The 55,885-nt window shown below is 64.7% G+C and carries 52 protein-coding genes and 1 pseudogene; 31 read left to right on the top strand and 22 right to left on the bottom strand.

Features of this window, described 5'->3' with window-relative positions; genetic code table 11:
• The first annotated feature begins 98 nt into the window (after positions 1-98).
• From P9236_RS02965 to P9236_RS02955, 3 genes are all read left to right on the top strand, one after another.
• A complete protein-coding gene (locus tag P9236_RS02965; RefSeq protein WP_278073107.1) occupies positions 99-701 on the top strand; it encodes a superoxide dismutase in 603 nt (200 codons plus the stop codon).
• Positions 702-954: 253 nt separating this feature from the next.
• Positions 955-1,392: a cytochrome c gene (locus P9236_RS02960; protein ID WP_278073106.1), complete on the top strand. Its 438-nt coding sequence runs from the start codon at positions 955-957 to the stop codon at positions 1,390-1,392.
• 9 nt (positions 1,393-1,401) lie between these two features.
• A complete protein-coding gene (locus P9236_RS02955) occupies positions 1,402-2,346 on the top strand; it encodes a cytochrome c (protein ID WP_278073105.1) in 945 nt (314 codons plus the stop codon).
• 10 nt (positions 2,347-2,356) lie between these two features.
• Here P9236_RS02955 and P9236_RS02950 read toward each other — a convergent pair whose 3' ends face one another.
• Positions 2,357-2,746 (bottom strand): SET domain-containing protein-lysine N-methyltransferase, encoded by a 390-nt coding sequence (locus P9236_RS02950; protein WP_278073104.1) that lies wholly within the window; start codon positions 2,744-2,746, stop codon positions 2,357-2,359.
• Positions 2,747-2,845: 99 nt separating this feature from the next.
• On the bottom strand, positions 2,846-4,957 hold the full coding sequence (locus P9236_RS02945; protein ID WP_278073103.1) for a S9 family peptidase: 2,112 nt from the start codon (positions 4,955-4,957) through the stop codon (positions 2,846-2,848).
• A 212-nt stretch (positions 4,958-5,169) separates the two neighbouring features.
• Between P9236_RS02945 and P9236_RS02940 the strand changes: the two genes are divergently transcribed.
• Both P9236_RS02940 and P9236_RS02935 read left to right on the top strand, forming a co-directional pair.
• Positions 5,170-5,430 carry an SH3 domain-containing protein gene (locus P9236_RS02940; protein ID WP_347405166.1) on the top strand — a complete coding sequence of 87 codons (261 nt, stop codon included), beginning with the start codon at positions 5,170-5,172 and terminating at the stop codon, positions 5,428-5,430.
• Positions 5,431-5,844: 414 nt separating this feature from the next.
• The gene (locus P9236_RS02935; RefSeq protein ID WP_278073102.1) at positions 5,845-6,270 is read left to right on the top strand and encodes a MucR family transcriptional regulator; all 426 of its coding nucleotides are present in this window, start codon (positions 5,845-5,847) and stop codon (positions 6,268-6,270) included.
• Between the two features lie 186 nt (positions 6,271-6,456).
• Here P9236_RS02935 and P9236_RS02930 read toward each other — a convergent pair whose 3' ends face one another.
• The gene (locus P9236_RS02930) at positions 6,457-6,885 is read right to left on the bottom strand and encodes a SufE family protein (protein ID WP_278073101.1); all 429 of its coding nucleotides are present in this window, start codon (positions 6,883-6,885) and stop codon (positions 6,457-6,459) included.
• Positions 6,886-7,059: 174 nt separating this feature from the next.
• Positions 7,060-7,443 carry a DUF5330 domain-containing protein gene (locus P9236_RS02925; protein ID WP_278073100.1) on the bottom strand — a complete coding sequence of 128 codons (384 nt, stop codon included), beginning with the start codon at positions 7,441-7,443 and terminating at the stop codon, positions 7,060-7,062.
• A 532-nt stretch (positions 7,444-7,975) separates the two neighbouring features.
• Here P9236_RS02925 and P9236_RS02920 point away from each other — a divergent pair.
• From P9236_RS02920 to P9236_RS02900, 5 genes are all read left to right on the top strand, one after another.
• Entirely contained in the window at positions 7,976-9,718 is a 1,743-nt protein-coding gene (locus tag P9236_RS02920; RefSeq protein ID WP_278073527.1) for a PAS domain-containing sensor histidine kinase, read from the top strand.
• Complete coding sequence (locus P9236_RS02915; protein WP_278073099.1) at positions 9,693-10,472, top strand: peptidoglycan-binding protein; 780 nt, start codon at positions 9,693-9,695, stop codon at positions 10,470-10,472. Before P9236_RS02920 ends, P9236_RS02915 begins: the two co-directional genes overlap by 26 nt.
• A 128-nt stretch (positions 10,473-10,600) precedes the next feature.
• Positions 10,601-10,867, top strand: coding sequence for a type II toxin-antitoxin system ParD family antitoxin (locus P9236_RS02910; protein WP_278073098.1), 267 nt, complete (start codon positions 10,601-10,603; stop codon positions 10,865-10,867).
• Positions 10,868-10,869: 2 nt separating this feature from the next.
• Complete coding sequence (locus P9236_RS02905) at positions 10,870-11,202, top strand: type II toxin-antitoxin system RelE/ParE family toxin (protein ID WP_278073097.1); 333 nt, start codon at positions 10,870-10,872, stop codon at positions 11,200-11,202.
• 30 nt (positions 11,203-11,232) lie between these two features.
• Positions 11,233-11,580, top strand: coding sequence for a DUF1491 family protein (locus P9236_RS02900; protein WP_278073096.1), 348 nt, complete (start codon positions 11,233-11,235; stop codon positions 11,578-11,580).
• Between the two features lie 14 nt (positions 11,581-11,594).
• Here P9236_RS02900 and P9236_RS02895 read toward each other — a convergent pair whose 3' ends face one another.
• Entirely contained in the window at positions 11,595-12,602 is a 1,008-nt protein-coding gene (locus P9236_RS02895; protein WP_278073095.1) for a DUF2336 domain-containing protein, read from the bottom strand.
• A gap of 195 nt (positions 12,603-12,797) precedes the next feature.
• Between P9236_RS02895 and P9236_RS02890 the strand changes: the two genes are divergently transcribed.
• The gene (locus tag P9236_RS02890; protein WP_278073094.1) at positions 12,798-12,980 is read left to right on the top strand and encodes a hypothetical protein; all 183 of its coding nucleotides are present in this window, start codon (positions 12,798-12,800) and stop codon (positions 12,978-12,980) included.
• A 12-nt stretch (positions 12,981-12,992) separates the two neighbouring features.
• On the opposite strand, the gene P9236_RS02885 is transcribed toward P9236_RS02890, so the two are convergent.
• Together P9236_RS02885 and P9236_RS02880 are read right to left on the bottom strand one after the other, a co-directional pair.
• A complete protein-coding gene (locus P9236_RS02885; RefSeq protein WP_278073093.1) occupies positions 12,993-13,541 on the bottom strand; it encodes a DUF1254 domain-containing protein in 549 nt (182 codons plus the stop codon).
• A complete protein-coding gene (locus P9236_RS02880) occupies positions 13,534-14,118 on the bottom strand; it encodes a DUF1214 domain-containing protein (RefSeq protein ID WP_347405168.1) in 585 nt (194 codons plus the stop codon). The genes P9236_RS02885 and P9236_RS02880 overlap by 8 nt, the downstream gene beginning before the upstream one ends.
• Positions 14,119-14,314: 196 nt before the next feature.
• On the opposite strand from P9236_RS02880, the gene P9236_RS02875 reads away from it, so the two are divergent.
• Entirely contained in the window at positions 14,315-15,388 is a 1,074-nt protein-coding gene (locus P9236_RS02875; protein WP_278073526.1) for a DUF930 domain-containing protein, read from the top strand.
• Positions 15,389-15,497: 109 nt separating this feature from the next.
• Here the strand turns inward: P9236_RS02875 and P9236_RS02870 are convergent, their stop codons facing one another.
• Positions 15,498-17,660, bottom strand: a complete 2,163-nt coding sequence (locus tag P9236_RS02870; RefSeq protein WP_278073091.1) for a penicillin-binding protein 1A — start codon at positions 17,658-17,660, stop codon at positions 15,498-15,500.
• A 158-nt stretch (positions 17,661-17,818) separates the two neighbouring features.
• Entirely contained in the window at positions 17,819-18,457 is a 639-nt protein-coding gene (locus P9236_RS02865; protein WP_278073090.1) for a TetR/AcrR family transcriptional regulator, read from the bottom strand.
• Positions 18,458-18,568: 111 nt separating this feature from the next.
• On the opposite strand from P9236_RS02865, the gene P9236_RS02860 reads away from it, so the two are divergent.
• Complete coding sequence (locus tag P9236_RS02860; protein ID WP_278073089.1) at positions 18,569-20,980, top strand: FAD-dependent oxidoreductase; 2,412 nt, start codon at positions 18,569-18,571, stop codon at positions 20,978-20,980.
• Between the two features lie 11 nt (positions 20,981-20,991).
• Positions 20,992-22,545 carry a trimethylamine methyltransferase family protein gene (locus P9236_RS02855; RefSeq protein ID WP_278073088.1) on the top strand — a complete coding sequence of 518 codons (1,554 nt, stop codon included), beginning with the start codon at positions 20,992-20,994 and terminating at the stop codon, positions 22,543-22,545.
• Between the two features lie 3 nt (positions 22,546-22,548).
• Here P9236_RS02855 and P9236_RS02850 read toward each other — a convergent pair whose 3' ends face one another.
• Both P9236_RS02850 and P9236_RS02845 read right to left on the bottom strand, forming a co-directional pair.
• Positions 22,549-23,181 (bottom strand): NAD(P)H-binding protein, encoded by a 633-nt coding sequence (locus tag P9236_RS02850; RefSeq protein WP_278073087.1) that lies wholly within the window; start codon positions 23,179-23,181, stop codon positions 22,549-22,551.
• A gap of 20 nt (positions 23,182-23,201) precedes the next feature.
• The gene (locus tag P9236_RS02845) at positions 23,202-24,095 is read right to left on the bottom strand and encodes a class I SAM-dependent methyltransferase (RefSeq protein ID WP_278073086.1); all 894 of its coding nucleotides are present in this window, start codon (positions 24,093-24,095) and stop codon (positions 23,202-23,204) included.
• A 135-nt stretch (positions 24,096-24,230) separates the two neighbouring features.
• On the opposite strand from P9236_RS02845, the gene P9236_RS02840 reads away from it, so the two are divergent.
• Entirely contained in the window at positions 24,231-25,172 is a 942-nt protein-coding gene (locus P9236_RS02840; RefSeq protein ID WP_278073085.1) for a LysR substrate-binding domain-containing protein, read from the top strand.
• 69 nt (positions 25,173-25,241) lie between these two features.
• Entirely contained in the window at positions 25,242-25,649 is a 408-nt protein-coding gene (locus tag P9236_RS02835) for a DUF3168 domain-containing protein (RefSeq protein WP_278073084.1), read from the top strand.
• 14 nt (positions 25,650-25,663) lie between these two features.
• On the opposite strand, the pseudogene P9236_RS02830 reads toward P9236_RS02835, so the two are convergent.
• Positions 25,664-25,804: pseudogene (locus P9236_RS02830) on the bottom strand (ester cyclase); the annotation flags it as partial.
• A gap of 225 nt (positions 25,805-26,029) precedes the next feature.
• Between P9236_RS02830 and P9236_RS02825 the strand changes: the two are divergent.
• The 12 genes from P9236_RS02825 (at position 26,030) to P9236_RS02770 (ending at position 40,486) form a co-directional block, all read left to right on the top strand.
• Positions 26,030-26,329, top strand: coding sequence for a hypothetical protein (locus P9236_RS02825; protein ID WP_278073083.1), 300 nt, complete (start codon positions 26,030-26,032; stop codon positions 26,327-26,329).
• 82 nt (positions 26,330-26,411) lie between these two features.
• Positions 26,412-27,077 (top strand): response regulator transcription factor, encoded by a 666-nt coding sequence (locus P9236_RS02820; RefSeq protein ID WP_041002188.1) that lies wholly within the window; start codon positions 26,412-26,414, stop codon positions 27,075-27,077.
• A gap of 22 nt (positions 27,078-27,099) precedes the next feature.
• On the top strand, positions 27,100-28,488 hold the full coding sequence (locus P9236_RS02815; protein ID WP_278073082.1) for an ATP-binding protein: 1,389 nt from the start codon (positions 27,100-27,102) through the stop codon (positions 28,486-28,488).
• Positions 28,489-28,634: 146 nt separating this feature from the next.
• Positions 28,635-29,072, top strand: a complete 438-nt coding sequence (locus P9236_RS02810) for a hypothetical protein (RefSeq protein ID WP_278073081.1) — start codon at positions 28,635-28,637, stop codon at positions 29,070-29,072.
• A 117-nt stretch (positions 29,073-29,189) separates the two neighbouring features.
• Positions 29,190-30,320 carry a c-type cytochrome biogenesis protein CcmI gene (gene ccmI, locus P9236_RS02805; protein WP_278073080.1) on the top strand — a complete coding sequence of 377 codons (1,131 nt, stop codon included), beginning with the start codon at positions 29,190-29,192 and terminating at the stop codon, positions 30,318-30,320.
• 3 nt (positions 30,321-30,323) lie between these two features.
• Positions 30,324-30,767: a cytochrome c maturation protein CcmE gene (gene ccmE, locus P9236_RS02800; protein ID WP_278073079.1), complete on the top strand. Its 444-nt coding sequence runs from the start codon at positions 30,324-30,326 to the stop codon at positions 30,765-30,767.
• Positions 30,768-30,772: 5 nt separating this feature from the next.
• Complete coding sequence (locus tag P9236_RS02795) at positions 30,773-32,764, top strand: heme lyase CcmF/NrfE family subunit (RefSeq protein WP_278073078.1); 1,992 nt, start codon at positions 30,773-30,775, stop codon at positions 32,762-32,764.
• Positions 32,761-33,222 carry a cytochrome c-type biogenesis protein gene (locus P9236_RS02790; RefSeq protein ID WP_278073077.1) on the top strand — a complete coding sequence of 154 codons (462 nt, stop codon included), beginning with the start codon at positions 32,761-32,763 and terminating at the stop codon, positions 33,220-33,222. The genes P9236_RS02795 and P9236_RS02790 overlap by 4 nt, the downstream gene beginning before the upstream one ends.
• A gap of 277 nt (positions 33,223-33,499) precedes the next feature.
• Positions 33,500-35,044 carry a Do family serine endopeptidase gene (locus P9236_RS02785; RefSeq protein WP_278073076.1) on the top strand — a complete coding sequence of 515 codons (1,545 nt, stop codon included), beginning with the start codon at positions 33,500-33,502 and terminating at the stop codon, positions 35,042-35,044.
• Between the two features lie 311 nt (positions 35,045-35,355).
• On the top strand, positions 35,356-36,030 hold the full coding sequence (locus P9236_RS02780; protein ID WP_278073075.1) for a response regulator transcription factor: 675 nt from the start codon (positions 35,356-35,358) through the stop codon (positions 36,028-36,030).
• Positions 36,031-36,038: 8 nt separating this feature from the next.
• A complete protein-coding gene (locus P9236_RS02775; protein ID WP_278073074.1) occupies positions 36,039-37,508 on the top strand; it encodes a HAMP domain-containing sensor histidine kinase in 1,470 nt (489 codons plus the stop codon).
• A complete protein-coding gene (locus tag P9236_RS02770; RefSeq protein ID WP_278073073.1) occupies positions 37,508-40,486 on the top strand; it encodes a bifunctional [glutamine synthetase] adenylyltransferase/[glutamine synthetase]-adenylyl-L-tyrosine phosphorylase in 2,979 nt (992 codons plus the stop codon). The genes P9236_RS02775 and P9236_RS02770 overlap by 1 nt, the downstream gene beginning before the upstream one ends.
• Positions 40,487-40,492: 6 nt before the next feature.
• On the opposite strand, the gene P9236_RS02765 is transcribed toward P9236_RS02770, so the two are convergent.
• Positions 40,493-42,814 carry a PAS domain-containing sensor histidine kinase gene (locus P9236_RS02765; protein ID WP_278073072.1) on the bottom strand — a complete coding sequence of 774 codons (2,322 nt, stop codon included), beginning with the start codon at positions 42,812-42,814 and terminating at the stop codon, positions 40,493-40,495.
• A 299-nt stretch (positions 42,815-43,113) separates the two neighbouring features.
• Positions 43,114-45,759: an aminopeptidase N gene (gene pepN, locus P9236_RS02760; RefSeq protein ID WP_278073071.1), complete on the bottom strand. Its 2,646-nt coding sequence runs from the start codon at positions 45,757-45,759 to the stop codon at positions 43,114-43,116.
• A gap of 153 nt (positions 45,760-45,912) precedes the next feature.
• Here pepN and P9236_RS02755 point away from each other — a divergent pair, with 153 nt between their 5' ends.
• The gene (locus P9236_RS02755; protein ID WP_278073070.1) at positions 45,913-46,860 is read left to right on the top strand and encodes a DMT family transporter; all 948 of its coding nucleotides are present in this window, start codon (positions 45,913-45,915) and stop codon (positions 46,858-46,860) included.
• Positions 46,861-46,936: 76 nt separating this feature from the next.
• Here P9236_RS02755 and P9236_RS02750 read toward each other — a convergent pair whose 3' ends face one another.
• The 3 genes from P9236_RS02750 to P9236_RS02740 all read right to left on the bottom strand — a co-directional run bounded on the left by P9236_RS02750 (position 46,937) and on the right by P9236_RS02740 (position 49,586).
• The gene (locus P9236_RS02750) at positions 46,937-47,743 is read right to left on the bottom strand and encodes a helix-turn-helix transcriptional regulator (protein WP_278073069.1); all 807 of its coding nucleotides are present in this window, start codon (positions 47,741-47,743) and stop codon (positions 46,937-46,939) included.
• Positions 47,744-47,985: 242 nt separating this feature from the next.
• Complete coding sequence (locus tag P9236_RS02745; RefSeq protein WP_278073068.1) at positions 47,986-48,909, bottom strand: uracil-DNA glycosylase family protein; 924 nt, start codon at positions 48,907-48,909, stop codon at positions 47,986-47,988.
• A gap of 38 nt (positions 48,910-48,947) precedes the next feature.
• Positions 48,948-49,586 (bottom strand): hypothetical protein, encoded by a 639-nt coding sequence (locus tag P9236_RS02740; protein ID WP_278073067.1) that lies wholly within the window; start codon positions 49,584-49,586, stop codon positions 48,948-48,950.
• A 251-nt stretch (positions 49,587-49,837) separates the two neighbouring features.
• Between P9236_RS02740 and P9236_RS02735 the strand changes: the two genes are divergently transcribed.
• Positions 49,838-51,517, top strand: coding sequence for an electron transfer flavoprotein-ubiquinone oxidoreductase (locus tag P9236_RS02735; RefSeq protein WP_278073066.1), 1,680 nt, complete (start codon positions 49,838-49,840; stop codon positions 51,515-51,517).
• A gap of 164 nt (positions 51,518-51,681) precedes the next feature.
• Positions 51,682-52,272, top strand: a complete 591-nt coding sequence (locus tag P9236_RS02730) for a DUF922 domain-containing protein (protein ID WP_278073065.1) — start codon at positions 51,682-51,684, stop codon at positions 52,270-52,272.
• A 66-nt stretch (positions 52,273-52,338) separates the two neighbouring features.
• On the opposite strand, the gene P9236_RS02725 is transcribed toward P9236_RS02730, so the two are convergent.
• The 5 genes from P9236_RS02725 to P9236_RS02705 form a co-directional block, all read right to left on the bottom strand.
• Positions 52,339-53,349, bottom strand: coding sequence for an endonuclease/exonuclease/phosphatase family protein (locus P9236_RS02725; RefSeq protein ID WP_278073525.1), 1,011 nt, complete (start codon positions 53,347-53,349; stop codon positions 52,339-52,341).
• A 117-nt stretch (positions 53,350-53,466) separates the two neighbouring features.
• Positions 53,467-54,927, bottom strand: coding sequence for an AMP nucleosidase (locus tag P9236_RS02720; RefSeq protein ID WP_278073064.1), 1,461 nt, complete (start codon positions 54,925-54,927; stop codon positions 53,467-53,469).
• Positions 54,928-55,144: 217 nt separating this feature from the next.
• Entirely contained in the window at positions 55,145-55,339 is a 195-nt protein-coding gene (locus P9236_RS02715) for a hypothetical protein (protein WP_278073063.1), read from the bottom strand.
• 32 nt (positions 55,340-55,371) lie between these two features.
• Positions 55,372-55,524 carry a hypothetical protein gene (locus P9236_RS02710; protein WP_278073062.1) on the bottom strand — a complete coding sequence of 51 codons (153 nt, stop codon included), beginning with the start codon at positions 55,522-55,524 and terminating at the stop codon, positions 55,372-55,374.
• 75 nt (positions 55,525-55,599) lie between these two features.
• The coding region (locus tag P9236_RS02705; protein ID WP_278073061.1) for a hypothetical protein at positions 55,600-55,885 on the bottom strand (286 nt) is incomplete at its 5' end.

Raw genomic sequence — 55,885 nt, 5'->3', positions numbered from 1 at the left:
AAGGCGACCGGCGCTTCGTTCCGGAGTTGCCCCAATCCATTCCAGACCTATCTTAGTCCGGTAGTTGCACCGGACTTTTTCCTGAGGGAGTACCATCCATGGCTTTTGAGTTGCCCGCTTTGCCCTACGACTATGAGGCCCTGCAGCCTTACATGTCGAAGGAGACGCTGGAGTATCACCACGATAAGCACCACAAGGCCTATGTCGACAACGGCAACAAGTTGGCCGCCGAGGCTGGAATGGGCGACCTGTCGGTCGAAGAGGTCGTGAAGCAGTCCTTCGGCAAGAATGCCGGGCTGTTCAACAATGCCGCCCAGCACTACAACCACATCCACTTCTGGAAATGGATGAAGAAGGGCGGCGGCGGCAACAAGCTGCCGGGCGCATTGCAGAAGGCCGTCGAAAGCGATCTCGGTGGCTACGACAAGTTCAAGGCGGATTTCATTGCCGCCGGCACCACCCAGTTCGGCTCTGGCTGGGCCTGGCTCTCGGTCAAGGATGGCAAGCTCGCAATCTCAAAGACGCCGAACGGCGAGAACCCTCTGGTCCATGGCGCTTCGCCGATCCTCGGCGTCGACGTGTGGGAGCACTCCTACTACATCGACTACCGCAACGCCCGGCCGAAATATCTCGAAGCCTTCGTCGATAGCTTGATCAACTGGGACTATGTCCTGGAGCTCTATGAAAAGGCGAAAGCCTGATTATTTGACGAAAAGCCCCGGCATGCCGGGGCTTTTCTTTATCTGCCAACACAGGAGATTGATCACGATCGGGAAAATCGTGACGGTGCGCGGGGAATATTCCCGCCGCCAGGTCCGTTAACGTGCAGAGCAATTCCAGGAAAAGTGTGGAACGGTTTTCCGTCCGGAATTGCGCCAACAAGTGGATAGAGCATTTCACCGTTCACGGTGAAATGCCTTAGTCGCGAACTTTCTTCACCACGGAGCCAGTTGAATGAGAAAGCTTGTCCTCGCCATCTCCATGCTTGCTTTTGTCGGTTCGGCCGCCCTTGCCGATCCGATCCAGGATCGCCAGGCCCTGATGAAGGAGCGCGGCAAGCTCGCCGGCCAGTTGGTGAAGGTGGTCAAGGGCGAGGAGGATTTCGACGCGGCCGCCGTGCTGACGACGCTGAAGGCGCTGCAGGCCAATGCCGAGAAGTTCGATGCCGAGAAGCTCTTCCCCGCCGGCAGCGACAAGGGCGATACCACGGCCGCGCCGAAGATCTGGGAAGACAAGGCCGGCTTCAATGCGGCCGAAGACAAGCTGCTGACCAACGTCAAGGCCGCGGTCGCCTCGCCGCCGGCCGATGTCGACGCCTTGAAGACGCAGCTCAACACGATCGGCGGCGACTGTGGCACCTGCCATCAGAGCTACAGGATCAAGAAGGGCTGACCGCCGGCCATGGCCTGGCTGAAGAAGCTTGTCGGCGCCGTCGTCGTGCTGGGCGGCGCCGGCGCGGTCGCCGGCTGGGCGCTGTCGGCACCCGTCAGGCTTGATGCCGGAACCCTTGCGCAGCTCAGCCCCGGCGACGCCGGCAGGGGTAAGCGCATCTTCTATGCCGGCGGCTGTACCTCCTGCCATGCCAAACCGGGGTCCAAGGGCGATGCCCGCCTGGAGCTTGCCGGTGGGCTGGAACTGAAGACGCCGTTCGGCACCTTCGTGCCGCCCAACATCTCGCAGGATGCCAAGGACGGCATCGGCGCCTGGAGCGAGGAGGATTTCGCCAACGCCATGCTGAAGGGCGTTTCGCCCTCCGGCGAAAACTTTTATCCGGCCTTTCCCTATGCCTCTTACGCGCGCATGAAGGCCGCCGACATCGCCGACCTCTATGCCTTCATGAAGACGCTGCCGGCAGTCGCCGGCAAGGCGCCTGGCCATAAGCTTGCTTTCCCCTTCAATATCCGTCGCGGCATCGGTCTCTGGAAGCGGCTCTATCTCAGCCCCGAGCCGGTGATCGCCTTGCCCGACGGCGCGGCGGACAAGGTGCTGGCAGGCCGTTATCTGGTCGAAGGACCCGGCCATTGCGGCGAATGCCACACCCCGCGCGACTTTGCCGGCGGCGTCAAGAAGGCCGAGTGGCTGGCAGGCGCCGTGGCCGCCGAGGGCTCGGGCGTCGTGCCCAACATCACCCCGCAGGGCGGCACCAAGGACTGGTCGGAGGCCGACATCGCCAACTATCTCGAAACCGGCTTCACGCCAGATTTCGATTCCGTCGGCGGCGCCATGGTCGACGTGCAGCGCAACATGGCGCAATTGACGGCCGGCGACCGTGCCGCGATCGCCGCCTATCTCAAGGCCGTCCCGCCGCACCCCAACGGCTATCCCGCGCGCAAGCCGGCGAGTTAGACTGCCCCTGTTATGGGTGGCGGTCGCCGAGGAAGTCGAAGCCGTTTTCGAAAAAGTGGTTGTAGTCGCAGGTCAGCTCCTCGCCGGGCGCGATGTCGCGCAGCGCATAGGTTTCCTCGGGTGAGGAGACGTCGCAGTTCGGCTCGTCAGCGTGGTTCATGTAGCGCGCGTCGTCCGCCTCGAAGACGATGTAGTTGGGATCGCGCCGGTCGGGATAGGAATAGCGGTCGAGATAGGACTTCACCGGGCCGCTTTCGCTCTCATAGGTGTCGACGGGAATACATCGGTCGAACCTTGGATCGAGCTTCCAGATCAGCGTGCCGCGCGGAATGTGATGCTTGGCGAAGACACCGATGCCCTGGATAGGCGATTTGTCGAGATAGACGTCGACGAGCAGCATGGCGAACCCTGGCGAATGGACAACCCCCGCGACCCGCAAGGCCGCGCCTGAAGGACGGCGAATTGCGTAGCGCGTAGCCGTCGCAATTGCGAGTAAAAATCAGACCCTGCCTGTTACTTTCAAGGCATAGGCGTAGATATACGCGATCTCCTCCAGCCGCGAGAACCGGCCGGAGGCGCCGGCATGGCCGGACTCCATGTTGATCTTGAACAGCACGGGGTTGTCGCCCGCCTTGCGCTCGCGCAGCCGCGCCACCCATTTGGCCGGCTCCCAATAGGTGACGCGCGGGTCGGTGAGCCCCGCCAGCGCCAGGATGGGCGGATAGTCGAGCGCCGCGACATTGTCGTAGGGCGAATAGGCCGCGATCGTGCGGTAGTCGTCGGCCGACGCGATCGGGTTGCCCCATTCCGGCCATTCCGGCGGTGTCAGCGGCAGGCTGGCGTCGAGCATGGTGGAGAGCACGTCGACGAACGGCACCTCGGCGACGATGCCGCCAAAGCTTTCCGGCGCCATGTTGGCGATCGCCCCCATCAGCATGCCGCCGGCCGAGCCGCCCTGGGCGACGATACGATCGTGCCTTGTGTAGCGTTCGGCCACCAGATGGCGAGCGCAGGCGATGAAATCCGTGAACGTGTTCATCTTGTGCGCCCGCTTGCCATCGTCGTACCAGCCATAGCCTTTGTCCTTGCCGCCGCGCACATGCGCGATGGCGAAGACGAAGCCGCGATCGACGAGCGAGAACCAGTTGGTGTTGAACGCCGCCGGCACCGTGATGCCGTAGGAGCCATAGCCGTAAAGCAGGCAGGGCGCCGACCCGTCGAGCGGCGTGTCGCGGTGATGCAGGAGCGAGATCGGCACCAATTCGCCGTCGGCGGCGGGGGCCATCAGCCGGCGCGTGACATAGCGCTCCGGATCATGGCCTGAAGGCACTTCCTGTGTCTTCAAGAGCACGCGCTCGCGGGTGCGCATGTTGTAGTCCAACACCTGTGCCGGCGTCGTCATCGACGAATAGGTGAAGCGCATCACCTCGGTGTCGTATTCGTAGGAGCCGGAGAGGCCGAGCGAGAAGGCCTCCTCGTCGAAGGAAATGAAATGCTCCTCGCCGTTCGAGCGGTCGCGCACGACGATGCGCGGCAGGCCGTCCTTGCGCTCCAGCCTGACCATGTGGCGTTTGAAGCCGAGCACCGACAGGATCAGCCGGCCCGGCTCGTGCGCCACCAGCTCCTGCCAGTTGGCACGCACCGGATTTTCCGCCGGCGCGGTCATGATCTTGAAGTCCTTGGCGCCGTCTGCATTGGTGAGGATGAAGAAGACGTCGCCGCCTTCTTCCAGATCATATTGCAGGCCGGTCTCGCGCGCCGCCACCAGCGTCGGCTCGGCGAACGGCTCGCTGGCGCTGAGCAGCCGGTATTCCGAAGTCTCATGGTCGTTGATGCCGATCATGATCCATTCATTGGAGCGCGTGCCGCTGACATCCATGAAGAAGCCCGGATCGGTTTCCTCGTAGATCAGCCGGTCGTTTTCCGGCTTGTCGCCAAGCGCATGGAAGAGCACTTTTGACGGGCGGTGATTGTCGTCGAGGCGCGTGTAGAAGAAGCCGTCGTCGCCGGCGTTCCACACGCCGCCGCCACCCGTATCGGGGGTATGGTCGGCCAGCTCCTTGCCGCTGGCGATGTCGCGCACGCGCAGCGTGAAGAATTCCGAGCCCTTGTCGTCGAAGGCCCAGAGCAGCTTGCGATGGTCGGCCGAATGGTCGACGCCGCCGAGACGAAAATAGGCTTTGCCTTCGGCTTCCGCGTCGCCGTCGAGCAGGATCTCGTCGGCGCCGCCGTCGCGCGGCGTGCGGAAGTAGCGCGGCTGCTCGCCCCCCAGCCGGAAGGACGAGCCATAGGCATAGGGGCCGTCCTTCATCGGCACCGTGGAATCGTCTTCCTTGATGCGCCCCTTCATCTCGGCGAACAGCTTGCTCCGCAGCTTGGCCGTGTCGGCCATCAGCGTCGCCTGGTAGGCGTTCTCGGCCTCGAGATGGGAGCGGATCGCGCCGTCGAGGAGCGATGGGTCCCTGAACATCGCCTGCCAGTTGTCGGCCCGCATCCAGGCATAGTCGTCGGTGCGGGTGATGCCGTGATGCACATCGAAGACAGGGTGTTTCTCGGGCCGCGGCGGGTTGGCGGTCGGGAAGGCGGCCAAGAAGCTGGAAGGTCTGGTCATCACGTCTCGCAATTTGCTTGAATGGCGAATGAACACGCCGCTCAGCAGTGGTTCAAGGGGCAGGGCTCAGGGTGGTCTACACAAGATAAGTCGAAGGGGGAAAAGATGAAATCCTATGTTCGCGCCGCGGCGGCCCTTGCTGTCGCGTCGGCGGTCCTGGCCTTTTCCGGCCAGTCTCATGCAACCGCGTTCGCCGCCTGGCAAGTGGCGGCGTGCCGTTCGGCGACACGCTCAACGCGCGCAAATATCCGTCAAACTCGTCGCAAAAGCAGGCGGCCTATCCGAACGGCACCGTCTTGCAGGTGACCGGCCGCTGCACGGGCGGGGTAGACTTGCTCGACATTGCCGGTCAGCCGCAATGGAAGCAGCGGCAGGCGATCCGCTATCGCTGGTGCGAGGTCTGGCACGGTCCGGCGCACAATGGTGATTTCGTCACCGGCTGGGTATACGGCAAGTACATCGCGCCCTATTGAGAGCTCGTCGCGGCCAACTGGTTGCTTTCACGCGCGAAGAATATCCGCGACCTGCGATCTGCAGGATTCTTCGTGCAGGCCGCCACAGGCGGCCAAGCATTAGTCAAGCATCAAGAACCATTTATAGGCTCGCCTGAGGTGTAAAAGCAGGCCTAACGCTACGTGAGGTCGCGCTGGTCCGGCCAGAAAAATCTCGCTAAGTTACACGGCGCACGAATTTTTGAAGCTGAATCGGCAATATTTGATGAATATCGCTCAATATAATTCAATAGGCGAATTGACTTACTTGCAGCACAGCGTCATTAAGATGACGCGACGCGAATCGCAGGGGCTTGCCTGCATGAAATTCGCGCGATGCCCGATCTCAAAAAAGGGCACAGTCTAGAAACAAACTCTCGTTGGGGCCTGAGCACAATGGATATCGTCGAAACACCTTCAAGCAATAGTGACGCGCTGATCGAGCTGACCGCCGATGTTGTCGCGGCCTATGTCAGCAACAACCCGGTGCCGGTCGGCGAACTGCCGAACCTGATCGCCGACGTCCATGCCGCGCTCGGCCGCGTCGGCGGCACGGCGGAGCAACCGTCGGCCGAGAAGCAGAAGCCGGCCGTCAACCCGAAGCGCTCCGTGCATGACGACTACATCGTCTGTCTCGAAGACGGCAAGAAGTTCAAGTCGCTGAAGCGCCACCTGATGACCCACTACAACCTCACTCCGGAAGAATACCGCGAGAAGTGGGGTCTGGACGCCAACTATCCGATGGTCGCGCCCAACTACGCCGCTGCCCGTTCGCAGCTCGCCAAGAAGATGGGCCTTGGCCGCAAGCGCAAAGGCCGCTGACTAAAGCATGTCTCCCGAAAGTGGGAACCGGTTTCGGGACAAAGACATGCATAAAATCAAAAACCTAAAGCGCATCGAGCGAATCTGAAAGATCGCGACGCGCTTTAGCGCAACTCTTTATTCGACAGTTCGACGGCGTCCTTCAGGGCGCCGTTTCGTTTTTTGTGGAAGGGCGGGAAGCCGTGCTCAGGCGGTCTGCTTCAAGGCGGCATCGGCGTCGCGCTTGATGCGCTTGACCATCGAGCGAAGGCCATTGGCGCGCTGCGGCGACAGATGCTCGTCGAGGCCGAGGTCCTTCAGCGTCACTTCCGCGTCGGTGTTCTGGATTTCACTGGCCGGCCGCCCCGAAAACAGCGCCAGCATGATGGCGACGAGGCCGCGCACGATGTGGGCGTCCGAATCCCCTTGGAAGCTGATCACCGGATCGATGCCCGGACCCTGCTCGGTCGTCAGCCAAACCTGGCTGACGCAGCCCGGCACCTTGTTGGCCGCGGTGCGTTCGGTCTCGGGAAACGGCGGCAGCGCCTCGCCGAGCTCGATCACGTAGCGGTAGCGGTCCTCCCACTCGTCGAGCAGGGAGAAGTCGTCGCGGATTGTTTCGATCGAGGTCGTCATCGCCCGGATATAGTGACCCGGCGCCGCCACGTCACGTAAAAAGAAAGACGCCGCGGGCGTCGAGAGGTCGGACGGGCCCGCGGCGTTAGAGCAATTCCAGTAAAAGTGTGAACGGCTTTCCGTCCGGAATTGCGCCAAAACTAAAGAAGCCGAGCGAACGGCCGAAAAGGAATCTCAGTTCTTCATCACCGGGATGTTGACCTTGGCGGGCAGCACGATGCCCTCGGCGACGCTGCCGGTGGTCTCGGCGGATGTTTGCGCCACCTTCGTCTCGGACGCGGCCGCCTTTTCCGACTGCTGGTCGTCAAGCATGGCCGCGGCGATCTTGGCGGTTTCCTGGGCGCGGACGGTAATGGTGTGCATGGCCGATTTGCCGGTCTCACAAACGTCCGGCTTGCGCTCGCAGATGCCGGCAATGTCGCCGACCGCCTCGCGCGCCGCAAACAGCGCCTGGATCGGTCCGACCGCCTCGCGGCCATCCTCGTCGGGGCCGACGCTGAGCGGCAGCGCCAGAAGCACCAGCGAAAACCAGAAAGCCATCCTGATCAGAAAGCCCATCTCAAACCTCTCGTCCGTGACCGGATCACGCATCCGTCGGCAATGACCTCTTTTATGGGCGGGATAGTGGCACAGCCGCGCAAAAGGCGGCTTGCGCCGAAGCCGCGAATTTTCTTCAAATTTTAGATAAATTCGAAAGGAACGGTTTTCGAGTTTGGTTTCACTCAAATCTCATCGATTGCATTAAGTTTACAATAACCATCTATATACCTGTTTTCAAAGGAAAATTTCGGATTTGTCCGCTGCCGACGCGAGCGTTTCGGCAGTCGTCGCGCGCTGGTCACGGCTAACGCTCTATTTACCATGGCGGCAGATCGACGGGCTTTGCGGCGCCGGCATACCAATATTTGTCGCGGGCGGGGCGCTCGCCTGGTCAGCCTTATCCATTCCTTAAACGCTGGGTGCGAGTTTCAAGCCAATCAAGAGCCACCTGCAAAGCAGGGCAGTTTCACGACCGGGTACGAGTGCGTTGAGTTCGATTACGGCCAGATACGTTCATCTGCCTGGCGCGGTTGCCGCCGCCTGCGAACGCATGGTTCACCCGACCGTCACGGGCGAGGCCGAGCGCCTGCGTCAGCGCCGCTTCATCGGCGTCATGCTCGCCGCTCCCTTTCTCGCCGCGGGCGCTGCGGTGACACTGGTCACCTCCAGTCTCGGCGCGGCCGTGACCGTGGCCGCGATCTTCGCCGCCTTCGGTCTGTGCTGGTTCGCAGCACTTCTGGTTGCCGCCACTGGCCACATGGCACTCGCCGGCCGCGCGGCGAACGCGATGGGTGGCCTCGCCCTCGCGGGTGCAATAGCCGCGGCAGGCGGTCTGGCCTCGCCGGTTGCGCTGCTTGCCGTCGCTTTGCCGGTCGAGGCCTGGTGGGTCACGGGATCGCGCCGCGCAGCACTTTCGGGCGCGCTGGCGGCGATCGCCGCCTTTCTGCTGCAGCCTTTCGCGAACCAGTTCTTGCCGCTCGACGCGACCGGCATCGCTGCCTGGCACTGGCTACTGCCGCTTGCCTGGGCGCTCACGTTGTTGCCGCGCGCGGCCGTCTTCGCCAATCCGGCCCGCGCGCGCCAGGCAGAGCCCGCGGCCGACCGTCTCGAGGACATCATCGACGCCGTCGTGCTGCGCGTCGGCCGCCAGGGCGAAGTGCTCGACGCCTCAGTCAAGGCGCGTTCCATTCTGAAGCTGGCGCCGGAGCTCCTGCTCGGCACGGGCCTGTTCGAGCGCGTCCATCTTTCCGACCGCGTCGCCTATCTCACCGCACTCGCGGACATGCGCGAGGGCGCTCCGAAGCGCCGGCTCGACCTGCGCATCCGGCTACCGCGCGACGGCGGCGGCTCGGCCGACAATTTCCGCCCGTTCCGCCTGGAATTGATGCGCGGCGAGCTCGAACCGGACGTCTTCACCCTCGTGCTTCGTGAGAACGACGACGTCGCGGCGCTACGCGAAGAGCTTGCCTCGGCGAGAGATGCCACGGCCGCTGCCGAAGTGGCCAAGGGCCGTTTCCTGGCGGTGGTCAGCCACGAGTTGCGGACACCGCTCAACGCCATCATCGGCTTCTCCGACATGCTGCTGCACGAGATGTTCGGCGCTTTCCGCGATCCGCGGCAGAAGGAGTATGTCGGTCTGGTCAGGGAGTCCGGCCAGCATCTTCTGTCCGTCGTCACCTCGATCCTCGATGTTTCGCGCATCGAGGCCGGCGCCTATACGACGGAACTCGAGCCGTTCCGCTTCGTCGAGGCGGTCGACATGTGCCGCTCGATGATGCGGCCGCTGGCGGAGGCCAAGAGCATCGCGCTCGGCGCGCAGATCGCGCCGGACACAGGCGAGATCAATGCCGACCGCCGCGCCGTGCAGCAGATCCTGATCAATCTCGTTTCGAACGCGGTGAAGTTCACGCCTGACGGCGGCAGTGTGTTGATCGGCGCCAAGCGTGTCGGCTCGCGGCTGCATTTCTGGGTGAGCGACACCGGCATCGGCATCGCCGAGGAGGACATGGCCAATCTCGGCAAGCCGTTCATGCAGATCCAGAACGACTATACGCGCCGTTTCGAGGGAACCGGGCTCGGCCTGTCGCTGGTCAAGGGCCTTGTGGCGCTGCACGAGGGCACGATGTCGATCGAGAGCGCCCCGGGCGAGGGCACGACGGTGACGATCAGCCTGCCGGTGAACGGACCGAAGCGGCGCTCGGGCACACCGGTCGGCGTGCTTCCGGTGCCGGTTGCAAGGCCGAAGGGGGATGCAAATGGGGACAGCAATGGCTCGCTCCGCAAGACGGCCTAAGGTGGTCGAACCCGAGCGCGGCGTCCTTGCCGAGGGCGCTGTGGCAGTTGGCCAGATGATCTCGCGCAATCCGGTTCTGGTCGGTGGCTCGACCGCCTTCCTGGTGACGCTCTTCTACGTTTCGGCCAACGCGCTCTGGTATCAGCCTTTTCCGCATACCGGCGCCTTCTTCGCCACCAGGAGCATCGAGAATTTTCCGCACGCCGTCTCCGACGAGCCGGAGACCACCATCAACATCGTGCGGCAGGCGCCGCAGCCGGCTCCCAAGCCCGACCCGGTGGTCCAGCAGGTGCAGGGCATATTGAAGGATCTCAATTTCTATGACGGCACGGTCGACGGCCTCACGGGCCCTGCGACGCGGAAAGCCATCCAGGCCTACCAGCTGAAGGTCGGCTTGCCGGCATCCGGCGAGGTCGACGGCGCGCTGCTCGATCAACTCGGCGCCAGGCAGACGACCGCGGCCATTCCGCATCCGGCGCCGCGGCCGGCAGACGGCGCAGCGGCGCAGGCCGCCAAACCGGCGGCGATCTCCGCCCCGGCCAATGGTGCAACGCAGGCGCCTGACGCCCGAATTATCAAGATCCAGGCCGGCCTGAAGGCCTTCGGCAATGACGGCATGCAGCTCGATGGCGTCGTCGGCGCCCGCACCAAGGCGGCGATCAAGGAGTTCCAGGCGCTGTTCGGCCTGCCGGAGACAGGCGAGCCGGACGAAGCGGTCTACGCCAAGATGCGCGAGATCGGGCTGACGAACTGAGCAGGGATTTTCTTCTGCTGTTGCCAGTGGAAGGCCGACGAGCAGGATGGCGCGTAAAATCGGAGCCAAAGGTTCCAATAGCTGACATCTATTGCTAACTGTAGTCCTGCTCAGGCAGGAGGTCGCCAATGCCCAATTACGCCCTTACCGACCACTATGAGAACTTCATTCGCAAGCAGGTCGAATCCGGCCGTTACAACAATGCCAGCGAAGTTGTCCGCGCGGGCCTCCGGATGCTTGAGGATTTCGAGGCGGAGCGGGAGAAATGGCTGCGCGGCGAGATACCGTCCCGTCTTGCCGAGCTTCGGCAGAATCCCGCGAAGGGCATCCCGGCAGACGCCGTTTTCTCCGAGCTGGAAACGCGCCACCGCGCTAAGCTGGCGAAAGCCAAGTAAGGATGGAGCATGAGGTTGTTTTCCATCCTCAGGCGAAGGTCGAGCTAGAAGAGCTTTACGAGCATATTTCGGAACGCGCTTCGCCCGCTGTTGCGTGGAATTTCGTTGCCGGCATTCGCGATCATTGCCGCAGCCTCTCGACATTTCCAGCGCGAGGTACCGAACGGACCGAGATCATGCCGGGTCTGCGTATTGTCGGCTACCGCCGCACCGTATGGCGGGCGGAACATCACACCGGAGCTGTTCGAAGAGCGGTAAGCCGACTCGCACGAGCTTGCTTCTGCGAGTGGCACCAGGCGGCGATGACCGTTCCTGTTTTGGCCTCAACGTTGTAAGGAACCGCGCATGTCGTCTGGAATCCTGCCATGCGCGTAACCACCGATCTTTGGGTGTCGGCCCTTGTGCGCCGTGTCTTCGCTGCCGGCGGCTTCGCCGCCGTGGTCAAGCGCGGTGCGACCGAGGCGGGCGCCGTCTTCGTGCTGTCGCGCGGCCGGATGAGGGAGGCGGCTCTTTACGGACCGGCGCCGCAGACGAGCTACGATTCGGCCAAGCCCGACGAGCGCTTCTTCACCTTGCTCGATTCCGGCGACGATGCTGCGGCATTCGATGCGCGGCTCGAGAAGGAAAAGCGATTCGATCCGGACATCTGGGTGGTCGAGATCGAGGCTGGCTCCGTTCCGGTCGAGGAACTTGTTTCCGTCAAGGCGGAATAGGCAGTTTTCAAGGCTTACGACGCCTTCAGGCTGGCGGCCGTGCCGTCGCTGTTCGACGCCTGGTGCTCGGTGCCTGCCGTCTCGACGGCGTTGCCGCGGATCGCTCGCGACAGCGTTTCGGTTTTCCAGGCACGTACCCTGTCGAGCGCCGCTTCGCGATGCAGCAGCCGGTAGCGGTCGAGGAACAGACGGATCGCCTGCGGATGCGGGAACTCGCCAGGATAGACCGCGACCGCGATCAGGAAGGCTCTGTCCTCGCTGAGGTCGAGCGCCTTGAGCGCCGATAGCAGCGCCGTGTAGCTCGACTGCCCGGTCACCAAGCGAGCCGTGGCGAAATCGATGTCGAGCGCATCGGCAAGCGCTGTCTGGAAGAAGGCGGCATTGCCGGTCAGCGCAGTCTCGCGCAGCTTCGCGTAGATTGGCTCACCGAGGAACAGGTTGACGGCGACACCTTCGCCGGCGGGGCGCATCATCGAGCGCAGGCGGCGCCGCGCATTGTCCTCGGCTTCGCCGGGGAGCGGTCGCTTGTCCTCGCCGGTCTCGGCGGGCGCCGGTTTCACCGGCGCGAGTTTCGTCACCGTCTCCGGTGGCCGGGTCTTGACCAGCGTCGGCTTCTCCAGCGCGCGGATGAGGTGGGCGATGGTCGCATTGAGCTCCTTGCGGCGGGCGATCGCGCGTGCGTGCGGCAGGCCATGGCGGCCGATCAGCGCGATGAGGTCGATGTCGCTCAGCGCGTTCGAGCGGGTGAGCAGCGGTGCCGCGATCTCGACCGGCTCCTCCGCCAGCCGCCGCACAAGCGCGGCCGGCGCATACTCGCATTCGGAAAGAGCGGCGGCGACATAGCGGCGCGACTCGACCGACACCTCGTCGAACAGCGGCAGCGTCAAATCCTCGAGCTGCGCGATCTCGCGACGCGACGGGCGTGTTAGCGAGCAGAAGGCGGATACCGCGGCGCGGAACAGCCTTTCGGCTTTTCCCGCCTCGGTCCGGATAGCGATGTGCCTGAAGTCCGAAGAAGACACGAAGGATACGCCCGATACTCGACACAGACCTGGCCCCGCGCAATCCGGTCGGGCCGGTTTCGCGTCTCCAGGGAACTAAAGATCAAATTAGCTGCGATCCGTTAGCGCTCCGTTAACCCTCTGCCCGCCTTAATCAACTTTGGAGGCGTTGCGTTGTGCTCCGGTCAAACCGAGAGGAATGCGCGAACCATGGGCATGGTCCTGTCTTTTGTGCCGAGAACGGCACCGGTCAATCGAGTAACTCACGCCACCGATACGGCGGCGGCGGTCATCATCTTCCCCGGCGTCCGCTACGAGCCACAGCCACAGGTCGGCGCGGCGCGCCCGGACGGTCCCGACAAGCCAGGCTCGCCGCGCCCCACCGTTCCGCGCCACTGATCCGTTTTCCTCTCAGTAGTCCTGCAGCTCGCAAGCGCTCTGCTCGAGGAAGCGTGAAACGATCGGCTTCCAACTGTCGTCCGGCACGAAGGCACGGACGACGAAGATGCCTTCCTCGATAGGCGCCTCGACGAAGATCGCGCCCTGCAATTCCTCCGGAAGATCGCGCCGCACGTCGATCATCTGCGCCGGCGTCAGCACCACGGCATCGAGCTTCTCGCCGTTCGCGTTGTGGTCGTTGAAGGAATAGATGTTGTGGCCGCTGCGGTCATAGACCGAAGCCGACCAGAACGGAACGTCGCCCGGCGCCCGGATCCGCACCAGCCCGTGGGCGAGGTCGAAGCGGCAGGCTGCCGCGTAGAACATGGGGTCGACCGACTTCACCACCGGCGCGCCGCCGGCTTCGGCGTCTAGGCGCGTCATCTTGTAGAGGTCGGAGCCCATCGCCAGCCGCGACCAGGCATCGCGCTCGGAAAATTCCGGCACCAGGAACAGCACCACTATATGCACGATGCCGGCGCCCAGCAGGCCGAGGATGAGCGCGTGCAGCAGGCTACGCATTGCAGCCCGCCTTCAGGATGCGCGGCAGCGTCACGTCGGAAAGCCCGGTGCTGCTGGCGATCGGCGTATCGTAGAAGGTCAGCACGAAATACATCTTGCCGAAGCCGTTGGTGAGCAGCCAGTTGCCGGGGGCAGGGCGGTTGCCGACGGCGATGACGACCGAGTTGTCCGGTTGGCGCAGCACCTCATAGGATTGCAGCGCGGCCCGCCTCGCCTTGCCGGTGTCGATGACGCCGAGCGACTGGTCGGCGGCATAGAGCGTCCAGAACCGGGCCGTCGGGTAGCCGCCTTCAATCGTATAGGCGCATTCGCGTTTCAACGGCTCACCGGACTCGTCGCGCTCGGCGACGAAGGAGAGTCCCTCGGCCCGACCGAGCGCCAGCACACCCTCACGCGCTATGCGCGCCTTCGAATAGGGATCGGCGGCCTGGGTGCCGATGTCGGGAAAGGCGGTCCATCGGCCGATGCGGATCGCGCCGACGCCGTCCTGCGAGTTTAGTGCGTACCAGACGCTGCCGCCGCCAAGGCCGATGGCTATTGCAAGCGAAAGCAGCGTGAGGAAGGCGGTCTTGAGCATGAAGGGCCGGAACAGAGGAGGTTGCTCGGGATATCGCGGCGCGAGGCCCCGTGGCAAGCCGGCTCGCTCGAAGGCGTGGTGATATTCGGGTGAAACCGACACGCAAGTGGCAGCTTCCTCCTGCGTCGCTGTGGGTGGCCGTTCAATCGGGTGTCTGTGCTTGAAGCCGCCGCCTTTTCGTTCCACATCGATCGGGATGAAGGGCGAGACGGAAGAACGGCGTTGGAATTTGGCGTGCGCCTTGCCCGCATCGCTGATCCTGCATGCGCTCATCGCAGTATTTCTGGTCTACAGCCTGCCGAGGCCTGCTCAACAGCCGGATCGGGAACAGCCGGTCAATGTCGCGCTTGTGCCTCCGCCCGAGCAGCCGAAACCGAAGCCTCCGCCCGCGCCGCAGCCAAAGGAGCCCAAGGCCGAAAAGCCGCCTTTGCCGGAAAAGCAGCCGCCGAAGCCGCCGGCAATCGCAGTGCTGAAGCCCGTTTTTCAGTACGGCAACAAGGATGCTGGCCCGAGGAAATCCATGGATGGAGGCGGCGATCGAGACAACACGCCTTCGCCGGCCAAGGATAGCGATTCGAAGCCGCCAGCCTTGCCCAAGCCCGTTGAGAACCAATCTGCCGCGCCGGCAGGCGCCGACCAGCAGGCAGATCCAAGCAAGGCTGACGACAAGCCGGCGACCGCCGAGACGGACGCCAAGCCCACGCAGAGCGAGGAAAAGCAGGCAGCCCAGAACGCGGATAAACAACAGGCAGACGGGCAAGAGGCAGGAGCGCAAACCGCCGAAAAGCCAAAGCCCAAACCCGCAAATGCGCTGAAGTTCAAGCCTGCAAAGGGCTCGAAGTCCCGAAGCAGGAGCGCCGGGACGCCAGGTTCCACAAAAGCCGCCGTCGCTGGATCGCCTACCTATTCGGGCCTTCCTGGTGTCCGAAAGCTCTACTCGCAGGGCGCCACCGGCGATGCGCTGGCCACAAGTACCATGACCGGCGTGCCTCGCGATCAGCGCGTCGCCAACCTTTGCGGCAGCGTCTTGAACCAGGAATTGCAGGACGCCTCTTATTCTCCCAAATGGCTGCCATCTATTCCGCTGAAGGTGGGCAATGTTCTTAGCCCTGCGGAGACCGCCTTCAGCACCACAACCACATGGTACCGCCTAAGCTTCCGGTGCGAGGTCGACTCCGATGCGACGAGGGTCCTTTCGTTCAACTTCCGCGTCGGCGCTGAGATCCCACCCGGCGATTGGGCCCGTCTCAGATTGCCAAGTCTCCGCTAACGCATGTCTCCCGAAAGTGGGAGCCGGTTTCGGGACAAAGACATGCGCAGGTTAAAAAGCATGTCTCCCGAAAGTGGGAACCGGTTTCGGGACGAAGGCCTGAGTAAGATCAAAACCTAAGCGCCGACAGGGTCTCCGGCAGGGTGGATGCGTCGAGCACGGGCGCCGACTGGAACACCTTGGTCATGTCCCTCAGCGTCTGCGTGGTGCGGCTGGATAGCACCGGCGGGCGCTCGGCCTCGGCCTGCGCCTCGGCATCCGCTGCCTCCTTCTTCGCCGCTTCCTCGGCCTTGGCCGCGACCTCCGGGTCGACGAACGGATGATCGAGGCCCGGGATCGGCTTCAGGTCGATGTTCTGGTGCGCATAGACCATCAGCCGCTGCCATACCATCGCCGGCAGGGAACCGCCGGTCATCTTGTTGGTCGGCGTGAAGTCGTCATTGCCGAGCCAGACGGCGGCCGTGTAGTTGCCGGTGAAGCCGACGAACCAGGCGTCGCGGTAGGATTGCGTCGTGCCGGTCTTGCCGGCGACGACGATGTTGGGAAGCTGGGCGCGTCGTGCCGTGCCGATCACCGGTACCGCAGCCAGCATGGTGTTCATGTATTTCAGCGCCTGTTCCGACAGCACCCGGTGCGGGGGCGGCGCGTCCTTGGTCCAGTCATAGACCACGTCGCCGGTGCGGGTGACGAGCTGGGTGATGCCGTGCCTGGAGCCGACAAAGCCGTTCTGCGCAAAGACGCTGTAGCCCGTCGCCTGGTCCATCACCGTCATGAGGGACGTGCCGAGCACCATGGTCTTGTGCGATTCCAGCGGCGATTCGACGCCCATCGATTCAGCCATCGCCTTGATCGGGGCGATGCCGAGGTGATCCTTGGCGAGCCGCACCGGCACCGTGTTGATCGACTTGGCGATCGCGGTCAGCAGCGTGACATTGCCGGCCGATCCGCCGCTATAGTTATGCGGCGACCAGTTGCCCCAGGAGATCGGACCGCCGGAAACCACGGAATCCGGCGTGAAGCCATGCTCCATCGCGGTTGCGTAGACATAGGGCTTGAAGGATGAGCCGGTCTGGCGCAGCGCCTTGGTGGCACGGTTGAACTGGCTGGCGCCATAGTCGCGGCCGCCGACGATGGCGCGCACCGCGCCATTGGTCTCAATCACCACCACCGCGCCTTCGGTGACGTTGTATTCCTTGCCGAACTGACGCAGGTGGAATTCGACCGACTCTTCCGCCGCCTTCTGGATATTCGCGTCGAAGGTCGTGTGGGCGACCAGCGAATGCTGGCCCGGCTTGGCGATTTTCTTCACCTCGTCGAAGGCCCAGTCGAGAAAATAGTCGGGGCTCTGCTTCTCGCCGCGGTCGACGACGTCGGCGGGGTGGAGGCGCGCCTGCAGCACCTGGCCCTCGGTCATGAAGCCGGCGTCGACCAGATTGGAGAGCACCACATTGGCGCGCGCGCGTGCCGCCGGCAGGTTGATGTGCGGGGCATATTTGGTCGGCGCCTTGAACAGGCCGGCCAGCATCGCCGCCTCGGCCAGGCTCAGGTCCTTGACGCTTTTGCCGAAATAGAAATCCGCCGCCGCTTCGATGCCGAACGTGCCGCCGCCCATATAGGCGCGGTCGAGATAGAGCTGCAGGATCTCCTTCTTGGAGAGGTTCGCCTCCAGCCACAGCGAGAGAAACGCTTCCTTGATCTTGCGCTCCAAGGTGCGCTCGTTGGAAAGGAACAGGTTCTTGGCGAGCTGCTGCGTGATGCTGGAGCCGCCCTGGACCACCGAATTGGCGCGCACGTTCTCGAAGATCGCGCGCGACAGGCCGAGGACGTCGATGCCGTAATGGTCGAAGAACCGCCGGTCCTCGGTCGCCAGCACCGCCTTGATGACGATGTCCGGCATCTCGTCGACCGGCACGGAATCGCGTTGGATGATGCCACGCTGGCCGATCTCGTTGCCATAGCGGTCGAGGAAGGTGACGGCGAAGTCGCCCTGGTTGCGCCAGTCGCCGGCGGTGATCTCGAAGGCGGGCATGGCCAGCGCCAACAGCACCACGAAGCCGCCGGCGCCCATGGTGAAGCCTTCGCTCAGCACCTCGATGATGGCGCGCCGCCAGCCGTGCAGGCGAAAACGGCGGGAAAAGATGGTGGCCGCTTCCCAGAATTCGCGCGCCTTGAAGCCGATTTCATAAAGCGAGGAATCGAGCCAGGCGTCGACAGCAAGAGCCGCCGAGGCGATCCGGCCTCTTCTCTTGCGTGGTTTCGAAGGACTTGCCATTTCAGACTTCCGCCCCAACGCGCTTTCGACCGAAACCGCGTGAACGGTTTCGGGCGCCACCCCTGCACGACTAATCGATCATTTTATCACCGCTCACAAGGGCAGCGAAGCCACACTCAGGCTTTGTTGAACGCTGAGGTTGATGCTTCACGGCAATATCACCGTGCTGCAATGAAGCGCATGAAATGCGCCACATCGGCCTCGGTCGGCTCCTGGCCGGTGAAGGAGCGCAGATAGGTGGCGAGATGGCTGACGCGGGCCTCGACCGGCTCCTTGAGGTCGAGCACGTAGTAACCGATCTGCATGTAGTAGAGGACGCGGGCGCGGATGAAGGCGTCCTCGTCGTCGTAGCCGTGCCGGCGGTACATGTCGCGGATGGCGCTGAGGCGCTCGTCGTCCGCCTGGTCGATCATGCGCCGCACATCGTCCGAGCGTCTTGCCCATTCGCGCACGGCGAAGTCGAGCCTCGGGTCGAACAAGCGCTCGTCGGCCCAGCATTCGAACACATTCATCACGCCCATGACGATGGTTTCGGCAGGGCGCCGGGCGCGCTCGACGATCGCCGTGGTGTTGGTGTCGTGCCAGTGCTTGAGCAACTGGTCGAGCAGGTCCTGCCTGCTTTCGAAATACCAGTAGAAGCTCGAACGCGACACGCCGAGCTTCTGGCCTAGCGTAAGCACGCGCACGCTCTCGATGCCGTCCGAGATCAGCGTCTGCAGCGCGAGATTGATCCAGTCCCAGCGCGTGACCTTGATGTTTCCGGGCGTCGGTTCGGCCTGGGGAGCGGCGATGATCATGGCCGCACAATAGGCATGGCGCGAAGCCGCGCGCAAGTTCTGGACAGAAGTGTCTAGACATGTATGTCCAGTCTGTATATTCTAGAGCCTTCAACGAGAGGGAGAGAGCTCGTGAAGTCGCATTATCGCGCGGTCGTCATCGGAGGAGGCGTGGTCGGCGCCTCGGTGCTCTACCACCTGACGAGGTTCGGCTGGAACGACGTGGCGCTCATCGAGCGCGCCGAGCTGACGGCCGGTTCGACCTGGCATGCGGCCGCAGGCTTCCACGCGCTCAATGCCGATCCCAACGTCGCGGCGCTGCAGGACTACACGATCAAGCTCTATCGCGAGATCGAGGCCGAGTCCGGCCAGAATGCCGGCCTGCACATGACCGGCGGCGTCAACATGGCGAGCGACCCTCAGCGCTGGGAATGGCTGAAATCGGCCTGGGCGGTGTTCCAGTCGGTCGGTATCGAGACGGCCCGCCTGGTGACGCCCGATGAGATCAAGGAGATCTGCCCGATCGTCGATGTCAGCGACGTGCTGGGCGGTCTCTATGATTCGAACGAAGGTCATCTCGATCCCTACGGCACGACGCACGCCTATGCCGGCGCCGCGAAGAAGCGTGGCGCCGATATGATTCTGCGCAACCGCGTCGTCGAGCTGAAGCAGCGCGCCGACGGCGGCTGGGATGTCGTCACCGAAAAGGGCACGATCGTCGCCGAGCATGTCGTCAATGCCGGTGGGCTCTGGGCCAAGCAAGTCGGGCTGATGGCCGGCGTCGACCTGCCGGTGACCCCGATGGAGCATCATTATTTCGTCACCGAGGACATCCCGGAAGTCGCTGCCCTCGACAAGGAGCTCGGCCTCGCCGTCGACCTCGACGGCTTCTCCTATCTGCGGCAGGAGCGGAAGGGCGTGCTGCTCGGCGTCTACGAGCAGAACCCGAAACACTGGAACATGGACGGCGCGCCCTGGGACTACGGCATCGAGCTGATCCCCGAGGACATCGACCGCATCAGCCCGGAGCTTTCCAAGGCCTATCAGCGCTTCCCCTGCCTGGCCAAGGCCGGCATCCGCAAATGGGTCAACGGCGCCTTCACCTTCACGCCGGACGGCAATCCGCTGGTCGGTCCGGTCAGGGGCTTACGCAACTACTGGGTCGCCTGCGGCGTCATGGCCGGCTTCAGCCAGGGCGGCGGCGTCGGCAAGTCGCTGGCCGAATGGATGATCCATGGCGAGCCGCAGGCCGACATCTTCGGCATGGACATCGCCCGCTACGGCGCGTTCGCCGCCAACCGCGAGTATCTCAGGCAGACCACGCGCCAGTTCTACGCCCGCCGCTTCGTCATGACCTTCCCCAACGAGCGCCTGCCGGCGGGCCGGCCGCTGAAGCGCCCCGGCGCCTATGACGGCATGAGCGCCGCCGGCGCCGAGTGGACGGCATCCTGGGGCCTGGAAATCCCGGCGTATTTCGCGCCGATGGGTTTTCGCGAGGAGACGACGCTGAAGCGCTCGAACGCCTTCGACATCGTCGGCGACGAGGTCCTGCAGGTGCGCCGCGCCGCCGGCCTCGTCGATACCACGGCCTTCTCGCGTTACGCCGTGTCGGGACCGGGCGCCGAGGCCTGGCTCGACCGGCTGCTCGCCTGCAAGCTGCCGAAGCCTGGCCGCGCGAAGCTTGCGCCGATGCTTGGGTCTGACGGTAGGCTCAAGGGCGATCTCACCGTTCTCAACTGGGGCGGCGGCGAATACTGGATCATGGGCTCGTACTATTTGCGCGAGTTCCACATGCGCTGGTTCGAGGCGCATTGGGCCAAGGATGTCTCGGTGACGGATATCTCGGACGCTATGTCCGGCTTCCTCGCCACCGGACCGAATGCGCGCAAGATCGTCGAACGCACCACGCATCAGGACGTATCCGCCAAAACCTTGCCCTTCATGGCCTGCGGCGTGTTCGACATCGGCATGGTGCGCGCCCGGATCGCGCGGCTGTCGATCGCCGGCGAGCTCGGCTTCGAGATCAACTGCCCGGCCACCCTGCATGCGACCCTGCGCGAGACGCTGCTTGCCGCCGGCGAGGATCTCGGTCTCGCCGAGATCGGCTATTACGCGCTCAACGCGCTTCGCCTGGAAAAGAGCTTCGGCATATGGTCGCGCGAGTTCACGCAAGGCTACACGCCTGGACAGACAGGCCTCGACCGCTTCATCGCCTTCGACAAGGGCGACTTCATCGGTCATGGAGCGGCGTTGAAAGAGCGCAAGGCCGGAGTTTCGCAACGGATCGTGACACTTGAGGTCGACGCCGTCGATGCCGACGCCAGCGGCTTCGAGCCGGTCTGGCGCAAGGGCAGGCGCGTCGGCTTCGTCACTTCCGGCGGCTATGGCTACACCTTAGGCAAGAGCGTCGCCCTGGCGTTGGTGGATGACGAATTCGCCGGGGAGGGAACCGAGCTTTCCGTACACATTGTCGGCGTCGAACGGGCGGCGCGCGTCATCGCGGCCTCGCCTTACGACCCGAAGGGCGAGGCAATGCGGCAATAGGAGGATTGGGCATGATCGACGAGGCCGCACGCGATCTGAGGCGCGAACGCCGCCGCGGACGCAATGGCGAGGCGGGCAGCGAATCCGGCCGTCGCCCGAACTACCGTTCGCTGAAGAACCCGTTCCTGCCGCAGCCGGTCTTTTCCGACGACCAGGTCGCCGCGATCCACGACACGGCGCTGCGCGTGCTGGAGGAGCTAGGCATTAAGGTACTGCTGTCGGAGGCGCGCGCCATGCTTGCCAAGGCCGGCGCCCTGGTCGACGAGGACAGCCAGATGGTGAGGATCGGCCGCGACATGGTCGATGCGGCCCTGGCTTCCGCGCCGCGCTCGATCCCTGCCTATGGCGGCGACCGCTCCCGCGATCTTGCGCTGGAGCTCGGCACGATGGCGTTCCTCGCCGGGTCCGGTGCGCCCAACGTCACCGATCTCGAACGCGGCCGCCGGCCCGGCACGCTGGCCGCCTTCGAGGAATTCATGAAGCTGCTGCAGCATTTCGACGTGCTGCATATGCTCGGTCCCTGCATCGAGCCGCAAGACGTCGACACCCGCTTTCGCCACTATGCAACCGGCCGGGCGCAGCTCACTTTGTCAGACAAGTTCCCCTTCGTCTTCGCGCGCGGCACGCCGCAGGTCGAGGATAGTTTCGAGATGGTCCGTCTGGCGCGCGGTCTCTCGGAGGACGAGTTCAGCAGCGGCGCCTATTGCTACACGGTCATCAACACCAATTCGCCGCGCCAGCTCGATATCCCGATGGCGCAGGGCATCATCGACTTCGCCAAGGCCGGCCAGGTTTCGATCATCACGCCCTTCTGCCTGGCCGGCGCCATGGCGCCGATCACGGTCGCCGGCGCGTTGACGCTGCAGCACGCGGAGGCGCTGGCTGGGCTGACGCTCGCCCAGATCGTGCGCCCCGGCGCGCCGGTGGTCTACGGCTCCTTTTCCTCCAATGTCGACATGAAGTCGGGCGCGCCGGCCTTCGGCACGCCGGAGCACATCAAGGCGACCTTGGGCGCCGGCCATTTGGCGCGCTTCACCGGCCTGCCCTGGCGGTCCGGCGGCGGCAGCGCCGCCAACATCTCCGACGCGCAGGCGGCGCATGAAACGCAGTTCGCGTTGTGGGGGTCGGTGCTTGCCGGCGCCACCGTCTGCATCCATGCCGCCGGCTGGCTGGAGGGCGGCCTGAGCGTCTCCTTCGAGAAGCTGATCACTGACGTCGAGGCCCTGCAGACGGTTGCCGAGCTTTGCGCCGCGACACCCGGCGACGCCGACGCGATCGGCTTCGACGCCATCGCCGAGGTGCAGCCTGGCGGCCATTTCTTCTCGGCCGCCCACACCATGACGCGCTACCGCACCGCCTTCTACGAGCCGCTGGTGGCCGACTGGTCGAATTTCGGCAACTGGACGCAATCCGGCGGCAAGACCGCGACCGAGCGCGCCACCGGCATCTGGAAGCGGATTCTCTCCGATTTCCAGCCGCCGCAATCCGCCGCCGCCACCGCCGGTGTGCTCGACGAGTTCATCGCGCGGCGCACCGAGGAGGGCGGTGCGGTGCCAATGTCGTGAACATCAAGGCAGCAGGGCAACCGCCTTACGCGAATACGTGGTGTCGCCGACCTGGCCAAGCATGAAAGCCGCCACGTCGGCGCGCGCCAGCGTCGGCAGTAGCGAATTGGCCTGGATGCCGTTGCCGTGGCGGAACGCGCCGGTTGCCGGGCCGTTGCCGAGCCTTGGCGGCCGCACGATCGTCCAGTCGAGGCCGGACTGCGCGATGAGCCTTTCCTTCGCTTCGTGATCCGCCACCTCATGGCGCAGCACCAGCGGCGCGACGATGCCGCCAAGCAGCGGCCCCAATAGCCGACGGCTGTCGCGGACGCCAAGGAAGGACAGGTAGACGAGCCGGCCCGGCCCGCTCCGCTGCATGGCCTCGACGATGAAGCCGATGCCGGCAATCACCGCGCCATCGTGCTTCAGCGGCACGCCGACACCGAGGCAGCTCAACACCGCGTCGTGACCGGCAATCGCGCCCTCCACCGCCTTGCGGTCGGCGACGTCTCCGACGATCACGCTCAGATGTTCGTGGCTGACGGCGAGCTTGCCGGGCGCGCGGACGAAGGCGCTCACCAGATGGCCTTCCGCCAGCGCCGCCGAGACGAGGGCGCGGCCCGTCACACCCGAGGCGCCAAAGATCAGCAATCTCATCGCCAGCCTCCCGATTCTCGTCAGCCCGGCTTGCGCCCGGCGACAAAAGCTATCGGTGCTCCAGCGGGGCCGGGCAGCAGCCTCGTGTCGACATAACCGCATCGCTCGACCAGCGTCTGTGCCGCGCCTTTCTCGAAAACGGTGCCGCCCCACATTGCGGTGCGGAAGCTGGCCAGAGCCTCTCCCAGCGCGTCCGGCCCGGGATTGATCATCGCCAGCAGCAGCCAGCCGCCGGGTTTCAAGACCGCCAGACAGCGCGGGACGATCGCCCTGACATGCGCTTCCGGAATGAAGGCGCTGGGCACGAAAGCGAGGTCGAACATTTCTTCGAGGGCGATCTCCTGGCCGAAACCGACGCGCAGTGCGATGCGGTCCGCGAACCCGGCCGCCCTGACATTGGCGTGCGCCTGGGCGATGGCGTCGGGCGCCGGATCGATGCCGACCACCCGCAGCTCCGGCCACTCCCACAACATCGATATCGATAGCGCCCCGACGCCGACGCCGATATCGAGAAAGGCGGCGCCCGGCGCGTCGAGCCGCTCCGTCAGACCTACAAGCCGCGGCGCGATCGATCGCTTGAGCAGCGCCGGGAAACCGGTGGAAACGTCGCCCAGGGCCTCCCGCAGGTTTGCGTCCATGGTTTCGGCGCTGGCGTAAGGCGCCGACAGCAGCCTGCTCCCCGAAAAGAGTTCGACCTTGATGCTTGCCAACACCGGCAAAAGCTCGGCGTCGCTGGCGCCGGCAACCATGTCGGATATGCCGAGGCTGCCGAGCACGGCTTCGATGCGGCGGGCGGCTTCGTCCTCCGGCACCGTGCCACGCAGCCGTGCCTCCAGCGCAAGGCCGAGTGCTGCCAGCGCGTTTGCCGATGCCGCGTGCCGCGCCACCACCGCTCGCAGGCTTTGCATGTCCATGGCTTTGCTCCTCAGATTGCGGATTCTGCCAGAGTCTCGCGCGGGCGGCCCGATCCGGCCATTGCCGATTTTCGCGCAAGCCTGTGCAAAACCGCACAGACATCCGGCGACGAGTTGGTCTAGAATGCGCCGGCGATGACAATCGGCGAACCGGACTGGAACGATCTGCGCTATTTCCTCGCCGCCGCGCGGGCGGGAACGTTGTCCGGCGCGGCGCGCGCCTTGGGCGTGCGTCATACTACCATCAGCCGGCGCCTGGCGGCGCTCGAAGCAGCGCTCGGCGCCTCGCTGGTCCTGCGCGGGCCGCAGGGCCTCGAGGTGACGCCGCTCGGCCTGAGATTGCTGCCGCTCGGCGAGGATCTGGAACGCGCCGTCGAGGCGATGACCGCGCTGGTCCGGTCGGGCACGCGCCGCGTCAGGCTCGCGTTGCCTACCGGGTTCAGCCCCTTCTTTGCCGAACGCATGGCGGCTTTCTGCAAGGCCTGTCCCGACATCGGCCTCGAATTGACCAGCGGCAGCCGCCCTGTCGATCTCCAGCATGGCGAGGCCGACCTCGCGGTCAGGATTGGGCCTGTGGCCGATGAAACGCTGGTCGCGCGCAGGCTTTGCGACTCGGGCTGGTCGCTCTACGCATCCCGAACCTATCTCGATCACCATCCGATGCCGATCGATCCGCGTCGGCTCACCGGGCACGAAATCATCGGCTTCCACGAGACCCTGGCCGGCGTCCCTGGTGCCCGCTGGATCGATGCCTATGGCAAGGGCGCGACGATCGTGCTTCGCGTTGCGGAAATGACTGAGATGTTGGCGGCGGCGCTGGCCGGCGCCGGGTTGGCCGCGATGCCTTGCATGCTGGCCGAACCGGAACCTCGCATGGTGCGGGTCACCCCCGATATTCTCGGCAGCCACCCGGTTTCGCTTGTCTATCGCCGCGACATCGGTGATGAAGCGCCGGTGCGCGCCGTGATCCGTTTCGTGACTGCAGTGATCAAGGACCATGCGGCGATGATCGGCGGTGAGCCGCGCCGACTGCCCGAAAGCGGTCGCGGATCAGGCGCCGTTGCTCTGGCGAAGTGAGGGCAACGCGGTTACGGTGCGCGCGAAACTGCCGGCGTTCAGGGTTTATCAGGCGAACGGAGACGATAGATGACGGCGCCTGGCGATTTGATGCAGGCCTTGTTCCTGCGGCTGAAGACCGACGCATCGCTGTCGGCGCTGCTCGGCGGCGCCGGCCTGCTCGAGCGCGCCAACGACAAGGCCGCTTTTCCCAACGTGACCTACGGCCGCACCAGCGCCTTCGACCTCGAAACCGGCGCCGACAACGACAATGATCAGCTTATCACGCTGCATGTCTGGTCGAAGGCTCAGGGGGAGGCCGAGGTTCGTCTCATTATGGATAGCATCAGGGCACGCCTCGACGGTGCGGCGCTCTCCATCGGCCCGCGCGGCCAGACCCGTCTGTCGCTGGAATTCGCCGAGGCGCGCTATGACGAGGACTTGGCGGTCCATCATGGGCTGCTGCGCTTTCGCGCGCTGACGCAGGAGAGTGCCTGAGCGACGCGCCAGCCCTAAAGCTGGGCCTGGATGGCGGCCTTGTCGATGACCGACCAGACCTCGCGAATCCGCCCGTCCTGGAATTCATAGAAGACGTTCTCGGCGAAGGAGACGCGCTTGCCGTTCACCGGCAGGCCGAACAGGACGCCCTTGGGCCTGCCAGCTTCGGGTCATCCAGCTTTTCGGCGCTAACTAGAGCACGATCGCGCACGCGAAAACCGTAGCCGCGCCGGTGATCTTCCGGCTATGAATTTCAAAGTCCGGCTTGATGGGGGCTCGGGCAGTTGGATGTCTCGCGGTCAGGGGGCGTGGCGGGCATGGATTTTTCGGCCGTTCACCGTTCATTTCACGTTCAGCACACATGCGTTAGAACCGTGATCATGAAAAAGTTCCGCTCCCATATCCGCACCGCGGCGCTGACGCTTGCTGCAGCCGGCCTTTTTGTGTCGCAGGCGACGGCCATGCCTGTCGTCGAACCGTCGGTCGAGCAGCCGGTCGTGCTTGCTGCAGGTGACTGCTACGCGATCGGCCAGCAGGTCGCCGCGCAGAATGGCGGCACGCTCGCCAAGGCCTCGCCGTCGACGCGCGGCGGCCAGCAGGTCTGTGTCATCGTCGTGCTGGTTCCCGGCAAGGAGGGCCAGCGCCCGCGCCGTTCCGAGATCGTGGTGCCGCTCAACTGAGGCCCCATCCCTTTAACAGGCTTAAGTTTCCCTGGCCGGCGGAATCGGCCTATATCTTTCCCCATCAACAGGCTTTCAACCCATGCGCGTGCTCGTCGTCGAGGATGACAAGGATCTGAATCGCCAGCTGGCGGACGCGCTGGTCGATGCCGGCTATGTCGTCGACCGCGCCTATGATGGCGAGGAGGGGCATTTCCTCGGCGACACCGAGCCCTACGATGCCGTCGTCCTCGACATAGGCCTGCCGCAGATGGACGGCATCAGCGTCGTCGAGCGCTGGCGCCGCGGCGGGCGCAAGATGCCGGTGCTGATCCTGACCGCGCGCGACCGCTGGAGCGACAAGGTGGCCGGCATCGACGCCGGCGCCGACGACTATGTCACCAAGCCGTTCCACATCGAGGAGGTGCTGGCCAGGGTGAGGGCGCTGATCCGCCGCGCCGCCGGCCATGCCTCGTCCGAGCTTACTTGCGGGCCGCTCAGGCTCGACACCAAGGCGTCCAAGGCCGATGTCAACGGCGTGCCGCTGAAACTCACCTCGCACGAGTTCCGTTTGCTTGCCTACCTGATGCACCATATGGGCGAGGTGGTGTCGCGCACCGAGCTGGTCGAGCACCTCTACGACCAGGACTTCGACCGCGATTCCAACACCATCGAGGTGTTTGTCGGTCGGCTTCGCAAGAAGATGGGCATCGACATGATCGAAACTGTGCGCGGCATGGGCTATCGCATGCGAGAGCCGGAGGCGTGACGCGGAACCGCTGAAGCCGACGATGAGAACGTGGCTTTCAAGGCTGCGGCTCTGGCCGCGCTCGCTGACCTTCCGCGTCATCGCCTTTTCGACGGTCTGGGCGATCCTGACGCTGGTCGTCATTTTCACCCTCATCACCACGCTCTACCGCCAGGCCAGCGAACGCGGCTTCGACAGCCTGCTTTCGGCGCATCTGTTCAACCTGATCGGCTCGGTCGGCATTTCCGACAGCGGCGCGCTCACCGGCGCGCCCGACCTTGGCGACCTGCGCTTCTCCGAGCCGAATTCCGGCTGGTACTGGTCCGTTGAGCCAGCCTCCGAAGGTGTTCACGGCGAAATCCATTCCTCCTCGATGACGACCTCGGTCCTGTCGCCGAGCGTCGCCGAAGTTCCCTTCAACGCCAACTTCCAACGCAGCTATTCGACCGAAGGCATCAAGGGCGAGGAACTGGAGGTCTTCGAGAGCGAGTTCGTGCTCGATGCCAAGAACCGCGCCGCGCGTTTCCGCGTCATGGGCAACCACAGCGAGTTGGAACAGGAGATCGCCAGCTTCCAGCGTCGCCTGCTCACCTATCTGTCGCTCTTCGGTGTCGGCATGATCGCCATCAACGCCATCGCCATCCTGCTCGGCCTGCAGCCCTTGCGCCGTGTGCGCAATGCGCTGGCCATGGTGCGTGAGGGCACGGCGCAGCGACTCGACGGCCGTTTCCCCGCCGAGATCGAGCCCCTGGCCAACGAGACCAATGCGCTGATCGAGAACAACAAGCGCATCGTCGAGCGTTCCCGAACCCAGGTCGGCAACCTCGCCCATTCGCTGAAGACGCCGCTTGCCGTGCTGATCAACGAGGGCCGCGCGCTCGGCGGCGCCAAGGGCCAGCTCATCGCCGAACAGGCCGCCTCGATGCAGAAGCAGGTGGATCATTATCTGCAGCGCGCCCGCGTCGCCGCCCAGCGCGACAGCGTGGTCTTCCGCACGCCGGTGGCGCCGCTGGTCGAGCGGATGGTGCGCGTGCTTCGGAAGCTCAACCCCCAGACGAAGCTATCGCTGTCGCCGCCGCCGGCCGAGATCGTCTTTGCCGGCGAGCGCGAGGATCTCGAGGAACTGCTGGGCAATCTGCTCGACAATGCCATGAAATGGGCGAAAAGCGCCGTCGCCGTCTCGGTCGCCGCAGTTCCGGGAAGCGCCAACCTGTTTGAAATCGTTATAGAAGATGACGGCCCCGGCATTCCCGAGGACAGCGCGCGGGAAGTGTTGAAACGTGGCAAGAGGTTGGACGAGACGAAGCCGGGAACGGGGCTGGGATTGGCCATTGTCGCCGACCTCGTCAACGAGTATGGAGGCGCCCTGGCGCTGGAACGGTCCGGCATGGGCGGCTTGAGGGCGGTGGTGAGATTGCGGAGCCTTCAATAATGTATTTTATCGATTTGCGTGCGGCCGGCTGCGGCCAAATTTCCGACAAATATCAACACTATGGGCTTGCCATCCTCCCCGATGGCGCGGCTCCCGGTGCATCTCGTTCAAGAAGTCAATCCCGCTCCAAAGAACCGGTTGCTGGCATGAAGATTCGCGTTGCGCTCGTTTCCGCCCTGATGGCCGTTTCGGGCTGCACCACGCTGGGCAGGACCGGCCCGACCTCGCCGGTCACGCCCGTCGCCACTCCGCCGGCCGGCGGCAAGGCGGGAACCAGCATCGTCGCGGCCATGAATGGCGGGCTCATCGGCGGTTCGATCGGCTCGGGTCTGAGCGACGCCGAGAAACGCAAGGGCCTCGAGGCGGAGTACAAGGCTTTGGAATACAACGCCAGCGGTCAGAAGGTGACGTGGAAGGGTGACAGCTCGTCCCATTACGGCGAGGTCGTGGCGGCCCAGCCTTACCGGGTCGGTTCCCAGGACTGCCGCCAGTACACGCACACCGTGTATACCGGCGCATCGGGTGTCACCGCGCGCGGCACGGCCTGCCGCAATGCCGACGGCAGTTGGACGCCGCTGACCTAAGTTAGGCAACAGCCGGCGCGATTTGATATTTATCAAGGTCGGCCGGCGCGCCTGCCGTCAAAGCGTCGCAGTATGCTTGTGTTGGCAGGGCAGGGCTCTGCCTTTATTGGAATAGCCATGCTGTTCTGGGTCATAGCCGCAATCCTTACGCTGGGCGCCAGCCTGGCGGTGCTTTTGCCGCTGGCCGGCGGCACGAAAGGCGCGTCGGCCGCCGGCGATCACGATCTCGAAGTCTATCGCGACCAGCTTTCCGAGCTTGACCGCGACATGGCGCGCGGCCTGATCCAGCCGGGCGAGGCCGAGGAAGCGCGCGCCGAGATCGGCCGCCGCATCCTGCGTCTCGGCTCCGCCAGTCAGGCGGGCACGGACGCGCCGCGCCCTTCACGAGCCGCGAGGCTGGTTGCCACAGTCGCCGTGCTGGCAGTGCCGCTGGTGAGCTGGGGACTTTACGGCGAGCTCGGCTCACCCGACCTGCCGTCGCAGCCGCTGGCCGAACGGCTCGCCAAGAACCCTGCCGATTCCTCGATCGACGAGCTGATCGCCCGCGCCGAGGCGCATCTTGCGGCCAATCCGTCCGACGGCAAGGGCTGGGACGTGCTGGCGCCGGTCTATCTGCGCCTGCAGCGCTACACCGACGCGGTCACGGCCTATCGCAACGCCATCCGCCTCGATGGCGACAGCGCGGTTCGCCAGGCAGGCCTCGGCGAGGCGATCGCCAACGCCGCCGGCGGCATCGTCTCCGCCGATGCTCAAAATGCCTTCGAGGCTGCCCTGAAGCTCGATCCCGCCAACGCCAAGGCGAATTTCTATCTGGCGATGGGGCTTGCTCAGGAAGGCAAGAAGGCGGAAGCCGCTGCAGCCTGGCAAAAGATGCTCGGACAGCTCGCGCCGGATTCGCCTTGGCGCAGCGCCGTCCAGCAGGCGCTCGCCGATACGGCCGAGGCCACGGCCGGCAAACCGGCCGCCGGCCCGGATGCCGATCAGGTCGAGGCGGCGCAGCAGATGTCGCCGCAGGACCGGCAGGCGATGATCGAAACCATGGTCGCCGGGCTCGACGACAGGCTGAAGCAAAATCCGCGCGATGAGGAAGGGTGGATGCGGCTCATCCGTTCCTATGTCGTGCTCGGCAAGGCCGACCAGGCGCGCGACGCGCTCGGCCGCGCTGTCGCCGCCTTTGGCGCCGATAGCGAGCAAGCCAAGAAATTCACCGCCTTTGCCGCCTCCCTCGGCGTAACGGCGACGGAGTAAGAGATGACGCGCAAGCAGAAGCGATTGTCGGTGATCGTGGCGGGGCTGGCCTTCCTCGGCGCCGCCACCGGGCTCACATTCTACGCGCTCGGCCAGAAGGCTTCCTATTTCTACATGCCGGCCGAGCTAGCCACGGCAAGCGTCCAGCCCGGACAGCGCATCCGCCTTGGCGGCCTCGTCGAAAACGGCACCGTCGTGCGCGGCAATGGTGCAACCGTGGCCTTCTCGGTTACCGACACCCAGAAGTCGGTCAAGGTCACCTATACCGGCATCCTGCCCGATCTCTTCCGCGAGGGGCAGGGCGTCATCACGGAGGGCGCCTTCGGCCCGGACGGCGTCTTCGTCGCAGACAGCGTGTTGGCCAAGCATGACGAGCGCTATATGCCGAAGGAAGTCGCCGACGGCCTGAAGGCCAAGGGCGTGTGGCAGGAAAGCAAGAGCGAGTAACAGACTTGGTTGAGACCGGACATTTCGCCCTCGTCCTCGCCTTCGCGCTGTCGTTGGTTCAGATGCTGGTGCCGCTGGTCGGCGCTCGCGCCGGCAATCAGCGGCTGATGGCGGTCGGCGGTCCGGTCGCGGTGACCGGCTTTGCGCTTACCGCGCTCTCTTTCGCGGCGCTGGCCACCGCCTATGCCGGCTCCGACTTCTCGGTGGCGAGCGTCTGGGAAAACTCGCACTCATTGCAGCCAATGATCTACAAGATCACCGGCACCTGGGGGAACCACGAAGGCTCGATGCTGCTTTGGGTGCTGATCCTGACCTTTTTCGGCGCGCTCGTCGCCGTCTTCGGCAACAACCTGCCGGCGACGCTAAAGGCCAATGTGCTTGCCGTGCAAGGCATGATCGGCGCCGCCTTCTTCCTGTTCATCCTGGCGACATCCAACCCCTTCATCCGCCTGAACCCGGCGCCGATCGAGGGCCGCGACCTCAACCCCGTCCTGCAGGATCTCGGGCTCGCCGTCCATCCGCCGTTGCTCTATCTCGGCTATGTCGGCTTCTCGATTTGCTTCTCCTTCTCGGTCGCCGCGCTTATCGAAGGCCGCATCGACGCCTCCTGGGCGCGCTGGGTGCGGCCATGGACGCTGGTCGCCTGGATGTTCCTTACCGGCGGCATCGCCATGGGCTCCTATTGGGCCTATTACGAGCTTGGCTGGGGCGGCTTCTGGTTCTGGGACCCGGTCGAGAACGCATCCTTCATGCCCTGGCTTGCCGGCACGGCGCTGCTCCACTCCGCGATCGTCATGGAAAAGCGCTCGGCGCTGAAGATCTGGACGCTGCTGCTTGCCATCCTCACCTTCTCGCTGTCGCTGCTCGGCACCTTCCTGGTCCGCTCCGGCGTGCTCACCTCGGTGCATGCCTTTGCTTCCGATCCGGCGCGCGGCGTCTTCATCCTCTGCATTCTGACGCTGTTCATCGGCGGCTCGCTGGCACTGTTCGCGCTGCGCGCTTCCACGCTGACGGCCGGCGGTCTGTTCCACCCGATCTCGCGCGAAGGCGCGCTGGTCCTCAACAATCTGTTCCTCACCACGGCGACCGCGACGGTGCTCGTCGGCACGCTCTATCCGCTGGCGCTCGAAGCCATCACCGGCGGCAAGATCTCGGTCGGCGCGCCCTTCTTCGACCTGACCTTCGGCCCGCTGATGCTGCCGCTGCTCGCCATCGTGCCCTTCGGGCCGCTGCTTGCCTGGAAGCGCGGCGACGTGCTTGCCGCTTCGCAGCGCCTGATCGCGGCCTTTGCCGTGGCGCTCGCGGCGATGCTGATCACCGGCCTGTTCATCGACGGCGCCTCGGTCTTCGCCGCGCTTGGCGTCGGGCTCGCCGTCTGGCTTGTCGCCGGCGCGCTCACCGACCTTGCCGTCAAGTCGGGGGTCGGCTCGGTGGCGCCGGCCGTCATGCTGAGGCGCTTCGCCGGCCTGCCGCGCTCGGTTTTCGGCACCGCGCTTGCCCATCTTGGCCTCGGGCTCACCCTGCTCGGCATCGTCTCCACGCTTTGCTTCGGCACCGAGAGGATCCTCACCATGCGCGCCGGCGAGACGGTGGAGCTTTCCGGCCACACGCTGCGTTTCGAAGGGCTGTTCCCGCAGAAAGGCCCGAACTTCACCGAGGATCGCGGCCGTTTCCTGCTGATTGGCGCCGACGGCAACGCCGATGGCCAGATCACCTCGGCCAAGCGCTTCTATCCGGTGCGGCAGACGGTGACGACCGAGTCCGGCATCAGGACGCTGGGCTTGAGCCAACTTTATCTGTCGCTCGGCGATGAAGGCAATGACGGCTCCGTCGTCGTGCGCCTGTGGTGGAAGCCGTTGGTGACGCTGATCTGGGGCGGCGGGCTGGTGATGATGGCTGGCGCCGCCATGTCGCTGCTCGACCGTCGCCTGCGCGTCGGCGCGCCCGCCAGGCGCCGCAAGCCGGCTGCCGCCACGGTACCGGCGAGCCCGACATGAAGGCGAAGTTTTCGGCCGCCGCGCTGATCCTCCTGCTGGCGCTGCTCTTCGCCGGCACGGCGCAGGCGGTGAAGCCCGACGAGGTGCTGCCCGATCCAGCGCTGGAGGCCCGTGCCCGCGCGCTCTCCGAAGGCCTGCGCTGCATGGTCTGTCAGAACCAGTCGATCGACGAATCCGACGCCGATCTGGCGCGTGACCTGCGCATCCTCGTGCGCCAGCGCCTCGTCGCCGGCGACACCGACCAGCAGGTGATGGACTATATCGTCTCGCGCTATGGCGAGTTCGTGCTGTTGAAGCCGCGCTTCAGCCTGCGCAACGCGCTTTTATGGGGCACCCCGGCGCTTCTGCTTCTGGCCGGCGGCATCTTCATCGTGTTTAGCGCGCGTTCGCGCCGCCCGGTATCAGCAGCGCTCTCGGCGGACGAGAAGGCGGCGCTGGACAAGATGCTCAGCGATTAGCGCACGAATTGCGGACCTCGAGGTTGGCCTGCCTTTGCATCGGCTATCCCGCGCTTGATGCCTTCGATCATCTTAGTCTCCCAATCGCCCGAGACTCGAACTCGGTCGGTATGGCCCGTGGTCATTTTGAACCTCGTGATCCCACACGTCGTCGCCGATCCCCAACATTACAAAATTTTCATGCACCGGAAATGGCGCCGTAATGTGCGCCGCTCTAATCCTCTTGCCCGAGGATGCTTCGCCTGAGCGCATCCCTTCGAAAGAGGAAACGAAATCCATGAATATTGCCCCCAATTCATATTCCCGCACCCGCAAGCGCCTGATGGCGGCCGTCGCTTCCCTGGCCGTCGTCGGCACGGCCGGCGCGGCCATGCTGGCAACCGGCACCGCCCCCGTGCTGGCTGACGCGGTGCGCGTCGAGGCTCCGCAGGTCCCGAGCTTCGCCGACGTGGTCGAGCACGTTTCGCCGGCGGTCGTCAGCGTCAAGGTCAAGGCCAAGGTCCAGCCGACGGCCGATGACGGCTCAGACGATCAGGACGGCTTCGACAATCTGCCCGACAATCCGCAGCTGCGCCGCTTCTTCAAGGAATTCCGCGGCTTCGGCGACCAGGGCGGCCAGTTCGGCATGCGCCGCTTCAACCACCGCAACCACGGCAATGGCGAGCCGCGCCCGGTCGCCCAAGGCTCGGGCTTTTTCATTTCCGAGGACGGCTATCTCGTCACCAACAACCACGTCGTTTCGGAAGGCTCGGACTTCACCGTCGTCACCAATGACGGCAAGGAACTCGACGCCAAGCTGATCGGCACCGATCCGCGCACCGACCTCGCCGTGCTGAAGGTCGATGGCGGCGGCAAGTTCACCTATGTCGACTTCGCCGACGACTCCAAGATCCGCATCGGCGACTGGGTGGTGGCCGTCGGCAATCCGTTCGGCCTCGGCGGCACCGTCACGGCAGGCATCGTCTCGGCCCGCGGCCGCGACATCGGCGCCGGCCCGTATGACGACTTCATCCAGATCGACGCCTCGGTCAACCGCGGCAATTCGGGTGGTCCGACCTTCAATCTCAACGGCCAGGTGATCGGTATCAACACCGCCATCTTCTCGCCGTCGGGCGGTAGCGTCGGCATCGCCTTCGACATTCCCGCCTCGACCGCCAAGCAGGTGGTCGAAGACCTGATGAAGAACGGCTCCGTCCAGCGCGGCTGGCTCGGCGTCGAGATCCAGCCGGTCACCTCCGACATCGCAGAGTCGCTCGGCCTGAAGTCGGAAAAGGGCGCGCTGGTTTCGAGCGCCCAGGATGCCGGTCCCGGCAAGAAGGCCGGCATCGCCGCAGGCGACGTCATCACCCAGGTGGACGGCAAGGATGTCGCCTCGCCGAAGGAACTCGCCCGCGTGATCGGCGCCTATGCGCCGGGCAAGTCGGTCGACGTCACCGTCTGGCGCAACGGCAGGAACGAGACGGTCAAGGTCGATCTGGGCACGTTGCCTTCGAGCGACAAGCAGGCGTCAAACGAAGACAGCAACAAGCAGGCGGCCCCCGCCAAGGCCGACACGCTGGCCGATCTCGGCCTCACCGTCACCAAGTCGGAGAACGGCAAGGGTCTGGTGGTCACCGATGTCGACCCGGACAGCGATGCGGCCGACCGCGGCATCCAGCCCGGCGACGTCATCACCTCGATCAATTCGAATGAGGTGAACACCACCGACGACGTTTCCAAGGCGATGACGGACGCCGCCAAGTCGGGCCGCAAGGCCGTGCTGATGCAGATCACCCGCGACGATGCGAACCGCTTCGTCGCGCTGCCGGTCGGCAAGGGCTGATAGCGCATGACCCGAAAACCGCACGGGTTTTCGGAAGGATCATGCGCCGTTTGAAGTCGAACGACTTTCCCTTGCGGCGGTTTCAACACCCCCGAGCCGCCGCCGGGAAAACATGGGGCCGAGCACGTCAGTCAGTCACCGTGTTTCGCTCCTGGCGGCAGCGGGTTCCCATCACCCGCTGCCGCTTTACCAAGCATGCCGCCCGCAAAGTGGGTGTCGGTCTGGGTTTCACGACATGCGGCTGGCGAACGCAAAGGCGCTAAGTCATGGCTGCCCCTCAATCTTCCTCTGAAATCGCGTATAACGGCTCCATGAAGATTCTCGTCATGGAAGACGATCGCGAGGCGGCGGACTACCTCAAGAAGGCCTTCGCCGAAGCTGGTCACACTGCCCATGTCGCCGGCGACGGCGAGACCGGCTTCGCGCTTGCCGATGCCGGCGACTATGACGTGATGGTGGTCGACCGCTTGATGCCGCGCCGCGACGGCCTGTCGGTGATCGCGGCGCTCCGCTCGCGCGGCAACACCACGCCGGTGCTGATTCTGTCGGCGCTGGGCGAGGTCGACGACCGCGTCACCGGCCTGCGCGCCGGCGGTGACGACTACCTGACCAAGCCCTATGCCTTTTCCGAACTGCTCGCCCGCGTCGAGGTGCTGAACCGTCGCGCCAGTGCGCGCGAAACGGAGACCGTCTACCGCGTGGGTGATCTCGAGCTCGACCGCCTGTCGCATTCGGTCAAGCGCGCCGGGCGCGAGATCACGCTGCAGCCGCGCGAGTTCCGCCTGCTCGAATATCTGATGCGCCATGCCGGCCAGGTGGTGACGCGCACCATGCTGCTCGAGAATGTCTGGGACTATCATTTCGATCCGCAGACCAACGTCATCGACGTTCACGTCTCGCGCCTGCGCGGCAAGATCGAAAAAGGCTTCGACAAGCCGATCCTGCACACGATCCGCGGCGCCGGCTACATGCTGAAAGGCGGGTAAAGCCGATCATGGCTCTTTCCCTGCCGGCCATCATGAGGACGACGGCGGCCCGGCTCTCGGCGCTTTATCTTCTGCTTTTCGCGCTCTGCGCCGTGCTGCTGGTCCTTTACATGACGTCGCTATCGGCGCGCATGCTGACCGCGCAGACCCAGGAGACCATCAACGACGAGGTGCTCGGTCTTGCCAACGCCTATCAGCGCGGTGGGCTGCCGGTGCTGGTGCGCGTGGTCGAGGCCCGCTCCCGCCAGCCCGGCGCCAACCTCTATCTGATCGCCGACGCCAACGGCCAGATCCTGACCGGCAACGTGCAGAGTCTGGAGCCTGGGGTCATCGAGACCGAGGGCTGGACCACCGAGCCCTTTTCCTACCAGCGCTTCGGCGAGGGCGAGCTCGACCGGTTGCGCAGCGGAGACCAGACCGCGCCTTCGACCGGTACGAGCGGCGCGCAATCCGAGGGGGAGAAGGGCCACAACGCCATCGCGCTGGTGCTGAGGTTGCCCAATCAGATGATCATGCTGGTCGGCCGCGACCTCGGCGAGCCCGAGCGCTTCCGCGCCGTCATCAAACGTTCGCTGATGCTGGCGCTGGGCATGATGGGGCTTGGCGGGCTCTTGATCTGGTTCTTCGTCGGGCGCGCGGCGCTGAAGCGTATCGACAGCGTCTCCGATGCAAGCCGCCGCATCATGGGGGGCGACCTCAGCGGACGGCTGCCGGTGACCGGCGCGGGCGACGAATTCGACCGCCTGTCGGAAAACCTCAACACGATGCTTGCCCGCATAGCGATGCTGAACGAGGGGCTGAAGCAGGTCTCCGACAACATCGCCCATGACCTGAAGACGCCGCTGACCAGGCTGCGCAACCGCGCCGAGGCCACACTTGCCGGCAAGCACAAGACGACCGACTACCGCCAGGCGCTGGAGGGCACGATCGCGGAGTCCGACCAGCTCATCAAGACGTTCAACGCCATCCTGATGATCTCGCGGCTGGAGGCCGGCTATTCCTCGGAGACGACCAGCCCGGTCGACCTCGCCGCCACGGTGAGCGACGTCGTCGAGCTCTACGAGCCGGTGGCGGAGGAGGCGGGCGTTGCGCTGGAAACCACGGTGGCGGAGGCCTTCACGATCAACGGCAACCGCGAGCTAGTCGGCCAGGCGCTGTCCAACATCGTCGACAACGCGATCAAATACTCGACCGGCGCCACCGAGAATCCGAAAGTGCGCGTCACGCTGGAACGCGCCGGCGGTGAGATCAAGCTCGCCGTTTCCGACAACGGCCATGGCATTCCCGACGATGCCGACCGCGCGAGGGTCACCGAGCGTTTCGTGCGATTGGAGAAAAGCCGCTCGCAGCCGGGCTCGGGGCTGGGCCTCAGCCTCGCCAAGGCGATCATGACTTTCCACAACGGCAGGCTTGATCTTTTGCCCGCCAATCCCGGATTGTCCGTGGTCATGAGTTTCCCGGCGCGGGAGACGCGTTGATGGCGGCGAGGATGGCAAAGAAGAAGATCGAAACGGAATGGCAACTCCGACCGACGCTGGCGCTTCGCCCGCTGGATGGCGACCACGCCCGGCGGGAATTGTCCGAGATCGCCGATGCCGCCGAGGAAGATGGCCTTGCGCGTCTCGCCGCGTTCCTGGCGGACAAGGGGCCGCAGCAGGATTTGCTCGCCGCGATCTTCGACTTGTCGCCGTTCCTGCGCGACACGGCGCGCCGCCGGCCGGCCGTTCTCGACACGCTGTTCGATCAGACGATCGAAGCGCGGCTCAGCGACATCGGCGAGGCGATCGATCGCGCGGCGCGGGTCGAGAATGTTTCGGAATCGAGCCTGATGATGGCGCTCAGGCAGTTCAAGGCCGAGGCGCATTTCCTGATCGCGCTGGCAGATCTTTCCGGCGAAGCCGAGACGGCGCTGACCGTGCGTCGCCTCAGCGACCTTGCCGATGCCGCAACACGCGCCGCCGTCGATTTCCTACTGCTCGACGCGCATGGGCAGGGCAAGCTCAAGCTGCCTGATCCGAAACACCCCGCGCGCGGCTCGGGCTGGGTCCTGCTCGGCATGGGCAAGCTCGGCGCGCATGAGTTGAACTTCTCCTCCGACATCGATCTCGTCGTCTTCTTCGATCCGGAAGCGCCTGCCGTCATCGATCCGCTTGACGCGACGGAGCTGTTCTCGCGCCTCACCCGCCGGCTCGTGCGCGTCCTGCAGGACCGCACCGAGCACGGCTACGTCTTCCGCACCGATCTGAGGCTCCGGCCGGATCCCGGGTCGACGCCGCTGGCGATCCCGGTCGAGGCGGCGCTGCGCTACTACGAGGCGCGCGGCCAGAACTGGGAGCGCGCCGCCATGATCAAGGCGCGGCCGGTGGCGGGCGACCTTGCCGCGGGCTCGGCCTTCCTCAAGGAATTGCAGCCCTATGTCTGGCGCAAATACATGGACTACGCCGCGATCGCCGACGTCCATTCGATCAAACGCCAGATCCATGCCCACAAGGGACATGGCGAGATCGCGGTGAAGGGCCACAACGTCAAGCTCGGCCGTGGCGGCATCCGCGAAATCGAGTTTTTCGTCCAGACGCAGCAGCTGATTGCCGGTGGCCGCTTTCCGGAATTGCGCGGCCGCGAGACGGTACCGATGCTGGGTGCGCTCGCCGCGCGCGGCTGGATCACCGCCGATGCGCGCGATGCCCTTACGCGACAATACTGGTTCCTGCGCCGTGTCGAGCACGCCATCCAGATGGTGGCCGACGAGCAGACGCATGTCCTGCCTGACGATGACGAGGAATTGGAACGCATAGCGCTGATGCTGGGCTTTGCCGGCGAGGCGGAGTTTGCCAAGGCCTTTCGCGCCTCGCTGCAGCAGGTCGAGCGCCACTATGCGGCGCTATTCGAGACGGCGCCCGAACTGTCGGCGGGCGTCGGCAACCTTGTCTTCACCGGCGATGTCGACGACCCCGACACGCTGCGGACCTTGCATGGCCTCGGCTTCCAGCGCCCGAGCGACATCTGTCGCGTCATTCGCGGCTGGCATTTCGGCCGCTACCGCGTCACCCAATCGGCGGAAGCGCGCGAGCGGCTGACCGAGCTGACGCCGGCGCTGCTCAAGGCCTTCGGCCAGACGCGCCGCGCCGACGAGGCGCTGATCCGCTTCGACGAGTTTCTCGCCGGGCTGCCGGCTGGTATCCAGCTCTTCTCGTTGCTGCAGTCCAATCCGGCGCTGCTCAAGCTGATGGCGACGATCATGGGCGGCGCGCCGCGGCTCGCCGCCATCATCACGCGGCGGCCGCATGTCTTCGACGGCCTGCTCGATCCTGCGCTGCTCACCGAACTGCCGGACCGTGCCTATCTCTCGGCGCGTCTTGCGGCTTTCATCGAGGGCGACCGCGCCTATGAGGATGTGCTCGACCGCCTGCGCATCTTCGCCTCCGAGCAAAAATTCCTGATCGGCGTGCGCCTGCTTGCGGGCTCCATCGATCCCGCTCGGGCGGGCCGCGCCTTCTCCGATCTCGCCGATCTCACCATCGAGGCTGCGCTTCATGCCGTGATCGCAGAGTTCGCGCTGCGCCACGGCAGGATCGCCGGGGCCAGGGTGGCGCTGCTCGGCATGGGCAAACTCGGCAGCCGCGAGCTCACCGCCGGCTCGGATGTCGATCTCATCCTGCTCTACGATCATGATGCCGATGCGGAGGAATCCGACGGCGAGAAGCCGCTGGCGCCATCGCATTACTACACCCGCATGACCCAGCGGCTGATCGCCGCCGTCTCGGCGCCGACGGCCGAAGGCGTGCTTTACGAGCTCGACCTTCGCCTGCGTCCCTCCGGCAACAAGGGGCCGGTCGCCACGCATGTCGACGCCTTCAAGAAATATCAGCGCCAGGACGCCTGGACCTGGGAACATATGGCTCTGGCAAGGGCCCGCGCCATCGGCGGCGATGCCGAGCTCTGCGCCGAGGTCGAGGAGGATGTCGCGGCGGTGCTCGCCCAGCCGCGCGACGGCGCCAAGGTGAAGGCGGAAGCTTCGGAGATGCGGGCGCTGATCGAGAAGGAGAAGCCGCCGCGCGATCTCTGGGACATCAAGCTGATCCCAGGCGGCCTCATCGATCTCGAATTCATCGCCCAGGTCGCCGTCATCACCGGCGCGATCGAACCCGGCCGGCGGGCGACGGCGACGTCGGAAGTGCTGGCGAGGCTGGCCCCCGGTTTCGCGGCGTCCGATGTCCGGCAGGAGCTCTGCGAGGCCTGGCGGCTCTATCTGGCCCTGACCCAGATGATCAGGCTCTGCCTCACCGGAGAGTTTCAGCGCGACGACGTGCCGCCCGGGCTTTCGGATCTGCTTCTGGCGGCCACCGACCTGCCGGATTTCGGGGTGCTCGAAGCACATCTGAAGGAGACGTCGTGCAAGGTCCGCAAGGATTTCGACCTTCTGCTTCGCGCGGGAGCGCCGATTTCGCGAGCTTGAGCGAAATCAGGCCGCAGCCTTTACCGCGGTGGGCGCCTTCTTCAGCGGGATGCGCACCGACACGATGGTGCCGACGCCTTCGGTGGAGCGGATCTTCAGCGCGCCGCCCTGCAATTCGGCCAGCGAGCGCGAGATGGCGAGGCCGAGGCCCGAGCCAGTATGGTTCTTGGAGAACTGGTTCTGCACCTGCTCGAACGGCCGGCCGAGCTTGCTCAGCGCCTGTTTCGGGATGCCGCAGCCGTTGTCCTCGATGGTGAGAACCAGCGCGCCGGACGCGCTACGCGCCCTGACCGTGATCTTGCCGCCCTGTCCGGTGAATTTCACCGCATTGGACAGCAGGTTGATGGCGATCTGCTTGATCGCGCGGCGGTCGGCGTAGAGCCGCATGGAGTCGGCGATGCGAGTCTCCACCGTGATCGACTTTTCCGCCGCCTGCAGCGAGATGACGCGCACCGTCTCCTTGATCAGCGGGCAAAGGTCGATCTCCTCGCGGTCGAGCGAGAACTGGCCGGCCTCGATCTTCGACATGTCGAGTATGTCGTTGATGACGCCGAGCAGATATTTACCGCTGCCGTTGATGTCGCTGGCATATTCCTCGTAGCGCTCGGAGCCGAGCGGCCCGAACAGTCGCTGTTCCATCAGTTCGGAAAAGCCGATGATGGCGTTGAGCGGCGTGCGCAACTCATGCGACATGTTGGCGAGGAATTCGGATTTCGCCCGGTTGGCCGCCTCGGCGCGCTCCGTCTCCTTCATGTATTTGCGGTTGAGCTCGACCAGTTCCTTGGCGCGTTCCTCCTCGGCGCGGCGGGCGAGGCTGAGGTCGTGGATGGTCGCCATCAGGCGCCGTTCGCTGTCGACCAGCTTTTCCTGATGCAGCTTGATCTGGGTGATGTCGGAGCCGACCGAGACGATGCCGCCGTCCCTGGTCCTGAGCTCGTTGACTTGAAGCCAGCGGCCATCCGCCAGTTGCCTTTCAATGGTGATGCCGCCATGCGGCCCATTGGCGTTGGCCAGCCTCCGCTCCGAGGCGAAGGCCAACATGCGCTCCTCCAGCATGTCGCGGGTCGCGCCCGGCACCACGTCGCGGTCCGAGAGCCCGTTGTCCTTCTGGAATTTGGAGTTGCACATGATCAGCCGCTCGGCGGCGTCCCACAGCACGAAGGACTCGTTGATGTTTTCGATCGCGGTCCTGAGCCGCATGTCCGCCGCTTCCGAGCGCAGCGCCAGATGCCGTTGCTCGGTGACGTCGACGGCGATGCCGATCAGCTGGATCTCAGGCGCCTCCGGATCGATCACCTGGGCACGGGCGCGCATCCACACCCACTGCCCATCGGCATGGCGCATGCGGAACACCTGGTCGATATGGTCGATCTCGCGCTCGACGATGCGGTTGGCGAGCTCGAAGAGATCGCCGTCGTCGGGATGGATGATTTCGTCGACCTCGCCGAACGACAGCATCGTATCGCAGGGCTCGTAGCCCAGCATGTCGTACATCGAGCGCGACCAGTACATCTTGCCGCGCACCATGTCCCAGTCCCACAGGCCGCAGCGGCCGCGCACCAGCGCCATGTCGATGCGCTGATGCGCCTCGAGATAGATGCGGTCGGCTGCCTGGGCGCGCGCCGCCTGGCCGAAATAGGCATAGAGGATGACGATCAGCACGCCGGCCGTCAGCACGAACAGCGTGACGTTGAGCGACACCGTCTTGCGCCAACCGTCGAATACCGCCTCCTTGGGCACGAGCACCGCCGCGGCATTCTTGCGGTCGCCCGAGAGGCTGACGGCGGCGAACCAGTCCTTGCCGCCGATACTGACATCCATCACGCCGGCGCGGTCGCCGAACATGAACAGCGGCTGGCCGCCGAGCACGAGGCTGTCCAGCGAGCGTCCCTGCCAGCCGGTCGACAACGGCGATACGGCGATGATCTTGAAGGCGCCGTCGGTGATGGCCAGCACATGGCTGCGGCCCATGGCGCCCTGGCGGCTGGTGTTTTCCAGAAGATCCATGGCATTGGCGCCGGCGGCATTCGGATCCGCCGTGATTGCCTGCGCCATCTGGCCGGCGGCCAGAGCCAGCACCGCCTTGGCGTCGCGCTCGACCTCGTCGCGCTCGTTCATCAGCGACAGGAAGCGGAGGGCTGCGATGACGAGCAGGAAGATGATGATCAGCGCCGGGATCGAGCGGCGCAGCAGCGGCTCCGCCGCCAGCAGCCGCTGATAGGCGGGTTCGGCGATCAGCCGTGCATTGCCGGCAAGCCCGTCGCCCCTTGCTTCGCGACGCGCAAAAGCCTTCCCTCCGGGCGCGCCCCACGCGTCCGTCTTGGCCATAAATGGCACTCCCCGATTTGCCGCATACTTGACGACCCGGCTACGCCGCACGCCCGAATCGTCAGTAAAGAATCAAAGGTGATTCGCCTTGTCCAGAGGCGCGGCCAAAAAAGATTAAAAGTTGATTGAAATTCGTCGCTTTTTCCTTCTCCCCTTGTGGGAGAAGGTGGCCGAGCGAAGCTCGGCCGGATGAGGGGTGCTCCAGGGAACACCGACGTCTCATTCTTTCCAACGCCCCTCGACCGTCTCGGTACTGCGCGCCGATCCACCTTCTGCCACAAGTGGAGAAGGAGAGGGCGTCACGCCAGCGTGCGCTCCACGATGTCGCGCAGATCGGCCGACAGGCCCTCGGCGTTCGCCATCTGCAGCAGCGCCTGCCTCGCCTTGTCCTGTCGGATCGGCTCCAGCGAGCGCCAGGACCGCAGCGCCGTCGCCAGTCTTGCCGCAACTTGCGGATTGCGCTTCTCGACCTCCAGCACGGTATCGGCAAAGAAGCGGTAGCCCTGGCCGTCGGCGCGATGGAAGCCGGTCTGGTTGGCGCTGGAAAAAGTGCCGATCAGCGCGCGCACCCGGTTCGGGTTTGCGATCGAGAAGGCGGGGTGCTGCATTAGGGCACGCACCTTGTCGACGGTGTGCGCTCCGGGCACACCGGCCTGGATCTGGAACCATTTGTCGAGCACCAGCGCGTCGCCGCGATATCTTGCTTCGAAGCTTGCCAGCGCCTCGTCCGCTTCGGGAGAGCCGGCATGGCGGTGCGCCAGCACGGTGAGCGCCGCGGCGCGGTCGGTCATGTTCGTTGCCGCGCCGAAATGCGCGGCAGCAAGTGCCGTGCCCTCGCGCAGCAGCGACAGATAGTCGAGCAGGATGTTGCGCAGCGCCCGCCGCCCGGCGCTCGCGGCGTCGGGCGTGAACGGACCCCTGTCGGCGAGGCTGTCGTAGAGCGCCGAGAAGGTGTCGCGGTTTGCGGCGGCGATTGCCCGCGCCAGCGCGTCGCGGGCGGCGAAGATGGCGTCGGGGTCGATGCCCTTGCCGATGTCGCGGGCGATGTCGGCCTCGCCGGGCAGCGCCAGCGCCAGCGCCCGGTAGGCCGGCTCCAGCGCCTCGTCGCCGGCGATTCTGCCGGCAAGCTCGGCCAGCCTTTCCGCGAAGACCGGCTCCTTGCCGCCAAGCACCTGGCGGAAGGCCGCGATCAGCGCGTCGGTGAGCAGCGTATTGAACGCCTGCCAACGCGAGAAAGAGTCGCTGTCATGGCTGGCGAGGAAGAACAGGTCGTCGGCCTTCTGCTGCACCGAGAGCGTGATCGGCGCCGAGAAGCCGCGGTTGAGCGAGACCGAAGGCCGCTCCGAAACGCCCGAGAAGCGCACCGTGTGCCGCCGCTTGCGAACATGGATGACGCCATTTTCCACGCTGGCGCCGTCGACGGCCGCCCAAGTGACAGGTTTGCCGCTCGCGTCGACCAGGCCGAAGGCCAGCGGAATATGCATCAGCCGCTTGCGGCTTTCCGACGGCGTCGGCGGCACCGATTGTTCGATCTCCAGCGTGAACACCTTGGCCGTCGCATTGTAGGAGGAACTCACCGTCAGGTTCGGCGTGCCGGCCTGGTGGTACCAGAGCGCGAACTGCGCGAGGTCGCGGCCCGAAACGTCCTCGAAGACTTTGAGGAAATCCTCGATGGTTGCAGCCTCTCCGTCATGCCGCTCGAAATAGAGGTCCATGCCGGCGCGGAAGAGTTCGGCACCGAGAATGGTGCGGATCATGCGCACCACTTCCGAGCCTTTCTCGTAGACGGTTGCTGTATAGAAGTTGTTGATCTCGCGGTAGCGGCGCGGCCTCACCGGATGCGCCAGCGGCCCCTGGTCCTCGGGGAACTGGTGCGCGCGCAGCGTGCGCACCTCGGCGATGCGCTTCACCGCGCGCGAACGCTGGTCGGCGGAGAATTCGTGGTCGCGGTAAACGGTCAGCCCTTCCTTCAGGCAGAGCTGGAACCAGTCGCGGCAAGTGATTCTGTTGCCAGTCCAATTGTGGAAATATTCATGCGCGATGATCGCCTCGATATTGGCGAAGTCGGCGTCGGTGGCGGTTTCCTCGTCGGCGAGCACATATTTGTCGTTGAAGATGTTGAGCCCCTTGTTCTCCATCGCGCCCATGTTGAAGTCGGACACGGCGACGATGTTGAACACGTCGAGATCGTATTCGCGGCCGAATGCTTCCTCGTCCCATTTCATCGAGCGCTTCAGCGCGTCCATCGCGTAGCCGGCAAGCCGCTCCTTGCCGGGCTCGACATAGATGCCGAGCTCGACCTCGCGGCCGGACATGGTGGTGAAGCTGCCCGCCACCTTGCCGAGTGCGCCCGCCACCAGCGCGAAGAGATAGGAGGGTTTCGGGAAGGGGTCGTGCCAGACGGCGAAGTGCTTGCCGTCTGCGAGCGTGCCGCTTTCGACAGGGTTGCCGTTGGAAAGCAAAAGCGGCGCCTCGTTGTGTGGCGCCTCCATCCGCACGGTGTAGACGGAGAGAATGTCGGGCCGGTCGAGGAAATAGGTGATGCGGCGGAAGCCCTCTGCCTCGCATTGCGTGCAATAGACGTTGTTGGAGCGATAGAGGCCCATCAGGGCCTCGTTTCTGGACGGCGCGATCTCGGTCTCGAGGCGAAGCTCGAAGCGCCGCGCCGCCGGCGGCGTCGGAATGGTCAACAGGTCAGGCGTCGCCTGGTACTGTGCCGGCGCGAGCGCGTGCCCGTCGACGGCAACGCTGATCAGCGTCAGCCCGTCGCCGTCGAGCACCAGCGGCGCGGAAGCGGCCACGCCTTCGCGCCGCTCGATGGTCAGCACGGCGGTGACGCGGGTCGCATCCGGTGACAGGCTAAAATCGAGACTGGTCCGCGGAATGAGATAATCGCTGGGGCGGTAGTCTTCGAGCTTGAAGACATGGCCGGTATCGGTGCGCATTCCGTTGGTTTTCCTGTCGATTTCCGGGCGGACAGCGTCTGTTGCTGGCCTAAGAATTTTGAAGTCCGCGCTCTTTACACGAAACAGTCACTCGACAAAACTGCGGAGGGGTCTATTTCTGGGCTTCGTTTCCGACCATCGTCACGAGGCAAGATGACCGTCGATCACGCCGTCGGCCACGACACGCTGCGCGGCATTGCGCTGAAGATCGTCTCAGTGGCGGTGTTCGTCGGCATGCAGACCTGTATCAAGGCGGCCGGCGAGGTGCCCGCCGGGCAGATCGTCTTCTTCCGCTCCTTCTTCGCCATCTTCCCGATCGTCGGCTTCCTGGCGTTCAAGGGGCAGCTGGCCACAGCCTTCGCCACGAAGCGGCCGTTCAACCACATCGCGCGCGGCGTCGTCGGCGTCGGCGCCATGGGCCTTGGCTTCTTCGCGCTGACCAGGCTGCCGCTGCCGGAGGCGATCACGCTGAACTATGCCCAGCCGCTGCTGGTGGTGGTGTTCTCCTCGGTCTTCCTCGGCGAGACGATCCGTGTCTATCGCTGGAGCGCGGTTATCGTCGGTCTCGTCGGCGTGCTTATCATCTCCTGGCCGGAGCTGACGCTCTTGAATTCCGACGAGGCGCTCGACGACCAGGAAGTGCTGGGCGTCATGGCGGCGCTGATCGCCGCGGCGATCTCGGCTGTGGCGATGCTTCTGGTGCGCAACCTCGTGCAGACCGAAAAGACGGCGACCATCGTGCTGTGGTTCTCCTCGACCGCGAGCGTGCTGGCGCTGTTCACTCTGCCTTTCGGCTGGCAGGCGCTGACGCCGATGCAAGCCGCGCTCCTTGTCATAGGCGGCTTCTGCGGCGGGCTCGGCCAGATCCTGATGACGGCCGCCTACCGCCACGCCGAGGCCTCTGTCGTGGCGCCCTTCGAATACACCTCGATGATCCTCGGCGTCGCGGTCGGCTATTTCGTCTTCGGCGATGTGACGTCGCTCAACACGTTGATTGGCGGCGTGATCGTGGTGGCCGCCGGCATCTTCATCATCTGGCGCGAACGGCAACTCGGGCTCGAGCGCACGCGCACCCGGAGGGCTGCGCCGCCGCAGGGGTGATCTGTTTAAAAAAGAACGCCGCAAAGGCCGAGTTCCGTCCTGCCGAACGTCTGAAAGCAGCGTCCAACTGAGACGCCTACGTCGCCCGCTCTTTCGCCAGCCGCACCAGCGTCATCCGCGTCTGCTCGTCGGCCGGGAAGAAGGATTCGATCGCCAGTTCCGACAGCGTGACGTCGAGCGGCGTGCCGAACACGGTGATCGTGCTGATGAAAGAGAGCACCTGATCGCCATGCGCGAGCCTGAGCGGATGCACGATGCCGCTCGGCTCGACCGGCGCCGGTCTGCTGCTCTTCAGCCCCGACGGATAGGCGCGCAACTCCTGCTCCAGCTCGATCAGCACCGGATCGCCGGTGGCGTCGTTCTGATGCTTGAGGCGCTCGAGCAGATGCGCCCGCCATTCGGCAAGATTGACGATGCGCGGCGCCACGCCGCCCGGATGCAGGCTGAGCCTCAGCACATTGACCGGCGGTTTGAGCAGCGACGGCTCGGAAATATCGGCCAGGAACGGGCCGATCGCCGCGTTGGCGGAAACAAGGTTCCAGTGCCGATCGACAGCCAGCGCCGGGAAGGGTTCGTGGCCTCGAAGCACCGTCTCGACCGCGGCCATCGCCGGTGCCAGCGTCGCATCGGTTAGTGGCCTTTCGCTGAAGCTCGGCGCGAAGCCGGCCGCCAGCAAAAGCTGGTTGCGTTGGCGCAGCGGGATCGCAAGCTGCTTGGCCAGATGCAGCACCATCTCGCGCGAAGGCTGGGCGCGGCCGCTCTCGACGAAGGAAAGATGCCGCTGCGAGATATCGGCTTCCATAGCGAGGTCGAGCTGGCTCATGCGCCGGCGCGTGCGCCATTCGCGAATGAGGCTGCCGGCTGAGGTTTCGGATGTGGTCATGGGGGATGTCTAGGGCGGAGAGAGATGCGTTTCAATTACCTGGGAGGTTATGGCTCCCCTTCTCCCCTTATGGGAGAAGGTTTCGCCGAAGGCGACGGATGAGGCGTGCTGGACGGAGTGAGGCGGCGGATATTTGGTACCAATACCTTGGTGACGAAAGCCATCGCCAAGCTGGAACACCCCTCATCCGTCTTGTCGCTTCGCGACAATCCACCTTCTCCCCTAAGGGGAGAAGGGGAGCTTTACCCCAACGCCCTCAGCTTCGCCTTCACCTCCAGAAAATCCCGCCATGCTAGCTTCTTGTGCGCCGGCGTTCGAAGCAGATAGGCCGGATGCAGCGTCGGCATCGCCGGAATGGCGACGCCCGACGCAGTCGTATGGACGCGCCAGTTACCGCGCAGCCTGAGAATCCCCTCCGTGGTATTGAGCAGCGTCTTGGCGGAAGGCCCGCCGAGATTGATCAGCACTTTTGGATTGACCAGCTCGATCTGCCTTTCGATGAATGGGCGGCAGATCTCCGTTTCGTGCGGCGTCGGCGTGCGGTTGCCTGGCGGCCGCCACGGGATGACGTTGGCGATATAGGCCGATGTCCGGTCGAGGCCGATCGCCGCCAGCATCCGATCGAGCAGCCGGCCCGAGCGACCGACGAAGGGCAGACCTTCAAGGTCCTCGTCGCGGCCCGGCGCTTCGCCGACCAGCATCAGGTCGGCATTCGGATTACCGTCGGCGAAGACCAGGTTCTTGGCGGTGAATTTGAGGTTGCAGCCGTCGAAGGCAGCCATGTGCTGGCGCAGCTCATCCAGCGTCGAGGCGCTCGCCGCGAGTTGCCGCGCGAGCAAAGCCTGCGCCTCGTCGGGCACCGCGGCGGTGGCGGGCATCGGGCGAGCCGGCGCGTCCGGTATCCCGCTCGCATCCAGTCCGGGCGAAGGCGCCGGTCGCGCCGACGCCCTGCCTGCGTCGAGACTTGGCTCGGCAGCCCCTCTTTCTTGAGGCCTTTTTTCACGGATGGGCGCGACCGGCGCCGGCGCGCGCTCGGCCTGCTTGGGCCGGGCCTCGGCGAACCGGTTGACGGGCGCGTCTTCGAGCGCCTCGTCGACGCCGGCGCTGGCATAGAAGGCCAGCAGCTCGGCAATATCGATCGGCTTGTTGGGGGAAGCGGCAGTCATGGCGCCACCATTGTCCGCGAGGCGACGATTTGCAACCTTCACCCCGTCGGAATGCGCGGATCCTGCACCAGGAAAAACGTCCAGCGCGGCGTGTAGTCGGTGATCAGGAAATCGAAGGTCGCCGTCTTCAGCGGATCGACCTTGCCGTTCTTGAACAAGAGCCGGTCATAGGGTTCGAACTGGCGGTCGCAATCGGCGAAGTTGCTCGACCAGATATTGTCGGGCGTCTTGTTGCGCTGGTCGAAGGAGAGACCGTCGCCGAACACGCTTGGCTGGTCGAGGATTTCCTGCAGCTCGAACTGGAACTCGACCCAGGGGAGCGCGCTGTTGTTGAGCACGTCGATGCGCATGTACATGATGCCATTGGCGACGTCTCCGGCCTTGCCGAAGGCTTCGATCGGCCTGGTCGCGCGGATGGTCAGCGTCACCGGTGTCGCCGAATTCAGTTCCTCGGTGACGATCAGCGGGTCCTCCTTGGTGCCGATACCCGAGACGCCGGTGATGCGGAAGCCGCCGAGCTCGTCGGAAAAGGAGTAGGCGCCGGTTGCCCAGACTTTCTGCGGATCGGCTTGCGCCGGAGCGATTAGGAAGAGGAGCGAAAGAACCGCGCGGCAGAGCACGCCGGGCGTGAAGAGTAAGCGCTTCAATGGAAAGCCGGATGGCTTGGGAGTGCGCATGGGGTCAAGTATTGCCGATAAGCAAGCCGCCAAACAATTAAAAACGTGCCGGACGGGCTTGGCCTTCCAACTGAATGGCCCTGGCCTATGCTTCGCCATGGCTTATTCGAGGCTGTTTCGTATGGAAAACCGCGACTTTTTGTCGAAATCGGCGTTGTCACGATAGCAGCGGTTTCGCGTCGCGAATTGATGCGCTATGCAGCGCGTGAGCCAGCAAAAATGCAAGAATATGGCAAGCCAGTGAGGGGTCGATGAGCGATATCGAACGCGAAAGCATGGAATTCGACGTGGTGATCGTCGGCGCCGGTCCGGCCGGCCTTGCCGCGGCTATCCGTTTGAAGCAGCTCAATCCCGATCTTTCCGTCGTCGTGCTGGAAAAAGGCGGCGAGGTCGGCGCCCACATTTTGTCCGGCGCCGTCGTCGATCCGATCGGCATCGACCGCCTTTTGCCTGGGTGGCGCGAGGAGGAAGGGCACCCGTTCAAGACGCCGGTGACCGACGATCATTTCCTGGTGCTCGGTCCCGCCGGCTCGTTCCGCCTGCCCAATTTCCTGATGCCGCCGCTGATGAACAATCACGGCAACTACATCGTCTCGCTCGGTAATGTCTGCCGCTGGCTGGCGACCAAGGCCGAGGCGCTCGGCGTCGAGATCTATCCGGGTTTCGCCGCGGCCAGCCTCGTCTATAACGAGACCGGCGCCGTCACCGGCGTCATCACCGGCGACATGGGCGTCGAGAAGGACGGCACGCACGGCCCTACCTACGCCGCCGGCATGGCGCTGATGGGCAAATATGTGCTAATCGGCGAGGGCGCGCGCGGCTCTTTAGCCAAGCAGCTGATCGCCAAATACAAACTTTCCGAAGGCCGCGAACCCGGCAAATACGGCATCGGCCTCAAGGAACTCTGGCAGGTCAAGCCGGAGAACCACAAGGCGGGGCTGGTGCAGCATTCGTTCGGCTGGCCGCTCGACATGAAGACCGGCGGCGGCTCTTTCCTCTACCATCTCGAAGACAACCAGGTGGCGGTCGGCTTCGTCGTCCACCTGAACTACAAGAATCCCTGGCTCTCACCCTTCGAGGAATTCCAGCGCTTCAAGACGCATCCGGCGATCAAAGGCACGTTCGAAGGCGCCAAGCGGATCGGCTATGGCGCCCGCGCCATCACCGAAGGCGGCTGGCAGTCTGTGCCGAAGCTCTCGTTCCCCGGCGGCGTGCTGATGGGCTGCGCGGCCGGCTTCGTCAACGTGCCGCGCATCAAGGGTTCGCACAATGCGGTGCTGTCCGGCATGCTCGCGGCCGAGTATGTTGCCGAGGCGATCGGCGCCGGCCGTGCCAATGACGAGTTGACCTCCTACGAAGCGGCTTGGCGTGGCAGCGACATCGGCAAGGACCTGAAGAAGGTTCGCAACGTCAAGCCGTTGTGGTCACGCTTCGGCACCATCGTCGGCGTCGGCATCGGCGGTCTCGACATGTGGCTGAACACGCTCTTCGGCTTCTCGCCTTTCGGCACGCTGAAGCACGGGAAGGCCGACTACGCCACGCTCGAACCCGCCTCCAAGCATCAGAAGATCGCTTATCCCAAGCCGGATGGCGTCTTGACCTTCGACCGGCTCTCCTCGGTGTTTTTGTCCAACACCAATCACGAGGAAAACGAACCGGTGCACTTGATCGTCGGCGACGCGGCGCTGCAGCAGCGCTCCGAGCACGACGTCTTCGCCGGTCCTTCGACCCGCTACTGCCCGGCCGGCGTCTATGAATGGGTGGACAAGGACGGCAACGCCGCCGCTGATCCGTCCGCCAAGGACGTGCGCTTCGTCATCAACGCGCAGAACTGCGTCCACTGCAAGACCTGCGATATCAAGGACCCGAACCAGAACATCAACTGGGTGCCGCCACAAGGCGGAGAGGGGCCCGTCTATCAGGGTATGTAGAAGGGCAATTGCCAACGGCTTTTCGCTGCCCCTGACCCATACCTCTTCGGTGGCGCCGCCGCCGGCGGCGCCTGCCTGCGAATAGGTTGCGGCATCGCAACCTCAAGGCTGTTGAAACCACCGCCTGCTTGTGTTTCCTTTTCCTGAAGATAGGGAGAACGACCATGCGGCTGGCGGTTCTGACATGCCTTGTCGCCCTCGGCGCGCTGTCGGCGCCGCAGGCTTCGGCCGGCACCAGGGTGCTGGTCCAGACGCGCACCTACGACATTGCCGGCAATTCCGGCGCGGCGCTCATCGAGGCCATGGACAGCAAAGGCCCCAAGCACGGCTTCATGACGCATGCCATCGCCCAGACCGCCTACACCGCCGACTGGGAGCTGGGCGTCATCCCGGACAAGGGCTCGTGCCGGCTCAAGCAGGCAAACGGCACGCTCAATCTCTTCTACACCTTTCCGCGCGTCGCCTCGGCGACGCCGGCGCTGAAGAAGCGATGGACCCGGTTTTTCGCCGGTGTGCGCGCCCACGAGGAAACCCACGGCCGCATCGCCAGGGAAATGATGCGCGTCACCGAGCGGTCGATCACCGGCCTCAAGGTCGCGGACGATCCCTATTGCTACAAGACGCGCCGCGAGGCACGCCAGCGCATCCAGGCCGCCTATGCCGAATACGAGGCCAAGCAGAATGCCTTCGATGCCCGCGAGCACCGCGAGGGCGGTCATGTCGAGCATCTGGTCGCGGCTTTGATCAAGCCTTAGCGGCGCGTTGCGAAACAGTTGACGCTGGCAGGGCAGCGGGGGGGCGCGAAGGAATGCGACACTAGACTAACTGCCCGTCTTGCCAAGTTGTGCGTTTGCCGCCAGCGCCGATTCATGCTCGTCCTCTGGCGCTCTGTCGTCGGGCCGCAGTGAGAACTCGACCAGCACCGGCAAGTGGTCCGAGCCGTCATCCTCCAGCCGCGTCGCCGAATGGATCGTCACTCCGCCCTTGCTGAACACCTGGTCGATCGGCAGGCCGGCGAAGCGTCGCACGAAGTCCGGCAGCTTCCCGTGGATCCAGGTTGGCCCGGCCGAAGGCATCACGGTCAATCCGCCGAGCGAGGCGACGCGCCGCACCGCCGCGCTCCACGGCACGGCGTTGCAGTCGCCGGCCATGATGGCGGTTTCGCCGAGCGCGGCAAGCGGCTCCGCCAGCTCGCCGATCTGCCAATACTGCTCGCGCGGCCAGGGCCAGCTCAGATGGATCGCGGCGACGTCGACGCCGGTGCCGCCGAAATCGATCGTTGCGGTCGCCATCGCGCCACGCGGTTCGCAGTGCGGCGCAGTGCCGGCGGCAAAGGGCCGCCGCGACAGCAGTGCGACGCCGAATACGCCGTTCGGATAAGCGCAAAGGATGCGGTAGGGATAGGCGCTGGTGATATAGCCGAGCTCTCTCGCCCACATTTCCGACACCTCGTCGAGGGTGATCACATCCGGCTTGGTACGGCCGATCAGCGACAATACTTTTTTCGGCGTCGGATTGTCGAAGCGCAAATTCATCTGGAGCAGGGTGTAGACAATCCGGTCGGCGGGCTTGGCGACCGCTTGCTGCGGCCACAGCCTGGGCAGCGCGCTCGCTGTCGTGGCTAAGCTGGCAATGGCAAAGAGCACCGCCGCTGCCGCCTGAAGCCGGTAGGAGCTGGCGAGCAGCAGCAGAGCGAGCAGCAACGTCAAGATGCTCAGATGAATACGGAAATGCGAGAAGGAATCGAACGCGGGATGCAGCGCGCCGAGGAATCCGACCAGCAGCGCGGCCGAGAGTGCCATCATCGCCAGGAATGCCACCCCAGCCGTCATGTTCGAGCGCGCGCCGCCTGTCGTCATATCAGTCGTGGTCTGCCGAATGCCGCCTGCAATCTGTTCGGCCTGCTTATCGGCCAAATTGCGGCCTGAGCAGGTGACGGATTGCCTCTGCTACTGGAAGGCCGTCTCGGAAAAGCTTCTCAGCTTGCGCGAATGCAGCCGCTCCATCGGCATTTCGGCCAGCTTCTCCATCGCCTTGATGCCGATGGTGAGATGCTGCGCCACCTGCCGCTTGTAGAATTCCGTCGCCATGCCTGGCAGCTTCAACTCGCCATGCAGCGGCTTGTCGGAGACGCATAACAGCGTCCCGTAAGGCACGCGGAAGCGGAAGCCGTTGGCCGCGATCGTCGCCGATTCCATGTCGAGCGCGATGGCGCGCGACTGCGACAGGCGCTGCACCGGTCCGCGCTGGTCGCGCAGTTCCCAGTTACGGTTGTCGATGGTGGCGACGGTGCCGGTGCGCATGATGCGCTTCAGATCGTAGCCGGAAAGTCCCGTGACTTCGGCCACCGCTTCCTGCAGCGCCACCTGGATTTCGGCCAGCGGCGGGATCGGCACCCAGACCGGCAGATCGTCGTCCAGCACATGGTCCTCGCGCACATAGGCATGCGCCAGCACATAGTCGCCCAGCGCCTGCGTGTTGCGCAGGCCGGCGCAGTGGCCGAGCATCACCCAGGCATGCGGCCGAAGCACCGCGATATGGTCGGTGATGGTCTTGGCGTTGGAGGGGCCGACGCCGATATTGACCATGGTGATGCCGCCATGGCTCGGCTTCTTCAGGTGATAGGCCGGCATTTGCGGCAGGCGCTGCGGCGGCGTGCCTTCGCCTGGCGCGTTATCCCCGGCTTTCGTCACCACATTGCCCGGCTCGACGAACTCGCTGTAGCCGCCACCGCCCGTCTCCATCAAGTCTCGGGCGCGGGCGACGAACTCGTCGATGTAGAACTGGTAGTTGGTGAACAGCACGAAATTCTGGAAATGCTGTGGGCTGGTCGCCGTGTAATGCGTCATGCGGTGCAGCGAATAGTCGATGCGCTGCGCGGTGAACGGCGCCAGCGGCCTTGGCTCGCCGAACGCCACCTCGAAGGTGCCGTTGGCGATCTGGTCGTCGGTGCCGTCGAGGTCCGGCACGTCGAACAGGTCGCGGATCGGCCGCTTGATGCGCTCGGCAGCCGTGCCATCGACATAGGTGCCTTCCAGGAAGGCGAAATGCAGCGGGATCGGCGTGGTCGATTCCGATACCGTCACCTGGACGCCGTGATTGCGCATGATGAGCCGAAGCTGCTCGATGAGATAGTTCTCGAACAGCTTCGGCTGGGTGATGGTGGTGGCAAAATGCCCGGGCGTCGGCATATGGCCGTAGGCCTGGCGCGAGTCGATCTGGGAGAACGAGGTCGTGGTGACGCCGATCTGCGGATAGAAGGCCCTGTAGCGCTTGCTCTCGTCGCCGCCGGCGGCGAGCTTGGCGAAGGAATCGCGCAGGAATTTGGTGTTGCGGTCGTAGAGCGCCTCCAGTGCCGCGACCGCCTTCTTGGCGTCGTCGAAACTTTGCCTGCCGAAAGGCTCCGGCATCACGACCGATTCAATGGCTTGGGGGTAGATTCGCTTTTCCATGGCCCAATATAGGGATTTGGAAGAGAGCTTGGGAGGGGGAGGCAGGCGCGAAGTCTGCCCTGCGACGTATTTTTCTTCGACCGTGTCAGCCGCGCTGCAGGCTTTGGCTATGTGACTACCGGAAGCGCAGGGGCGGGGCGTTCGCAGGCCGCCATCTCCTGAAGATCACCGCGCCTTACCCGCGCTGCAAGCTGATCAGCAGCACGAAGCCGATGCCTGCCTTCTTCGGCGTCGGCGCCTCGATGACCGAACCGGCGTCGGCGCGCATCATCGGCACCGCCAGCACGGGAGCGGCAAGCAGCACCAGGATGAGCATCGCCCGCGGCAGGAGCCGAAGAGCCTTGAGGGTGGAGGTGGCGATGCGGTCCATGGTGGTCGTTCCGGTTTCGAGTATTGGTCGCCTCAGCGGTCGAAATGGTTCACGCAGTCCAGTCGGCAGGTGTCGGCCATTCCCGATGAGCGGCCCGGACGGCCGGCTTCGGCCACAAGGATGGCGAAGGACATGCCGAACAGGCTCATCAGTAGGCAGACGATGGTGAAGCGGCGGACAAGCATTGGTCTCTCCTTCAATGGCGAGGAGAATGCCCGCATGCCTCTGAACCGGTTCTGAGACCGGTATTCATCTACCGTTCAAATTGATTGATGGGCGTCCTGGGCTGGCCAGGCGCGCGAGCTGTCTTGCCCGGCGACGTGCGCGGAGACGGCGCTCAAAAAGAAACGGGGCCTGGCAGGCCCCGTCAGACTGCTGACGAACCCCGTCGATTTTCGGCGGGGTTTTGTTTTATGTGATTGAAGAGTTTGAGAAGTTCGTGTCAGGAGATTTTGACAGGAGGCGTTTAGCCTCATGCGAGGGCTGGTTTGGGCTTCGGCCAGAGGCTGATAGCGATCTTTTTCATGTTCTGGGCGGCGGCTGCGA

Origin of the sequence: Mesorhizobium sp. WSM4884 (assembly GCF_029625675.1) — a bacterium.
Classification (GTDB): domain Bacteria; phylum Pseudomonadota; class Alphaproteobacteria; order Rhizobiales; family Rhizobiaceae; genus Mesorhizobium.
The sequence above is the reverse complement of the archived record's forward strand: the minus strand, read 5'-3'. Positions and strand labels throughout refer to the sequence as shown.

What these genes read in the sequence shown, in the direction of transcription:
- P9236_RS02870 (WP_278073091.1), bottom strand. Translation starts at nt 17,660, where the DNA reads ATGGCAAGTCCTTCGAAACCACGCAAGAGAAGAGGCCGGATCGCCTCG.
- P9236_RS02950 (WP_278073104.1), bottom strand. Translation starts at nt 2,746, where the DNA reads ATGCTGCTCGTCGACGTCTATCTCGACAAATCGCCTATCCAGGGCATC.
- P9236_RS02915 (WP_278073099.1), top strand. Translation starts at nt 9,693, where the DNA reads ATGGCTCGCTCCGCAAGACGGCCTAAGGTGGTCGAACCCGAGCGCGGC.
- P9236_RS02880 (WP_347405168.1), bottom strand. Translation starts at nt 14,118, where the DNA reads ATGCTCAAGACCGCCTTCCTCACGCTGCTTTCGCTTGCAATAGCCATC.
- P9236_RS02965 (WP_278073107.1), top strand. Translation starts at nt 99, where the DNA reads ATGGCTTTTGAGTTGCCCGCTTTGCCCTACGACTATGAGGCCCTGCAG.
- P9236_RS02755 (WP_278073070.1), top strand. Translation starts at nt 45,913, where the DNA reads ATGACCGTCGATCACGCCGTCGGCCACGACACGCTGCGCGGCATTGCG.
- P9236_RS02925 (WP_278073100.1), bottom strand. Translation starts at nt 7,443, where the DNA reads ATGGGCTTTCTGATCAGGATGGCTTTCTGGTTTTCGCTGGTGCTTCTG.
- P9236_RS02775 (WP_278073074.1), top strand. Translation starts at nt 36,039, where the DNA reads ATGGCTCTTTCCCTGCCGGCCATCATGAGGACGACGGCGGCCCGGCTC.
- P9236_RS02935 (WP_278073102.1), top strand. Translation starts at nt 5,845, where the DNA reads ATGGATATCGTCGAAACACCTTCAAGCAATAGTGACGCGCTGATCGAG.
- P9236_RS02905 (WP_278073097.1), top strand. Translation starts at nt 10,870, where the DNA reads ATGGAGCATGAGGTTGTTTTCCATCCTCAGGCGAAGGTCGAGCTAGAA.
- P9236_RS02720 (WP_278073064.1), bottom strand. Translation starts at nt 54,927, where the DNA reads ATGCCGGAGCCTTTCGGCAGGCAAAGTTTCGACGACGCCAAGAAGGCG.
- P9236_RS02710 (WP_278073062.1), bottom strand. Translation starts at nt 55,524, where the DNA reads ATGCTTGTCCGCCGCTTCACCATCGTCTGCCTACTGATGAGCCTGTTC.
- P9236_RS02745 (WP_278073068.1), bottom strand. Translation starts at nt 48,909, where the DNA reads ATGACTGCCGCTTCCCCCAACAAGCCGATCGATATTGCCGAGCTGCTG.
- P9236_RS02875 (WP_278073526.1), top strand. Translation starts at nt 14,315, where the DNA reads ATGAAGGGCGAGACGGAAGAACGGCGTTGGAATTTGGCGTGCGCCTTG.
- P9236_RS02865 (WP_278073090.1), bottom strand. Translation starts at nt 18,457, where the DNA reads ATGATCATCGCCGCTCCCCAGGCCGAACCGACGCCCGGAAACATCAAG.
- P9236_RS02790 (WP_278073077.1), top strand. Translation starts at nt 32,761, where the DNA reads ATGAAGGCGAAGTTTTCGGCCGCCGCGCTGATCCTCCTGCTGGCGCTG.
- P9236_RS02910 (WP_278073098.1), top strand. Translation starts at nt 10,601, where the DNA reads ATGCCCAATTACGCCCTTACCGACCACTATGAGAACTTCATTCGCAAG.
- P9236_RS02810 (WP_278073081.1), top strand. Translation starts at nt 28,635, where the DNA reads ATGAAGATTCGCGTTGCGCTCGTTTCCGCCCTGATGGCCGTTTCGGGC.
- P9236_RS02900 (WP_278073096.1), top strand. Translation starts at nt 11,233, where the DNA reads ATGCGCGTAACCACCGATCTTTGGGTGTCGGCCCTTGTGCGCCGTGTC.
- P9236_RS02750 (WP_278073069.1), bottom strand. Translation starts at nt 47,743, where the DNA reads ATGACCACATCCGAAACCTCAGCCGGCAGCCTCATTCGCGAATGGCGC.
- P9236_RS02850 (WP_278073087.1), bottom strand. Translation starts at nt 23,181, where the DNA reads ATGAGATTGCTGATCTTTGGCGCCTCGGGTGTGACGGGCCGCGCCCTC.
- P9236_RS02960 (WP_278073106.1), top strand. Translation starts at nt 955, where the DNA reads ATGAGAAAGCTTGTCCTCGCCATCTCCATGCTTGCTTTTGTCGGTTCG.
- P9236_RS02890 (WP_278073094.1), top strand. Translation starts at nt 12,798, where the DNA reads ATGGTCCTGTCTTTTGTGCCGAGAACGGCACCGGTCAATCGAGTAACT.
- P9236_RS02785 (WP_278073076.1), top strand. Translation starts at nt 33,500, where the DNA reads ATGAATATTGCCCCCAATTCATATTCCCGCACCCGCAAGCGCCTGATG.
- P9236_RS02930 (WP_278073101.1), bottom strand. Translation starts at nt 6,885, where the DNA reads ATGACGACCTCGATCGAAACAATCCGCGACGACTTCTCCCTGCTCGAC.
- ccmI (WP_278073080.1), top strand. Translation starts at nt 29,190, where the DNA reads ATGCTGTTCTGGGTCATAGCCGCAATCCTTACGCTGGGCGCCAGCCTG.
- P9236_RS02920 (WP_278073527.1), top strand. Translation starts at nt 7,976, where the DNA reads ATGGTTCACCCGACCGTCACGGGCGAGGCCGAGCGCCTGCGTCAGCGC.
- P9236_RS02820 (WP_041002188.1), top strand. Translation starts at nt 26,412, where the DNA reads ATGCGCGTGCTCGTCGTCGAGGATGACAAGGATCTGAATCGCCAGCTG.
- P9236_RS02840 (WP_278073085.1), top strand. Translation starts at nt 24,231, where the DNA reads ATGACAATCGGCGAACCGGACTGGAACGATCTGCGCTATTTCCTCGCC.
- P9236_RS02945 (WP_278073103.1), bottom strand. Translation starts at nt 4,957, where the DNA reads ATGACCAGACCTTCCAGCTTCTTGGCCGCCTTCCCGACCGCCAACCCG.
- ccmE (WP_278073079.1), top strand. Translation starts at nt 30,324, where the DNA reads ATGACGCGCAAGCAGAAGCGATTGTCGGTGATCGTGGCGGGGCTGGCC.
- P9236_RS02835 (WP_278073084.1), top strand. Translation starts at nt 25,242, where the DNA reads ATGACGGCGCCTGGCGATTTGATGCAGGCCTTGTTCCTGCGGCTGAAG.
- P9236_RS02770 (WP_278073073.1), top strand. Translation starts at nt 37,508, where the DNA reads ATGGCGGCGAGGATGGCAAAGAAGAAGATCGAAACGGAATGGCAACTC.
- P9236_RS02845 (WP_278073086.1), bottom strand. Translation starts at nt 24,095, where the DNA reads ATGGACATGCAAAGCCTGCGAGCGGTGGTGGCGCGGCACGCGGCATCG.
- P9236_RS02735 (WP_278073066.1), top strand. Translation starts at nt 49,838, where the DNA reads ATGAGCGATATCGAACGCGAAAGCATGGAATTCGACGTGGTGATCGTC.
- P9236_RS02740 (WP_278073067.1), bottom strand. Translation starts at nt 49,586, where the DNA reads ATGCGCACTCCCAAGCCATCCGGCTTTCCATTGAAGCGCTTACTCTTC.
- P9236_RS02955 (WP_278073105.1), top strand. Translation starts at nt 1,402, where the DNA reads ATGGCCTGGCTGAAGAAGCTTGTCGGCGCCGTCGTCGTGCTGGGCGGC.
- P9236_RS02730 (WP_278073065.1), top strand. Translation starts at nt 51,682, where the DNA reads ATGCGGCTGGCGGTTCTGACATGCCTTGTCGCCCTCGGCGCGCTGTCG.
- pepN (WP_278073071.1), bottom strand. Translation starts at nt 45,759, where the DNA reads ATGCGCACCGATACCGGCCATGTCTTCAAGCTCGAAGACTACCGCCCC.
- P9236_RS02765 (WP_278073072.1), bottom strand. Translation starts at nt 42,814, where the DNA reads ATGGCCAAGACGGACGCGTGGGGCGCGCCCGGAGGGAAGGCTTTTGCG.
- P9236_RS02780 (WP_278073075.1), top strand. Translation starts at nt 35,356, where the DNA reads ATGAAGATTCTCGTCATGGAAGACGATCGCGAGGCGGCGGACTACCTC.
- P9236_RS02825 (WP_278073083.1), top strand. Translation starts at nt 26,030, where the DNA reads ATGAAAAAGTTCCGCTCCCATATCCGCACCGCGGCGCTGACGCTTGCT.
- P9236_RS02885 (WP_278073093.1), bottom strand. Translation starts at nt 13,541, where the DNA reads ATGCGTAGCCTGCTGCACGCGCTCATCCTCGGCCTGCTGGGCGCCGGC.
- P9236_RS02715 (WP_278073063.1), bottom strand. Translation starts at nt 55,339, where the DNA reads ATGGACCGCATCGCCACCTCCACCCTCAAGGCTCTTCGGCTCCTGCCG.
- P9236_RS02855 (WP_278073088.1), top strand. Translation starts at nt 20,992, where the DNA reads ATGATCGACGAGGCCGCACGCGATCTGAGGCGCGAACGCCGCCGCGGA.
- P9236_RS02725 (WP_278073525.1), bottom strand. Translation starts at nt 53,349, where the DNA reads ATGACGGCTGGGGTGGCATTCCTGGCGATGATGGCACTCTCGGCCGCG.
- P9236_RS02815 (WP_278073082.1), top strand. Translation starts at nt 27,100, where the DNA reads ATGAGAACGTGGCTTTCAAGGCTGCGGCTCTGGCCGCGCTCGCTGACC.